Source organism: Desulfoplanes sp., assembly GCF_054921335.1.
Genome location: NZ_JBUDSQ010000001.1, coordinates 57672 through 115342, shown reverse-complemented (window position 1 = coordinate 115342; position 57671 = coordinate 57672). Strand labels below are relative to the sequence as shown.

The window sequence follows — 57671 nt, the reverse complement described above, 5'->3', positions numbered from 1 at the left end:
AGCTTACCAAGTGCGTCAACGGTCTGCTGGGTGGGTTCGAGTACATCGAGCAGTCTTTTGTGGACCCTGATTTCAAACTGTTCGCGAGATTTTTTGTCAACATGCACAGACCGCTGGATCGTTGTCTTGTGGATCCTTGTCGGCAAGGGAATGGGCCCTGCGATGCCGGCTCCGGTCGTCTTTGCCGAATCAACAATCTCAGCTACTGCCTTGTCTAGGATACGATAATCGTATGCCTTTAATTTGATTCTAATTTTATCGCTATTCATGAGTCATTTCCTAAGTGTTGCGAAAAACCGGGTTGGCCTTCTTTGGTATACGCAGGTACCACTTCCCACGTGCTTGTTGCAGGATATTAGACCTTTTTCAGAAGCTCTTCAGCAACCGAAGCCGGAACCTTTTCGTAATGATCAAAAAGCATGGAATATGTTGCACGCCCCTGGGTCTTGGACCGGAGATCCGTAGCATATCCAAACATGCTGCTCAGGGGGATATGGGCCCTGATGATCTGGGTACCCATTCTTGAATCCATGCTGATGACCTTGCCCCGTCGTCCGTTGACGTCACCCATTACATCACCGAGATACTCTTCAGGTGTGAGGATTTCGACAAACATGATCGGTTCAAGGATAACACTCGCCGCCTTTCTGCAGGCTTCCTTGATGGCCATGGAACCGGCGATGTAAAAGGCCTGTTCCGAGGAATCCACATCGTGGTACGAGCCGTAGACGAGCCTGACCTTGAGATCGACAACGGGAAAACCGGACAGGACACCGCTCGTCAGGGCATTCCGGATCCCTTTGTCCACGGCAGGAATGTACTCTTTGGGGATCACACCACCAACAATCTTGTTCTCAAATTCGTACCCCTGTCCGGGTTCCTGGGGTTCGACTTCAATAACCACATGCCCGTACTGGCCACGACCGCCCGACTGCTTGGCGTACTTATGGTCTTCCTTGACTGCCTTGGTGATGGTTTCGCGGTAGGATACCTGCGGCTGACCGACGTTGGCATCAACTCCGAACTCACGGGTAAGGCGGTCGACAATGATTTCGAGATGCAACTCACCCATTCCGGCAATGAGTGTCTGTCCTGTCTCTTCGTTGGTCTTGACCCTAAAAGAAGGGTCTTCCTTGGCCAATTTTTGCAAGGCCTGACCCAGAGCATCCCTGTCCGACTTGGTCTTGGGCTCGATGGCTACCTCAATGACCGGGTCGGGAAAATCAATGGACTCCAAGAGGATAGGTCTGTCCTGAGCACACAGGGTCTCACCGGTGGCCGTATATTTCATCCCGACCGCGGCAACGATATCCCCAGCATAAGCGGACTTGATCTCCTCTCGCTTATTCGCGTGCATCTTCAGGAGGCGTCCAATACGTTCCTTCTTGCCGGAGGCGGCGTTGAGAACAGTCGTCCCGGTCTCCACCTTGCCCGAGTAAACACGCAGGAAGCTCAGATGACCGATGAACGGGTCCGCCATCAGCTTGAACGCCAATGCCGACAAGGGTTCGTCGGAATTACAAGGACACTCGATCTGCTCATCTGTCCCGGGAACCTGCCCAACCATGGGCGGAATATCAACCGGAGAAGGGAGGTATGCGACAATGGAATCGAGCAGCGGCTGCACGCCCTTGTTTTTGAAGGCGGATCCGCACATAACCGGACAGATATTCAGTTTGATAGTTTCCTGGCGGATGGCCTCGGTGAGCTCCTCTGGGGTGATCTCCTCACCGTCCAGGTATCTATCGAGCAGCGATTCGTCTTCCTCGGCAACGGCCTCGACAAGCGCCTGCCGCCATTGGTCGGCTTCATCCTGGAATTCTTCAGGAATGGACTCGTACTCGTACTTCTCGCCCATGGACTGCTCGTCAAAAATAAGCGCCTTGCCCTGGATGAGATCGACAACCCCCCTGAAAGCATCCTCACTTCCAATAGGGATCTGCAGTGGAACCGGCTTTGCCTTGAGCCGCGTGGAGATCATTTCGACAACCCGAAAAAAATCGGCGCCAGACCGGTCCATCTTGTTGACGAATGCGATGCGGGGAACCTTGTACCGGTCTGCCTGACGCCAAACGGTTTCAGACTGGGGCTCGACACCACCCACAGCACAAAAAACCGCCACGGCACCATCGAGAACACGCAAGGCACGCTCGACTTCAACCGTGAAATCCACATGACCGGGAGTATCGATTATATTGATACGGTGATCCTGCCAAAAACAGGTCGTGGCCGCCGAAGTAATGGTGATCCCACGTTCCTGCTCCTGTTCCATCCAGTCCATGGTGGCCTGGCCATCGTGTACCTCACCGATTTTATGAGATACGCCCGTATAATAGAGCACCCGTTCGGTGGTCGTCGTCTTGCCCGCGTCAATATGGGCCATAATGCCGATATTTCTTTGCTTTTTAATAGGTACGTCTCGTGACACGCTCACTCCTAATTACCAGCGGTAATGTGCAAAGGCTTTGTTGGCTTCGGCCATGCGATAAGTGTCTTCTTTCTTCTTGATAGCCCCACCGCGGTTGTTCAGGGCATCATTGAACTCGGCTGCAAGCCGGGACATCATCCCCTTTTCACCCCTTGAGCGGGCATACGTGACCAGCCAGCGGATCGCCAACGATTCCTGCCTGACCGGACGGACCTCCATAGGGACCTGATAGGTCGCGCCACCGACTCTGCGCGACTTGACTTCCATCTGTGGCTTGACGCTCTCCAGAATCTTTTCAAAGACCTTCAAAGGCTCTTCATTGACCCGGTTCGCAACATCCTCGACGGCTGTGTAAAAAATTTTTTCGGCTACACTCTTTTTCCCATCAACCATGAGCCGGTTGATAAACTTTGTTATGATACGACTCCCGTAGCGGGGATCTGGCAGAACCCCCCTCTTGGGAGCTGGTCCTTTTCTAGGCATTGCTTACTCCTTAAAGCTATTTGGGACGCTTTGTTCCGTACTTAGAGCGGCTTTTACGCCTATCCTGAACCCCGGAAGTATCCAGCGTGCCCCGGATGGTGTGGAAACGAACACCGGGGATATCCTTGACACGACCACCACGAATCATGACCACCGAATGCTCCTGCAGATTATGTCCTTCTCCCGGGATATATGAAGTCACTTCGATCCCATTGGTCAGCCGCACCCTGGCGACTTTCCGCAATGCGGAGTTAGGCTTCTTCGGGGTCGTCGTATATACACGAACGCACACCCCGCGTTTTTGGGGACATTGTTGCAGAGCTGCGGTCTTCTTTGCCTTGACTTGTTTGGTCCGCTCTTTGCGAACCAATTGGTTTATCGTAGGCATACGACCTCCATATAAGATAACTTTTAGAAACGCCGTCAGTTATTGAAAGCGCATAGGCTTGTCAAGCTTTTGATATACATCCGGACGTTTTTTGTCCCGATAGATCACGTATTGACCAAAATCGGGTCCTTTTCCAATTCTTCGAGGAATTTGTCGGGGCTTTCCGGCTGCCCCGGGACCTCGATGGCATTCTCGACGTAGGCCTTATATCCGGTTCCCGCGGCCACGAGCCGTCCGACAATGACATTCTCCTTGAGCCCTAGGAGGGAATCCTCTTTGCCCTGGAGTGCGGCCTCGGTCAGAACCTTCGTTGTTTCCTGGAACGATGCCGCAGAGATAAACGACTCCGTTGAAAGAGAGGCCTGGGTAATTCCAAGGACCAAGGGTTCAGCGGTCGCAGGACGCAAACCTTTTTGGACACAATTGGCGTTCTCGGCAAAGAAACGGCTCTTCTCGATATGCTCTCCGATCAAAAAGCCCGTATCACCGGGGTCGATGATGTTGATCTTCTTGAGCATCTGTCTGACGATGATTTCGATATGCTTATCGTTGATGTATACCCCCTGTGACCGGTACACATGCTGGACCTCTTCGACGAGATAGTTGGCCAGATACTTTTCCCCATGGACATGCAGCAGATCGTGGAGATCAGGCATCCCCGCAGTGAGCAATTCACCGGGCTCGACAAAATCCCCCTCCTGAACGGTGATGTGCCGCCCTTTAGGGATGAGATAGTTCTGGGGGTCACCCACCTCGGGGGTGATCACGATACGCCGTTTCCCTTTTGAGTCCGCCCCAAAGGAAACCGTTCCCTCGATTTCAGAAATGATCCCCGGATCCTTGGGCTTACGCACCTCAAAGAGTTCTGCAACCCGTGGCAAACCACCGACAATATCCTTTGTCTTGGAGGTTTCACGCGGTTTTCGGGCGATGAAGTCACCCGCTGCCACCTCTTGACCGTCCTGAACCATCAGCAATGCACCCACCGGAAGCTGGAAGATGGCCTGCGAAGACCCTCCCGGACGGGATTTGACGTTACCATCCCCGTCGCAGATCGACACACTTGGCCGGTAGTTGGTGGAGCGGTATTCCATGATACTCAGGGTGGACTGCGATGTGGTCCGGTCCCGCTTCTCCTGGACGGTCCGTCCCTCGATGACGTCGGTGAATTTAACGACACCGTCTATATCGGCAATGAATGGCTCATTGAACGGATCCCACTGGGCCAGGAGATCCCCCTTGGCGACCGTGTCTCCCTGGTTGAAGAAAAGGGTGGCCCCATTGGGAAGCGGATATTTCTCGCGTTCGAGCCCTTGGTCGTCAACGATCTTGAGCTGACCATTCTTACTGAGAACGAACATCTTTCCGTCGGCGTTCTTAACGACCCTGACCCGCGAAAGAACAACATTCCCGTCATTCTGGGCCTTGTGTGAGGACTGTTCGATCTCCCTGGATGCCGTCCCCCCGATATGGAAGGTACGCATGGTCAACTGAGTACCGGGCTCACCGATACTCTGGGCCGCGATAATCCCAACGGCTTCACCGACATTGATCATGTGCCCACGGGCGAGGTCCCGACCATAGCATTTTGAGCAGACACCATGGGGACTGCAACAGGTCAAGGAAGAACGGATGATAATGCTCGAGAGGCTCGAGGCGTCGATCTTTTCAACCGCTGCCTCGTCGACCAGCCCACCCTGGGGGACGATACATTCCCCGGTATCCGGGTCGACCACCTCATACATAGCAATCCTGCCGAGGACACGCTCTCCAAGTTTCTGCCGGACCTCTCCGCCCTTGAGCATGGCCGAGATTTCCAGCCCATCAACGGTGCCGCAATCATCTTGGCTGATGATAACGTCCTGGGAGACATCCACGAGACGGCGGGTAAGATAGCCTGAATTAGCCGTCTTCAAGGCTGTATCGGCCAGCCCCTTCCGTGCACCATGGGTAGAGGTGAAGAACTGCAACACCGTGAGCCCCTCACGGAAATTGGCGGTGATCGGTGTTTCGATGATTTCACCCGAGGGCTTTGCCATCAACCCTCGCATACCAGCGAGCTGGCGCATCTGGTCCTTGTTACCACGCGCTCCGGATGTGGCCATCATATAGATTGGGTTGAAACTCTGGTTTTTTTCTTTCTTGCCCGTCTTGGGATCCTCGAGGATCTCCGTAGACAGCTCGTCCATCATGGCCGTGGCCACGTCGTTCGTGGTCTTGGTCCAAACATCGACGACCTTGTTGTATTTTTCCGTTTTGGTGATGATACCGTCGTTGTACTGCCGCTCGATCTGCTCGACCTCATTGGTTGCCCTCGAAAGGACCTGCGCCTTCTTGGGCGGTATGGTCAAATCCTTGACCCCTACGGTCACTGCGGCCCGGGTCGAGAACTCGAACCCAAGGGCTTTGATCCGGTCGCAGACAAGAACAGTGGCCTTTGTCCCCGCATGACGGTAGGTTTCACCAACAAGATTGGCGATGGATTTCTTGTCCATGATCCGGTTGACCAAGTGGAAGGGGACACCGTCCGGCAGGATGTCTCCGATGAGAATCCGTCCCGGAGTGGTTTCGACCCGTTCTGCATCGATGCGGACGGTGATCCGCGCATGCAGGCCCACGCACCCGGCGTCATATGCCGCGATAACCTCGCCGGGGCATGAAAAGATCTTTCCCTCACCATCCTCAAAGGCCCGGGGGACTGTCAAATAATACAGGCCGAGGACCATATCCTGCGTGGGAACGATAATTGGCGACCCATTGGCCGGAGAAAGGATGTTGTTCGTGGACATCATCAAGACCCGGGCCTCGATCTGCGCCTCGATAGACAACGGAAGATGCACGGCCATCTGGTCGCCATCGAAATCCGCGTTGAAAGCGGTACAGACGAGGGGGTGGAGCCGGATGGCCTTTCCTTCAATCAAGGTGGGTTCAAAGGCCTGGATACCGAGGCGATGCAGGGTTGGCGCACGGTTGAGGAGAATGGGGTATTCCTTGACCACATTTTCCAGGATATCCCAGACAACCACCTCCTCGCGCTCAACCATCTTTTTGGCACTCTTGATGGTCGAAGCATATCCACGGGCCTCGAGTTGGGAATAAATAAACGGCTTGAAGAGCTCCAAGGCCATCTTTTTGGGCAGTCCGCACTGGTGCAGCTTGAGGTTTGGACCAACACAGATAACGGACCGGCCGGAATAGTCCACGCGTTTACCCAACAGATTCTGCCGGAACCGCCCCTGTTTTCCCTTGATCATATCACTTAAGGATTTGAGGGCGCGGCCATTGGTCCCGGTGATGGCCCGACCACGGCGACCATTGTCGAACAGCGCGTCCACGGACTCCTGCAACATACGTTTTTCATTGCGGATAATAATATCGGGCGCCCCGAGTTCGAGCAGGCGCTTGAGCCGATTGTTCCTGTTGATGACCCTACGATAAAGATCATTCAAATCAGATGTCGCAAAACGCCCACCGTCGAGAGGAACCAGGGGACGCAAATCCGGAGGAATGATCGGCACGACCTCGAGGATCATCCAGCTGGGCTTGTTATCCGAGTCAAGAAAGGCCTCGACGATATGCAGCCGTTTGGCCAGTTTTTTCTTTTTTGTTTGGGACCGGGTCGATCTGGAGTCCTCCCGCAACTGCTCTCGGAGTTCTGCCAGGTCGATCTCTTCAAGCAATTCCTTGATCGCCTCGGCCCCCATGCCGACCCTGATGGCCGACTCGCCATAGTGTTCGACGATCTGGAGGTACTGGTCCTCAGAGATCACCTGCATCTTCTGGAAATTGGTCTCTAGGGGATCAAGGATGATATAGGCATCAAAATAAAGTACCTTTTCCAGATCAGCCATGGTCATATCCAAGAGGGTCCCAATCTTGGAGGGAAGACTCTTGAGGAACCAGATGTGGGCCGCAGGCGCGGCCAGTTCGATATGGCCCATTCTTTCACGACGGACCTTGGAGGCGATCACCTCGACACCGCATTTTTCACAGACGATACCGCGGTGCTTCATCCGTTTATACTTGCCGCAATTACACTCGTAATCTTTGACCGGGCCAAAAATCTTTGCGCAAAACAATCCATCGCGCTCCGGCTTGAAGGTACGGTAATTGATGGTTTCCGGTTTCTTGACCTCACCAAAGGACCACTCCCTGATCCTTTCCGGGGATGCAATCTGGATCTTGATCTTCTCTAGATCCTGCCCTTTAATGGTGGTCGCGGTATTTCCTCTCTGTGTGAACAGATCATCAAGACTCATATAATTTCTCCGTGGCCTTAGCCAAGGGATAACGTTATATCTAAAATGCCGACCCTGGCCTGGTGATTACCTACGTTTTCCAGATCGCGCCCGTTCCTCGAGGCTCACATCAAGACACAGGGACATCATTTCCTTGACCAAGACGTTGAAGGATTCGGGCATACCGGATTCGAGAAAGTTCTGTCCCTTGACGACCTTCTCGTACATCTTGACCCGTCCTGAAACGTCATCGGACTTGACCGTCAAGAACTCCTGGAGCAGATGCGCAGCCCCATAGGCCTCGATAGCCCAAACTTCCATTTCCCCAAGCCGCTGGCCACCGAACTGGGCCTTACCGCCCAGGGGCTGCTGGGTAACCAGTGAATAAGGACCGGTCGACCGGGCATGGATCTTTTCATCCACAAGATGGTGCAGCTTGAGATAGTACATATAGCCGACGGTCACACGGTGGTCGAACGGATCCCCGGTACGTCCGTCGCAGAGCACGGATTTACCGTCGTCAGGGAGATTGGCCCGCTTGAGCAGCCCCCAGATCTCGTCTTCATGGGCTCCATCGAAAACCGGGGTCTTCATAACGATCCCTCGACGCAGCTCCCGGGCCGCCAGGGTGAATTCATCATCGTCCATTTTATCCACGAGATCACTGATCTCCCTGGACCCGTAGACCTCCTTGACCTCCTTGCGCACCGGAAGGAGATCCTCGCCACGATCAATCATGTCCGCGATCCCTCGGCCGAGTTCCTTGGCGGCCCACCCGAGATGGGTCTCCATGATCTGGCCGATATTCATTCGGGACGGGACACCGAGGGGATTAAGGACGATGTCGACAGGTGTTCCATCGGCAAAAAAAGGCATGTCCTCTTCGGGAAGAATATTGGACACAACACCCTTGTTCCCGTGTCGACCGGCCATTTTGTCACCCACACGGAGCTTACGCTTGACCGCGATATACACCTTGACCATTTTTATGACCCCCGGAGGCATATCATCCCCTTCGGTCACTTTTTCACGCTTCAGTTCATAGATCGTTTGTATGGCGGATTTCTGCCGGTCGTATTGATCGAGGATATCCTGGACGGTTTCGTTGGTTTCCTTGCTTTTAAAAAGCTTGGCCAATTTCTTCAAGGGCACCCGGTCCAAAAGGTCTTTGGAAAGGGTTTGGTTGGCCTCGGCCAGGACCTCCCCCTTGCGTCTTCCCATCAACCCTCTGGATATGATCTTTCCCTTGACCGCCTGCCACATTTTTTCCGTGGTCGTCGAGGTCAGCGATCCGATATGTTGCTGCTCATACCCATCGATCTGTTCGAGCTCGGAATCCTCGATCTCTTTGGTCCGCAGGTCCTTGTCGCCCGAACGCCGGTTGAAAACCTTGACGTCGAGAACGATCCCCTCGACCCCCGGCGGAACCTTGAGCGAGGTATTTTTGACATCTCGAGCCTTTTCACCAAAAATTGCTCGCAATAACCGCTCTTCCGGGGTGAGCTGGGACTCCCCTTTGGGCGTAATCTTTCCGACCAGGATATCGTCCTGCCCAACACGGGCTCCGATCCTGATGATCCCGCTTTCATCGAGATCACGGAGCATATCCTCCCCGACGTTGGGAATGTCCCGGGTGACCTCCTCGGGTCCGAGTTTGGTATCCCGGGCGATGAGGTCAAACTCCTCGATATGGATGGATGTATAGGTATCATCCTTGACGGTATTTTCCGAGATGAGGATGGAATCCTCGTAGTTGAATCCACACCAGGGCATGAACGCAACCAACAAGTTCTTGCCCAGGGCGAGCTCACCGTCCTGGATCCCTGCCCCATCAGCCAGGATGTCCCCCTTGAGGACCCGCTGTCCGGGGAGAACCCGGGGCTTTTGGCCGAAACAGCTGTTCTGGTTTGATTTGTGAAATTTTTGGAGGAGATAGAAGCTGGTACCACCGGTCTCAGGATAAAGATCATCATAACGAACAATGATCCGCTCTGCGTCCACGAAATGGACCTCCCCCTCCCCTTCGGCAAGCAAACAGGATCCAGAGTCCCGGGCAACCGGCCCTTCCATTCCGGTGCCGACCAAGGGCATCTCCGCCCTGAGAAGGGGAACGGCCTGCCGTTGCATGTTACACCCCATGAGGGCGCGGTTGGCATCGTCGTGCTCGAGAAAGGGGATGAGCGAGGCCGATACGGAAACGATCTGGCTGGGTGAAATATCCATCAGGGTGACATCGCCCTTGTCAACGATGGCAAACTCTCCCTCGACCCTGGCCGCGATCTGGTCATTGACAAAATGTCCATCATCGCCAAGCACGGCATTTGCCTGGGCCACGATCTCACCCTTTTCACGGGAGGCATCAAAATAGGTGACCTCACCGGTTACCCGGGCCTCCTTGACAATACGATACGGGGTTTCAATGAACCCGAAATCATTGACCTGTGCATATGTCGTTAAGGAAACGATCAGACCGATATTGGGACCTTCCGGGGTCTCAATGGGGCAAATACGGCCATAGTGGCTGGGGTGTACGTCACGGACTTCAAAACCGGCCCGTTCTCGCGTCAGCCCTCCGGGACCCAGGGCGGAAAGACGCCTTTTGTGGGTCACCTCGGACAGGGCGTTGGTCTGGTCCATGAACTGGGACAGCTGGGAGGTTCCGAAGAATTCCTTGAGCACGGCGGTAACCGGCTTGGGATTGACCAGATCATGCGGCATGAGCGTGGCCACTTCCTGCAGGCTCATCCGCTCCTTGATGGCGCGTTCCATACGGACCAATCCAATCCTATACTGGTTCTCGACCAGTTCGCCCACGGGACGGACACGCCGGTTGCCCAGATGGTCAATATCATCCGCCGGCCCATGGCTGTCCTTGAGAAAGATGAGATGCTTGATCGCCTTGAGGATGTCGTCATTGGTCAGGGTTCTGGCATCCAGTGGCAAATCAACTTCGAGACGGGTATTTAGTTTGTACCGGCCAACGGGGGAGAGATCATAATAGTCGCTGTTGCGGAAGAGATTCTCAAAGAAACTTGCAGATACCTCGGGGGTCGGAGGAGAACTCGGGCGCAACCGCTTGTAGATGTCTACCTGTGCGCTCTCCATGTCTGTGGTCTTGTCAAGCAAGAGTGTGTCACGGACCGAGGAGGAAACCCCTGGTCCCGTGGCAAACAAACACTTGATCCCGCTGATGTTCATGGTCTTCAAAGTATCAACAAGCTCGGGGGTGAGCGCATCACCGGGGGCTCCCATGACTTCACCGGTTTCAGGGTTGACAACCTCTTCACCCAAAAATTCCGTGGCGAGATCAGCGGGATTCATTTCGATCCATTCGATCCCGGCCTTGCACATCCTCTTCCATGCCCCTTTGGTGACCATGCTCCCAGCGGAAACCAACTCTTTGCCATCATCCCGGACAACGGTCGTGTACGCGGTGTCCTTACGGTAGAATTCCGGCTTGACCTCCCGGAGGATACGGTCCCCATCGGGACGCAGGGTATGGAAAGAATAAAAGTACTTGAAGATCTCCTGCGTTGTCATCCCCATGGCCTTGAGCAGAATGGTCACGGGCATTTTTCGGCGACGGTCTATACGAACGTACAGGATATCCTTGTGGTCGAAATCAAAATCAAGCCACGAACCACGCATGGGAATGATGCGTGAACTGTAGAGAACCTTACGGCTGGCATGGGTCTTTCCGGAGTCGTGCTCGAAAATAATACCGGGAGAACGCTGGAGCTGATTGACAATAACCCTTTCCGTCCCATTGACCACAAAGGTACCCTTCACGGTCATCAGGGGAATGGTGCCAAAATAGATATCCTGTTCCTTGATATCATGTATGGTCCGATTCTGCGTCTCTTCGTCGATATCGAAAACAACGAGGCGGACCTTGATCCTCACAGGGGCTTCGTAGGAAAGTCCTTTTGAGATGCACTCCTCGACATTGTACTTTGGATCACCAATATCATAACTGACATACTCCAAAGTTGCGGTCTTGTTAAAATCCTGAATAGGAAATACAGATCGATAAACGCCCTCTAATCCAAGATCCTCTCTACTCGCAGGAGGAACATTGGACTGCAAAAATTTCTTGTAAGAATCTACTTGAAGTGTTAGTAGGTGAGGGATTTCGATTGCATCTCTAATTTTCCCAAATTTTTTTACAAATTGATTCATGTTCTCCCCTCAGGTAAAGAGATCAAAGACGCGACAAACCTTTGAGTGTATACAAAGCAAATCGATGATGACAGATGAGTTATAAAGAAAAAACAGAAAGCTAAAATATTTGTTGCAAAAAGCGTACAAACATTCTTTTTTGGAGGAAGGAAATTCAAATTTTCGAGAAAGGATTTACGAGTTATAGACCAACTACAGTATTAGCAAAAAACTGTGCGCTAAATATATAGAAACTTTACACTAAAAACCTGCATAGTGACCATAAACATAATAAGGAGCACAGGACTTTATGCCCTATGCTCCTTATAGATTCGTAAAGGAGTCCGCTCTACTTGAGTTCGGCTACAGCGCCCGCATCTTCAAGCTGCGTTTTTGCGTCTTCAGCCTGCTCTTTGGTGACGGCTTCTTTGATCGTGGAGGGGAGTTCATCGACCTTGGCCTTGGCCTCCTTGAGTCCGAGATTCGTCAGGGCACGAACGGCCTTGATCACGGCAATCTTGTTCCCACCGACTTCCTTGAGCACCACATCGAACTCGGTCTGTTCTTCTTCGGCCGGGGCATCACCAGCTGCCGGAGCAGCGGCAACAGCGGCAACCGGGGCGGCGGCGCTCACGCCAAATTTTTCTTCCAGCTCCTTGATGAACTCGGCGAGTTCGAGAACGGTCATGTTGGATATAAAATCAACAACCTGATCTTTGGTTATGTCTGCCATTGTTTCCTCCTGTAAAGAAATGAATGATCTTTGACTCTTTATTTGGGGTTATTGTTCTTTCTGATCTTTGATCGCATTAAGAGCATTGAGCATATTGCGAACGAGATTGGCAAAAAGGCATACAAAATTCTGCGGAACAGCGTTCATGGTTCCGAGAGTTTTGGCAAGCAACTCTTCCTTGCCTGGGAGCGTAGCCAGTTGTTCAAGTTCCTTGGAGTCAAGGAAGTTACCCTCAAGTGCGCCAAACCTCACAGTGAACTTTTCGTTCTTTTTTGCGAACTGTGTAAGAATCTTGGCCGCAACAACAGGATCATCATAGCCAAAGGCCACGGCACAACAATCCTTGAGTTGGTCCTTGAGGGGATCACAGGGGCCTTCGGAAAAAGCGATGCGGGCAAGGGTATTCTTGACCACATGGTATTCAACACCACTTTCTCGAAGAGAGGCACGCAACGGCGTTACCTGCTCCACCTTGAGTCCTTTGAAATCGGTTACAACAGCGATACTCGACTTGTCTGCTTTTGCCTTTAGATCTTCAATGACCTTAGCTTTTTCTGCCCGGTTCACGTTTGATTCCTCCCGGTTAGACAAAAGAGCCAAAAAGTCTCGGCAGGATATTAAGAGCTGCGCTCTCCTGCGTTCTTTGACTCTTCATTTTCATGTACCAGGATCTGGAAGGTCTATTCGCCTTTAATAGAGCTCGGCTCTACCTTGACCCCAGGTCCCATGGTGGTTGATACGGAAATGGCGTTGACATAAGTACCCTTGGCCGACGAGGGCTTGAGTTTACCGATCATCGCCATGAGGGAAGCAAAATTGTCAAGAAGCTTCTGCGACCCAAAAGAGACCTTCCCAATAGGGGCATGAACGATCCCCGCCTTATCGACCTTGAAGTCGACCTTACCTGCCTTGAGTTCAGTGATCGCCTTGGTGATGTCAAAGGTGACCGTTCCGGTCTTGGCATTCGGCATAAGGCCGCGCGGACCCAATATTTTTCCGACCTTACCGACCTGTGCCATCATATCAGGGGTAGCAACCGCCTTGTCGAAATCAAGCCATCCACCCTTGATTTTTTCTACGAGTTCCTCGCCCCCGACGGTGTCCGCACCAGCATCCAAGGCCTTCTGTTCGTTTTCACCCTTGCAAAAGACGATGACCCGGACCTCTTTTCCCAAACCATGGGGGAGAGTAACAGCCCCCCGGACCATCTGGTCGGCATATTTGGGATTGACACCTAGATTAACGGCCACATCGACGGTCTGATCAAATTTTGCATAGGAGGCCTGCAATGCAAGGCCCATCGCATCCTCAGCGGGATATTTTCTAGCCCGGTCTATATCTTTATTTACCTCACGGTAATTTTTTCCATGCTTAGGCATAGTATTTGGTCCCTCGCTGCTAGTTTTGTATCTCCAGTCCCATGCTGCGGGCCGTGCCTGAAATGGTATTGACCGCAGCATCAATATCCTTGGCGGTCAAATCAGGCATCTTGATGTTTGCTATCTCTTCAAGCTGTGCCCTGGTCACTTTACCGACTTTGTTCTTGTTCGGTTCGCCAGAACCCTTATCAAGTTTGGCAGCCTTGAGCAGCAAGACCGAAGCAGGAGGAGTTTTGGTAATAAAAGTAAAGGAGCGATCCTGAAAAACAGTGATCACAACAGGTATAATCATCCCCTTGTCATCCTGGGTTTTGGCATTGAATGCCTTACAAAACTCCATGATGTTTACGCCATGCTGGCCCAACGCCGGGCCTACCGGAGGGGATGGGTTAGCTGCTCCTGCAGGAATCTGCAGCTTAATTTTCGCCAGTTCTTTCTTGGCCATTATATATCATCCTCTTTGACAGCTCGGCATCAGCCCTTGGAAACCTGCACAAAATCGAGTTCCACAGGGGTCTGTCGTCCAAATATTGAAACCGACACCTTGAGCTTGCCTTTATCGTAGTTGACTTCCTCGACTACAGCATTGAAGTTGGCAAAAGGTCCATCTATAACCCGCACCTCATCGCCCTTCTCAAAATAAAATTTCGGCCGGGGCTGCTGTTTCCGGCTTTCGATTGTAGAGAGTATCTTTTCGGCATCCCCGTCACTCAATGGCGAAGGTCTACTCTTGCCACCGATAAACCCCGTCACCTTGGGAATGGACTGGATCATATGCCAGGACGAATCATTGAACACCATTTTGACCAAGGCATATCCAGGATAGAACTTACGGGTTGAAGTGCGCTTTTGGCCCTTGACGAGTTCGACAACCTTCTCAGTAGGAACAATGACGTCCTGGATCAGGTTTTCGGTCTGTCCAGTACGGATCATCTCCTTGATCGTCTGCTCGACCCGCTGTTCAAATCCCGAGTAGGTATGTATTATATACCAACGGGACTTGGGGCTTTGCTCCGCCATATCGCGTTGTTCTTCCATATAATTGCAACCCGCTGATGTTTGTTGGATGCAAGGCCCCCACGTTCCTACGAGAGGATTGCCTCGACGATCTTGGAAAGCCCAAGGTCGATAATCCCTAAAAACAGGGAGATGACAACGACCAGGATGGCAACCGCACCTGTCGTGGACATGGTCTCCTTTTTGTCGGGCCACACAACCTTTTTGAGTTCTCTTTTCGAAAGATCGAAAAAAGTTCTCAACTCATTGATTTTCTGACCAATCCCCTGCTGTTGTGCAGGCTGGTTCGCCAACTTCTGCTTTTTTTTTGCCATAATTATAAAGTGGCAGGCCAGGAGGGATTCGAACCCCCAGCCCTCGGATTTGGAGTCCGATGCTCTGCCGTTAGAGCTACTGGCCTGCACTGGGTATGAAAACGCTCCCTAGAAGCTACTTTGTTTCTTTATGCTTAGTGTGCTTCTTACAAAAAGGACAATACTTACTCAATTCAATCTTTCCAGTAGTGTTCTTTTTGTTTTTCTGGGTAGCGTAATTTCTTCGTTTACACTCGCCGCAAGCGAGCAGGATATTAATCCGCATGATTCACCTTACTCTATGATTTCGGATACAACCCCGGCACCAACGGTCCGTCCACCTTCACGGATGGCAAAACGCAGACCTTTTTCCATGGCGATAGGAGCGATCAGTTCAATTTCAAAGGTGGTGTTGTCGCCAGGCATGATCATTTCAACGCCCTCTGGCAGAGTGACGACACCAGTGATATCGGTGGTACGGAAATAGAACTGGGGACGATAGCCGGCAAAGAAAGGCGTGTGGCGTCCACCCTCTTCCTTGTTCAGGACATAGACCTCACCCTTGAATTTCTTATGCGGAGTGATGGACTTGGGAGCAGCGAGAACCTGGCCACGTTCGACATCGTCACGCTTGACACCACGCAGAAGGACGCCAACGTTGTCGCCCGCCTCTCCACGGTCGAGGATCTTACGGAACATCTCAACACCGGTACAAACGGTCTTGGTGGTGTCCTTCATACCGATAATCTCGACATCGTCACTGACGTTGATGACACCACGTTCCACACGGCCGGTAACAACGGTACCACGCCCGGAGATAGAGAAAACATCCTCGATGGGCATCAAGAAGGGCTTGTCGACATCACGCTCGGGTTCCGGAATATAGGAATCACATGCGTCCAAAAGCTCGAAAATGCACTTGGCCTCTTCGCTCTCGGGATCATCACTCTCCAAGGCCTTCAGGGCGCTTCCCTTGACAACCGGAATGTCGTCTCCGGGGAAACCGTACTTATCCAGAAGTTCGCGCACTTCCATCTCGACGAGCTCAAGGAGCTCCTCATCATCAACAAGATCACACTTGTTCAAAAAAACCACCAGGGCGGGAACGCCAACCTGACGGGCGAGGAGGATATGCTCACGCGTCTGGGGCATGGGCCCGTCAGTAGCGGCAACAACGATGATCCCACCGTCCATCTGGGCGGCGCCGGTGATCATATTCTTGATGTAGTCGGCGTGACCCGGGCAATCCACATGTGCATAGTGGCGCTTTTCGGTTTCGTATTCGACATGGGCCGTGGCGATGGTAATACCCCTTTCCTTCTCCTCGGGAGCCTTGTCGATCTGGTCGAAGGGTATGAAGTTTCCGCCATCAGCGTTCTTCAGACTGACCATCTTGGTTACTGCCGCGGTCAGCGTAGTCTTACCATGGTCGATGTGACCAACGGTTCCGATATTGACATGCGGCTTTGTTCTTACATATTTTTCTTTAGCCATAACGAACCCCCTTTCAAAAATTTTACGTGGCGTTTTTCCAACGGGTTGAATTTGCCGGGAGAGGGTTTGACTGGAGCCCACGACCGGACTTGAACCGGTGACCTCTTCCTTACCAAGGAAGTGCTCTACCTGCTGAGCTACGTGGGCACGGGAGGACGTGTGGATTGGAGCGGGAAACGGGACTCGAACCCGCAACCCTCAGCTTGGAAGGCTGATGCTCTAGCCAATTGAGCTATTCCCGCTCATTCCTGTTCCGTAGTCAAACAACAAGATCCCTGTCTCCTACAAAACATTCGCGTGAATGGTGGAGGGGGGAGGATTTGAACCTCCGAAGGCGTCCGCCGACAGATTTACAGTCTGTTCCCTTTGACCACTCGGGAACCCCTCCGACTCTGGAGCTGGCGATGGGACTTGAACCCGCAACCTGCTGATTACAAATCAGCTGCTCTACCAATTGAGCTACGCCAGCCAGAGAAGAGACGTCACTATAGACTTTCGTTTCCGATTGCAAGTTTTTTTTGAAATTTTTCCGAAAATTCTTTTTAGCGTTCCGCTTCATTACAATAAAGACCTCCGCGATCCGGCACCGATCCGCGGAGGTCTTGTTGCCATATTTCTTGGCCTGGGACAAGCGTGTGGGATCTTCAGGCGAGAGCGGGCTCCAATGCGGGAGCTGAGACCGGTTCACCGGCGCGGGAGTGACCGGCAGATCCGAGACAAGCCTCGTCAAGATAATAGTCCCGATTGTCTGAAAGATAGCGGAGAAAGGCATTGTTGTGCCCATGCCCCGAACAGGCCACGCGGAAATCCCCATGGAGGGGATAATCGATAAGATGCATATCGCCGATGAAATCAAGGATCTTATGGCGGACGAGCTCGTTGCCAAAACGAAGGCCATCGGGGTTGACCACCCCGTATTCATCCAGGACCACGGCGTTCTCGAGGGACCCACCAAGGGCAAGACCGTTTTTTTGCAGCATCTCAACATCCTTCATGAATCCGAAGGTCCGCGCCTTGGCTATCTCGCGCAAGAAGGATTCCGGGGACAGCTCAAAAACCATGGTCTGGACGCCGACCAGGGGGTGGTCAAAATCGATTGTATACGTCACCCTGAAACCATCATAGGGGATGGCCTCTATGACCTTGCCGTCCTTCTCGAAGTCCACCCTTTTCTTCAATCGAAAAACTTTCTTGGAAGCCGCCTGTTTGCGGATCCCTGCCGACCGGAGCAAAAAGACAAAACTCGCGGCACTGCCGTCCATAATAGGAATCTCGTCCCCATGGACCTCGATGACGATATTGTCGATCCCTAGACCGGCAACGGCCGCCAGAACATGCTCGACAGTGGCGATGGAGCGGCCATCGCACCCTATCGTCGTCGCAAGACCGGTAGAAACCACGCGGTCGGGAGTGGGCCGAAAAACCCTTTTCCCCCCTTCCCCCATGTACTGGAAAACCACCCCTGTATCCTGGCCACTCGGTCGCATGACAAGGCGCAGTTTTTTCCCACTGTGCAGACCGACACCTGAGCACTGAACCGTTTTTTTGATCGTTTTCTGTCGCATAGAATTCCGTAAAGCATTTTATATGCCAAGCTCCACTGTCTTTTTTACACCCTAAAATAATTATATTTTTTAAAATAATCACAAGAAGTATGACTTTTTGGCCACAAAGAACATTGCTTCCGAACAACAAACCTGCCTGTTTCTGGTGCGGCACCATGGGCAAGCTATCACCTACCGGTTCACACCGCCATTTCGGCCAATATTCGTCCCTGACGAGGTTGAAATTTTTTCCGGAATGGTCCACTAGCCCTGACCGGCAATCACGACTATAAAGGGGAACACGGCCCCCTCCCCTACCCCGTAACCCAAACAAGGTGACAGCATGAAACATCTTCCCGCCACGCTCCATCAGGTGCACCCACGGTTCGACCTGCAGGCATACATGTTTTTGGCCCAGACCCCTACGCTCACCCCCCAAAGGATCCTGGAGATGACCAGCGTATGGGAACGGTGGCACCCCCTGCTCAAGGCCTACACTTTCGGAAAAACCAAAGGATACTTGCTGGTCCATCTCGACCATGCCGTGGAAATAGAGATGGAGGAACTATGGAAAAACTCACAAGAGGAGGCCTTCTTGCGTGAGGCATTGGCCCAGTCGATGATCATGGGTACGTTGCGTTTGTTCCTTCCCGAACTGGATACTCGAGGATGCGCCCCGTTGCCGGAGCCGAACAAGATCCTCAAGAGATCACTGGCCAAGGTCGGGATCACGTTGAACAACCAGGGGGGACTGGGGTATAAATACGCCACATTGACCTTCCTCCCTTGCCCGAGCGGATGCGACAAATGTTTTCTGCGCCGGACCTGCCCCAAAAAATTGGGGATCGGCGCCCAGCAAACGTATTCCACTGCGGGTCGCTTCCCCACCCAGTGACCCGCGGAATCCGGCCGCATTCTCACTCATCCCATCCGGTCCAGCACTATCGAGAGAAAATCGCGGGATCCGGAAATAACGATTCCGGATCCCGCCAGAGTAGGTACCGCTCGGCACTATTTTTCCGAGCACATTCGGCCCGCTGCTCACCCGCCGCGTCCGGCAAAGGCACAATCGAGCAGGTGTCTTGAAAGCCCCCCCAGATCTTGGACGGTATACCCCATTACTTCCCGCCATACGGTATCGGACTCCATACAAAAATAGAGCTGCCTGTCCATCCCATACCTCCTGAGCAATGCGACCAAATGGTTGAATTGCTCCACCCGTAAGGTCCGGAGCAGACGCTGCTTGCCATCGACACCGGTGATAAACTCATCGTAAATGTATCTGCTCTCGGGAAAATCACGTTCGATAACCGTCTTGAGCTCGGGCATGCATCGGAACGACCCCATACTCATGTAGGCAATATCCTCGGGGGAGACATAATCGAAGATCATGGCCACGATTTCCTCGTACCCTCGTTCCCACCCAGGATAATGGATCATCGGGTCGAAATGGAGACAAACCCTGAATCCATTTTCTACACATTGCCGGGCGGCCTGGAGACGTTTTTCCAACGAAGCGCTCTCCCCCAACTCCTCGTGGGAAGCGATGTACGGAGCGTTCAGGGACCAGGCCGGCAAAACACGGTCCGGTCGTTTGACCGCATCCATCCACGAAAGATCCACGACCTTGGACTTGAGTTCGAGACAAACATTCTCATAATTCCCTAGAAAGGCGACCAAATCACGGCTGTACCCTGTCAGAGGCTCCAGGACCAGCGAATCGGTATATTCCCCGGTTCCGACGCGGAACCGCTGCCGGGGGTCACGGCTAAAGGCGGTATCCAGTTCCTTCCACAGATCATCCTGGTTGGCCCACACCTTGAGGACCGGATCCTGGAAATAGGCCTGCAGGATACAATACGAGCACCTCAGCGGACAATTCTCGCCAATATGGATGATACGGTATCCACAGCAGCGATAATACCTTGTACCCGGGCAAAAACGCAAAAACGTTCCCTTGTAATCCTTTAGATAGAGTGCCTGGCCACTTTTGGGCACCCTTGTCACCCCCTGGCCCGGAGCGACAACGGTCACGGGCAGCTGACCCAGTTTTTCCCGGACCCGCTTCGCTATCACGGAATCCTCGACCCCCGCATCGATATAGATCTTCGTGATGCCCGAAAGATAGGGCGGGAGTCGCCGGGTGTCGCACATGGCTTCCTCCTGGGGGACACCGGCGTGGAGCACGGATCGGTCCTGCAACGTATGCATTGCACTCATAGCTCTCTCCCGGGGTCACCGAGAGTATCCCAGATCCCGTGTTCGGCGATCTTGCCGAGTTCTTCCACCCGCCGGCGCAATCCGGCCCCTGAGCCCACACGGACAGAAAACTCCACTGCACCGGTCTCAAACTGGTCCGGCTGGACAAGACGCCATTTGGAACCAGCCACAACCCCCCGGGAGGTTTTCTTGAATCGATTCTGCAAGCCGGACAACCGGGGGTATCTGGCCTCCCACAGCACCCCCAGCAGCCCGGCCATGGTATCCTTGGGGGAGAGATCTCTGGAAAAAATTTCCGGGAGCCCCAATACGTCCAAGAGTTCTGAGGGGCCACACCCCCTGGCACGGCTCGTCTCCCAGATCCAGGTCACAAAATGGACCGCATTGTTCTTGGACCAGGACAGTTCCTTGAAGTAGGGATAAAGGGCACCCAGATCATCGGGTCCGAATCTGGTGAGGAGGGGGGCGAGTGCCGTGGGAAGATGGCCCCCCTCCAGCAGCTCGTCCCACACAGGGGGCAGTTCCAGCCACGTCATCAATAACTTCCACGCCCTAGAGCGGGCTGCAACTCCCAGGTATGGCGCAATCCCGTCCACTTCTCCACGACAGGATGAAAAATAGCGCAACGCACTGATCCTGAGCCCATCGTCCAGTGTTTGTCCGGCATTGCTCTCGAGAAAGACCAGCCCCTTGTGCCACGGGCCGGTATCCGGAAGACAAAGGGTCGTGACGGAACGGCCGAGCCGGTCAAGGGCCATGACCCGCCTTTGCCCGGCCAGGAGGCGGGGGGCGTCGCGCACCACGGTGGCCAGAACCGGAACGATTTGCCCCACTTTATCCAGGGACTCGACCAGCTGTTCGTCACTGGGTCGGGACCAAAAAAGACTTGGGGACGTCATATCGAACCGCTGGGGCTCGTATTCCGCCAAGCGCATTTGTTCGTATTCCATTTCATAATCCTTGTTACAGGGAAGGCCAAAAGCGGCCGGTCCAATTTTTTTCCGCCTTGACAACGGTATTTGCATCTACCTATAGATCCCGCATAATAAGAGGGTTAGAGTACCTGATCGTCAAAACTCCTCCATGCCGTTTTATAAAACCAGCACGGGTCGATTCAAAGGATGTGAACCTTGTCAAAAATCCATTTTTTATCAAGTAGGATTTTTTCCACTTGCCGACGGCAGAGTGGCATGGGTTCCTCCTCTGTTTTTCTAACATAATCGTAGCATAAGGACAGGGAGACCAGATGGTGGAAAAACTCAAAAAACAAAGGACATACGCCGTTGCAGGGCACGGTGGTACGGGCAAGACGTCGTTAGCTGAAATGATCCTGCTCAATGCGGGAGGCATCAACCGGCTTGGCAAAATCGAGGAAGGGACCACAACCCTTGATTACGAAGCAGAAGAGATCAAACGCCGCGGCAGCATCCAGCCGGCCGTTGCCTCCTACACCTGGAACAAAAATGACCACTTCCTCCTCGACACTCCCGGGGATAATAATTTTATCGGGGACCTGGCCTACCAGCTCTTGGCCGTGGACAGTGCCGTCTTCGTCATCGATGCCATCGACGGCGTCAAACCCCTGACCAAAAAATTGTGGAACGAGGTCTCCAAAGCCAATCTTCCCGCGGTCATCTTTATCAATAAAATTGATCGGGAACGGGCAAATTTCGACAGCGCTTTTGATGGGCTGAGCAGCATTTTGGGTATCAAGCCTGTCCTCCTCTATATGCCTATCGGCGCTGAAGCCGGGTTCAGGGGATTGGTGGATATCTTGCGTGAAAAAGCCTTTTTCTTCCAAGAGGACGGCACACTCAAGGAAGGGGATCTGCCGGAAGAGATGCGGGATGATGTTGCCGTCATCCGTGAAACCACCATTGAAAACATCGCTGAAAGCGATGAAGATCTGATGGAAAAATACCTCGAAGAGGGATCGTTGAGCTGGGAAGAGATCGTTTCCGGACTCCGCACGGGCACATTGGCCCGTGAAATCGTGCCGGTATGCGCGGGATCGGCCCTTGCCAACCGGGGTGCCGCCCAGTTGCTCGAAACGATCCAGGACCTACTCCCCTCTCCCCTGGAACATCCAGAATGGGAAGGGGAAGAGGACAAAACCCGCCCCAGCGATCCGGATGCCCCCTTCTCCGGATTCGTATTCAAAACCATAGCGGACCCCTTTGCCGGACAGCTGAATATTGTCCGCGTTCTTTCGGGTACGGCCCGCACTGACATGCAGGTCATCAACGCCAACCGCGGGGGCAAGGAAAAGTTCGGCCCGCTTCTTCTCCTTGAGGGAAAAAAGCAGACACCCTGCAAAAAAGAACTCGGACCGGGAGCCCTTTTCGCCCTGGCCAAACTCAAGGATACCGGGACCGGGAACACCCTGTGCGATGAAAAATCACCATTTCTCTTGCGCACGCCCACACTCCCCCCGACCATCATCTCCTACGCCCTGAATGCTGCGGAAAAGGGCGATGAAGACAAAATCTTTGCGGCCGTTCAGCGGTTGCTCGACGAAGATATCGTTCTCTCCCTCTCTCGCAACGAAGAAACAGGGGACATGCTCCTGGCCGGGATGGGACAATTACATATCGAGCTGTCCGTAGAAAAGGTCAAACGCCGCTACAAAGCGAACATCCTGCTCAAGACCCCAAAGATTCCTTACCGTGAGACGATCAAGGGCGCGGCCGAAGTACAGGGACGCCACAAGAAGCAATCCGGTGGCCGTGGACAATTCGGTGATTGCTGGATAAAAATGGAGTCCAACTCCAGAGGTGCCGGGTACGAATTCGTCGATGCCATTGTCGGTGGCGTCATCCCCAAACAATATATTCCAGCGGTCGACAAAGGAATCCAGGAGGCCTCCGTACGGGGCATCCTGGCCGGGTACCCGCTGATTGACTTCAAGGTCACTCTCTTCGATGGATCCTACCATGCGGTGGACTCCTCCGAAATGGCCTTCAAAGTCGCAGGCTCCCTGGCATTCAAAAAGGCCGCGGAACAATGCAAGCCCGTTCTTCTCGAACCGGTTATGCATGTGTCCGTTTTCGTTCCGGACGAATATATGGGTGACGTCATCGGTGACCTTTCCGGTCGACGGGGCAAGGTCCTCGGTTCTGATTCGGACAAGGGGATCACGGAAATCCAGGCCCACGTCCCCATTGCCGAGGTTCTCAAATACGCACCCGACCTGCGGTCCATGACCGGGGGGCAGGGAACATTCACCATGGAATTCGACCATTATCAGGAGTGTCCACCCCAGGTCACAGAAAAGGTGATCGAGGAAAGTCGCAAGGAACAGGATTAGCATTCTGGAAGGGGCCGCTTGGAGCGGCCCCTTCCGGGTTCTTATCCTTGTGCTTTGCTCCCCTTTTGGATAAATTGTAGTGTTGGCTTTACTCCATTGTATTCCAAAGACAAGGATATGTATGCTCCGTTCCATTTACGCCTATACGACAATAACCCTGTATCTCGTGTTCGGGGGGCTTCTCCTTATTCCGGCAGCCTACCTGGACCGTTCAGGAAAGGTCCCCTATGCCATAGCGGCATCGTGGGCCCGATTCTGCCTCCACGCATGCGGGATTTCTCTTGACGTCCACCTGGAAAACCACAATCCCGAACAACGGTATATTTTTGTTTCCAACCACCAGAGTCAGGTCGACATACCGATACTCCTCTCTCTCCTCTCTCGCTTCAGGATCTCCTTTCTGGCCAAACACACCCTGTTTGGGATTCCGGTCCTGGGCAGGGTCATGAGAAGTCTAGGGTGCGTTCCCATTGACCGGACCAATCCACGCAAATCCATGCGTGCCGTGGACCAGGCCATCAAACGCCAATCTCCCTCCGCCTCGTTCCTCGTGTTCCCCGAAGGAACACGGAACCACACCCTCGGCGGGTTCAAATCGGGGGCCGTTGTCATGGCCCTGCGGTCCAAGCTGCCCATCGTTCCTGTGGTCATCGACGGCTCCGGACGGGTGCTGGCCAAAAACTCACTACGGATCAAGCCCGGAACCGTCAGGGTGTGGGGCTTACATCCCATCGAATTCCAAGGGAACTCTACCCTCGCAAAAAGAGAACGGATCAAACAGGACATCTGGAACCTTATGAACAACAAACTTTTGGAGTCATCACAATGAGCGAACCACAACTGACCCTGACTCCCCTCGGTGGCCTCGGTGAAATCGGAATGAACTGCATGGCACTGGAGACCAAGGATTCCATGGTCCTGATCGACTGCGGACTCATGTTTCCAGACGACTATCTCCTGGGGGTCGATGTTGTCATTCCCTGCCTGGATTTTATCGTCGAGCGTCAGGACAAACTCAAAGGCATCGTCCTCACCCATGGGCATGAAGACCATATCGGTGGATTGCCGTGGCTCATGCCGCAGATACAGGCCCCCCTCTACAGTTCCGAATTCACCCTGGCCCTTATCCACCGCAAGCTGGAAGAACACGGTTTGGCCGACCAGTTGGACTTACGCCCTGTCAAGGGAAGGCAGCAGGTCCGGATAGGCGATTTCACGTTCCAGTTTTTTCGGGTCTGTCACTCGATCATCGAAGGATTCGGGCTGGGCATCGAGACCCCGGTGGGAAAAATCGTCCACACCGGAGACTTCAAAATCGATCGGAACCCACTGGATGGACACGCCACGGATCTCCAAGGCTTCGAAGAGTTTTCTCGGGATGGGGTCAAGCTCCTCTTTTCAGACTCCACCAATGTCGAGCGGCAGGGATATGCCCTGACCGAGCGCGAAATCAAATCTTCTCTCAACGACATCATCCAGGGGGCCACGGGACGGATCCTGGTGACCCTTTTCTCCAGTCACATCCAACGCATCCAGGAAATCTTCGACCTGGCCAAAACCTATGGCCGGAAGGTGGCCATCAGTGGAAAGTCCATCGCCTCGAACATTGAGATAGCCCGTGATCTCGGGTACTTGAACGTTTCCAGAGACAATTACTGCGAACTCGAGGAACTCCCCACCCTGGCGGATTCCGAAGTCATTTTGATCCTTACCGGTTCTCAGGGGGAACCCCTTTCCGCATTGAGCCGCCTCTCACGCGGAGAACACCGGCAGCTCAATATCCATGAGGGAGACACGGTCGTCATGTCCTCCCGATTCATCCCGGGAAATACCAAGGCGATCACCAAGGTCATAAACGACCTGTACAGATTGGGCGCGGAGGTCCTGTACAAAAAGGTCCAGGCCATCCATGCCTCGGGCCATGCCCACCAGGAAGAACTGCAGACCATGCTCAAAACCGTTCGGCCCAAATTCTTCGTTCCGGTCCACGGGGAGTACCGCCATCTGCTCAAACACACGCAACTGGCGCAAAAATCCGGTGTCCCTCCGGAGCGGACCCTCCTTTTGGAAGATGGCCATCCGATCACCCTTTTCCCGGATTCCATCCGCTTCGAAGAGGCCATCAGGGCCGACTCCCTGCTTGTCGACGGCAAGGGGGTCGGGGACGTGGGACAAACCGTGATCAAGGAGCGGCAGATCCTCGGCGGTGAAGGACTGGTGATTGTCGTCCTGGTCGTTGATCCGGGCCAGCGGGGCATTGTCCTTGGCCCCCAAATCCTCTCCAAAGGATTCATCTTCGAACAACACCTCTCCCATGTCCTTGAGGACGCCAAGGAAATCGTCCTGGATGTCTACGAGAACATCCCACCCAAAGACACCAGAAAGCTCAAGGACCGCATACGGTCCTCCCTGCGCCGTTTTTTCAAGAAAGTCCTGGGGCGCGATCCGATCGTCGTCCCCCTGGTTATCGACATCTCCCAAAAAGAAAACACCCAACCATTTTGAATATCGGCACAAAACAATCATAGACCTATTCTGCAATCCCGGAATATGGGGCTTGCTATTTGCCCTGTTTCCATATAGGAGTCTTCGACTCAAAAATTCGCACGTCCGGCAAGGACCTGGGTGCCCCATGTGGGGGTGATCCCTTTTGCATCCGGACGGAGGAACAACCCAGGAGGAAAAATGGCTTACGTAACCATGAAGCAGATGCTGGAAACCGGTGTCCATTTCGGACACCAAACCAAACGCTGGAATCCCAAAATGCGCCCATATATCTTTGGCGCCCGCAAGGGAATCCATATCATGGATCTCCAGCAAACCGTGAAATTATTCAGAACCGCCCATGACTTCATTACCAACCTGGTGAGCCAGGGAGAAAAGATCGTCTTCGTGGGAACAAAGCGCCAGGCCCAGGACGTGGTCAAGGCCGAGGCAGAAAGAGCCGGCATGTACTACGTGACCAACCGCTGGCTCGGCGGCACGATGACCAACTTCCAGACCATCAAACGCAGCATTGATCGGATGAAGAAGCTAGAAGCCATGTTTGAGGACGGAAGTATCAATCGCTTCCTCAAGAAAGAGATCGTACGCATGCAGCGTGAAGTGAACAAGCTCAATCAGAACCTTGGCGGCATCAAGGAAATGGACAAGCTGCCTGCTGCCGCATTTATCATCGATCCCCACCGAGAAGACATCGCTGTCAAGGAATGCCGCACCCTGGGGATCCCCATTGTCGCGGTCGTTGATTCCAACTGCGATCCCGACGTGATCGACCATATCATTCCCGGGAACGATGACGCCATCAGGGCAATCAAGCTCTTTGCATCCGCCATTGCCGACGCCTGCCTCGAAGGCCAGGACCAGTACGCGGCAGATATGGACAAGGATGCCGAGGCCGAACTGGCCAAAGTCGCCCAAGAGGAATCGGCACCAGACGCCGAGAATGCCGCAAAGGAGGAAAAATAGCCATGGCTATCACTGCACAGCAGGTCAAGACATTGCGTGAAAAAACCGGTGTTGGGATGATGGATTGCAAAAAGGCCCTCGTCCAGTGTGACGGCAACGAAGAAGCCGCTGTCGCCTTTCTTCGGGAAAAGGGGCTGGCCAAGGCCCAAAAAAAGGCCGGGCGGGCCACTTCGGAGGGCTGGATCGGATTCGCAGCCAACGAAGATTGTACCTCTGCCACACTCGTAGAGCTCAAATGCGAGACCGACTTCGTGGCCAAGAACGAGAAGTTCCAGGAAACATTGCAAACCATCGCCCAGACCCTCAATACCGAACAAGAGGCCACGGCCGATCCCGTCCAGCTGACCGAGGAGCAGGCAGCTCCCTTTGCAGAGGGTGTCAATGAACTGATCACCGTGCTCGGGGAGAACACCCAACTCGGCCGGTTCAGCAAACTCTCCCTTGAAGGCAGCGGAATGATCGGTCATTATGTCCATGCCAATGGGAAAATCGGTGTTCTTGTCGCCATCGAGACCGGATCCGCCGAGAGCCAGGGCAAAGACGAGCTCAAGGCCATGGCCAAGGATATCGCCATGCAGGTCACAGCGGTCAACCCGACCTGCTGTACCCCTGAGGAGCTTCCCCAGGATATGATCGCCCAGGAAAAGGAAATATATCTCAATCAGGCCAAGGAAGAGGGCAAGCCCGAGCATATCGCCGAAAAAATCGTCATTGGCCGGTTGAACAAATACTACAAGGAAGTCTGCTTACTCGAACAGCCTTTTATCAAGGACGACTCCAAGGCCATCAAGGATTTGGTCAAGGAAACCGCCAAGGCACTCGGCGACACGATAACGGTTACCGGTTTTTGCCGCATGGCCCTTGGAGAAGACTAAAAAAGTTCACACGGAAACAAAGGGAGCTTCGGCTCCCTTTTTTGTGCCTTTTCAGTTCTACCTCCCTGGATATTTTCCATACTACCACACAACGACATACCTGCATAAGGAGATCACATGACGACATTCCACTATCCCCGTGTGCTTCTAAAGCTCAGTGGCGAGGCCTTGGCCGGTGACCAACGTTTTGGCATAGATCCCGAAATTGTCAGGTCCATCAGCCGGGAATTAGCCGATATTGCCACCATGGGAGTCCAGATGGCCGTTGTCATCGGCGGCGGGAATATCTTCAGGGGGATTTCGTCGTCTGCCAAGGGAATGGACAGGTCTTCGGCCGATTATATGGGCATGCTGGCCACCATCATGAACGCTCTGGCCGTCCAGGACGCCCTGGAGAAAGAAAATGTCCCCACCCGTGTCCTATCGGCCATTGCCATGCGTGAGGTGGCCGAACCCTACATACGCCGTCGGGCCATCCGTCACCTGGAAAAGGGGCGGGTGATCATCTGTGCCGCCGGAACGGGTATCCCCTATTTCACCACGGACACGGCCGCTGTCATCCGTGCATTGGAACTCAAGGCCAACGCCATTCTCAAGGCAACCCGGGTGGACGGCGTCTACGACTGCGATCCCGAAAAGGATCCTTCCGCCACTATGTTCCAAGAATTGAGCTACATTGAGGTGCTCCAAAAAAAGCTCCGGGTCATGGATTCGGCGGCCATATCACTATGTATGGACAACAGCCTGCCCATTGAGGTATTCAATCTTTTTCGTAAGGGAAATATCAAACGGGTCGTTCTAGGCGAGACCGTTGGAACCCGAGTACAAGGAGAATAACGTATGGAATCTCTCTATGAAGACTGCACAACCCGTATGCAGAAGGCATTGGACAATCTAAACAGGGAATTTGCGAAACTACGCACTGGACGTGCCTCCTCCTCCCTAGTGGAGGATATCAAGGTCGACTATTACGGCACGTTAACTCCCATCAACCAACTCGCCTCCATCTCCATCCCGGACAGCCGTACGATTTCTATCCAGCCATGGGACCGCAATGGCTTCAGCGGGGTTGAAAAGGCCATCCTCAAATCCGATCTGGGGTTGACCCCGATCAATGACGGCAAGACAATACGCATCGCCATCCCCACCCTTACCGAAGAACGACGCAAGGATCTGGTCAAGATGGCAAAGAAATACACCGAGGATGCCCGGGTTGCCCTACGCAATGTCAGAAGAGACATGAATGATATCCTCAAGCAACAAAAAAACGACAAGGAAATCAACGAGGACGACATGCACAGGGGCCAGGACGAAATCCAGAAAATTACCGATGATTTTGTCAAAAAGGCCGTTGGGTTTTTGGAATCCAAGGAAAAAGAGATAATGGAGATCTAAACTGGATACTTCACGTTTACCCGAGCATGTGGCCATCATCATGGATGGCAACGGTCGGTGGGCAAAACGGCAGGGTCTGGAACGAAGCGCCGGTCACAGGGCCGGCGCAAACACTGCGCATGATATCGTCACCGAAGCCAGAACCGTCGGCATCCGTCATCTGACCCTGTACACCTTTTCCAAAGAAAACTGGTCACGTCCCCAAAAAGAAATCGGGTTTCTCTTTGAACTCCTTGGGGACTATCTGACCAAAAACACCCCGGGGCTTCTCGAACAGTCCATCAGCCTCAGAATTCTGGGTGATACCGAGGCCCTCCCCTTTGCTGCCCGGCAGATCGTCAAAAAGACCTGTCAGCGGACAAAGGGCTGTACGGACATGGTGTTGAACCTCGCCCTGAACTATTCGGGCAGGGAGGAGATCCTGCATGCGACGCGCTCCCTGGTCGCTTCCGGGATTCCGGCAGACAGGATCACCGAGGCCACGTTCAAGGACCATCTCTATACGGCCGGACAGCCCGACCCCGACCTGATCATCAGAACCAGCGGGGAACACCGTCTGAGCAACTATCTGCTCTTCCAGTCCGCCTATAGCGAACTCTATTTCACGGACACGCTCTGGCCCGATTTCAGCCACGAGCATTTCCACCGTGCTCTACAAAATTTTGCCAACCGCAATCGTCGTTTCGGAACGACCGGTGAAGGAGAATCCGGAACATGACCCTCACCTCCCACCAGCAGCGTATCGCAACGGCCCTCGTTCTCGTTCCGCTCATCGTCTGGATCATCTTCCAAAACGACACAATCCTGGCAGCCGGACTTTTCGTGGTCTCAGGACTGGGACTCCATGAATACTGCTCCATGTTTTGGCAGGGCAGCCAAAAAAACGCGTCCCTCGCTCTGGGAATTTTTCTCGGTGGGATCGCGGGCGTTGTTTTCAGCCCCGCCCTGATCCACTTCGCCCCCCTGGTCATGCCGGTGAGCCTTCTTGTCCTGGCAACCGTATTTCTTTTTTCCTACAGCCGGGACCCATCCCGGGCATCCTTTGCCGACCTGGCAATCCTGCTGGCCGGGGTCGCTTACCTGCCGGTCATGCTCCAGCTTTTCCGTTTTCTTACCCCCACGGAAATCATGCTCGTTCTGGCAAGTGCCTTTGCCACGGACACCGGTGGGTTCTACGCGGGACGCTGGTGGGGCAACACGAAAATATGGCCGGGCATAAGCCCCAAGAAAACATGGGCCGGGAGCCTGGGGGGTATGGGATTGACCATGCTCTGCTCCCTGCTTATAGGCCTTTTTTGGGGTGTTGCGTCCTGGTGGACCTTCATTCTTCTGGGCAGTCTTCTGAACATCTCGGCCCAACTCGGAGATTTTTTCGAATCCGCCCTCAAACGGTGGTCCGGCGTCAAGGATTCCGGTCATATTTTGCCCGGACACGGCGGGATCATGGACCGCATCGACAGCCTGTTGTTCGTTCTGCCCATCTACTCCCTTGCCCGAGAAGTGACCGTGTTTTTCTGATCCCTTCCCAAAACCCACTCCCTTCCCGCCTTTTTCCAAAAGGCCTACACAGCCGAGTCATTCCATGACCTATATCTCTTCGCTGTCACTGCAAGGACACCCCACGACAGGACCTCGCAAACTGACCATTCTCGGAAGCACCGGATCCATCGGGACCAACGCCATGGCAATCGTTGCCAAATATCCCGAACGGTTTCAGGTCACAGGCCTTGCAGGGGCCAGAAACGCTCCTCTTCTGGCCGAGCAGGCCGCCATGTTCAGGCCGCCGGCACTCGGGGTTCTCACCGAAGAAATTGCCCACAAGCTCACCCCGCTGCTACCTCCGGATTATTCCCCAGAGATTCTTGTGGGCCAGAAGGGATACATGGCCATGGCCCAGGATCCGGAAGCCGACCTGATACTCTCCGCGCAGGTGGGAGCAGCGGGTCTGGCCGCAACTCTGGCCGCGGCCAGGGCCGGCAAAATGCTTTGCCTGGCAAACAAGGAGGCCCTCGTCCTTGGCGGCCATCTCATCAGAAAGGCCTGCCGGGAGAGCGGCAGCGTCATCCTTCCGGTGGATTCGGAACACAACGCTATCTTTCAGGCCCTGAGTGGGCACAAGCCCGAGCAGTTGCGCCGTATCCTGCTCACGGCCTCGGGCGGACCGTTCCGGACCAGATCGTCAGATTTTTTGCGGTCCGTCACCCCGGAGCAGGCCCTGGCCCACCCCAACTGGTCTATGGGAGCCAAGATCAGCATCGATTCGGCAACCCTCATGAACAAGGGACTCGAGGTCATCGAGGCTTTTCACCTCTTCGGGACCGGGCTTGGAACCATCGAGGTAGTCGTCCATCCCCAAAGCATCATCCACTCCATGGTCGAGTACCGGGACGGTTCCATTCTGGCCCACCTGGGAGTCCCGGACATGAAAATCCCCATTGGCCATTGTCTGACCTATCCTGAACGGGTCGAGCACGATCTCAAGCCCCTGGATTTCGCCACCCTGGGCAGCCTTGATTTTGAAAAACCCCGTCGCGACCTGTTCCCCTGTCTGGATCTCGCCTTCCAGTCGCTGACTGCGGGCCCGAGTTATCCCACAGTTCTCAACGCTGCCAATGAAGTGGCGGTGCAGGCCTTTCTGGACCGCAAGATTCCCTTCCAGGGTATCCCGGCCCTGGTGGAGCAATGCCTCGACCACCACGTTTCCCGGACCATCGACTCCATGGAGGCGATCCTCGAACTGGACACCGCGACCAGGGCTTTTGCGGACACAGCCATCGACTCCCTTCCCGGTTCTCCTGGTTGACTCCCTTTATCCACCTACAACCGGAAACACCACCATGATACTTAGCACCCTTGCCATTATTCTCGTCCTTGGAGCCCTGATATTCTTCCATGAGCTCGGCCATTTCCTGGTAGCCCGGAGCATGAACATCGGGGTCAAGGCCTTTTCTCTGGGATTTGGTCCCCGGATATGGAAAAAAACCTGGGGAGAGACAGAGTACCGCCTTTCGGCCCTTCCTCTGGGTGGATACGTCCAGCTCGTGGGAGAAAATGTCGACGACGAACTCCCTGAAGGGTTTTTGCCCGGCCAGAGCTTTGCACTCCGTCCCCCATGGCAGCGCATGCTCGTCGTGGCAGCCGGTCCGGTCTTCAATTTCATCCTGGCCTGGCTGATATACTGGGGCATCTTTTTTGCCCAGGGACAAACCCAGCTGCTCCCGACAATCGGCGATATCCTGCCGGACAGCCCGGCCCAAGCAGCCGGGATCGAGCCCGGGGACCAGATCACCGCCGTGGATGGCCGGCCAATCACCTATTGGCAGGATCTCTCCAGGGCCATCCAGGCGAGCAGGGGAAACGCGCTCGCTCTGGCCATAGACAGACAAACATCCTTGGTTACCGTACAGGTCACTCCCCATCTCCAGGAGCGGAAAAATATCTTTGGGGAGACCAAGATGGTTCCCATGGTAGGCATCACCGCTGCCGGAGAAACAACGACGATCAAGCTTTCCCCGCTCGAGGCCGGATGGGAAGGGATGGCCCAGACCTGGGCACTCTCGAAGCTCACCTTCCAGGGGCTGGTCAAACTGGTCGAACGGGTTGTCCCCCTGGACAATATCGGTGGGCCGATCATGATTGCCCAGATGGTCGGCCAGCAGGCCCATGAAGGACTGGTCAATCTTCTGGCCATTACGGCTCTTATCAGCATCAACTTGGGATTATTGAATCTCTTGCCCATCCCGGTCCTTGACGGCGGGCATATCCTTTTTTGTCTCATAGAAATGGTACGCAGACGGCCTTTGGACGAACGGTTGCAACAAATAACCATGCGCCTCGGCCTGGCCTTTCTCCTCGCCCTCATGGGACTGGCCATCTTCAACGATATATGGCGTCAATTCAATTGATCATGGATACCCAACCCATTGTGGTCATAAACGGCACCGAGGAACTGCTCCAGATTGTCATTGGTAACGGATCGGGCATTCTGTTCAATACGGGGATCAAAGGGCCGGGGCGGACCATGAAATATCTTCTTCCCCTGCTCGACGAGGGATTGAGCCGGCTGGGGCTGAGTGTTCGGGAGACAGGAGGAATTGCCTGCACCCGGGGTCCCGGCAGTTTCACCGGTATCCGCGTCGTCTTGGCAACGGCCGCAGGACTCTCCAGGGCCGGCCGTATTCCATTGTGCGGCCTGGACTACCTGCCCATCCTGGCCGGAGACATCATGGCCCATTGGAACGGCGAGGGGTGGGTCCTGACGTACGCCCGCAAGAACCAGGTATACATGCAGGGATTCGCCATGCCCGGGGGCCAACCCCTCGGCCCAGCTCGGGTTTGCCACCATGACGTGGCCGCCGGATTCCTTGCCTCCCGCGGTCGGCATGTCCTGGTTTGCGGCAGTGGCCTGGCCAAAAACATTGCCTTTTTCCGTCCCAACCTGCCAAACACATTCACCCTCGTCACCCATCGCTGTGCACCATCCCCCGAAGCACTCCTTGGTGCCGCACTCAAGGGAACCTACACCAATGTTCCCATCGCCGCCAAGTACCTCCGGGCCTCGGATGCCGAGGACAACCTGGCCACCATCGCACGCAAACGGGGCATCTCCCTGGATGAAGCCCTCAAGCGCATTCCAAGCTAGAACGATTGGTCCTGCCCCCATTTTTTCCATTGTCCATCCCACGCTGAAAATTTCTCCAAACGTTGCTGTTCCCTGGATGTCATACAAACCAGTCGATCACGGGATGCGTACTTCCCCGCATCCCACCAGAGCAGCATAACTATCCAGATTTTGTTATACAGCATTTTCGATTTTTTATTCCCCGATTCCTAAAGTTCCCCCTTGATCGGTCGATAGAGTAAGTACAACCAAAGATATCAAGGCAAGGATGCCGCCAACCATTCAAGGAGGAAATTATGGCCCTTTACATCAATCACAACAGCATGGCGGACACGGCGATGAGAAACCTGGGTAATGCATACAACGCCCTGGGCACCTCGACCAACCGCTTGTCCTCAGGTCTGCGCATCAATTCCGCTGCCGATGACGCCGCAGGGCTGGCCATTCGAGAACTCATGCGTTCGGACATTTCTACCCTGAACCAGGGTGTCCGGAATGCCAACGATGCCATCTCGATGATCCAGACGGCCGACGGAGCCCTCGGGGTTATCGATGAAAAGCTCATCCGCATGAAGGAGCTCGCCGAACAGGCCTCGACCGGTACCTATACATCCGACCAACGTGCCATCATCGATTCAGAATACCAGTCCATGGCCTCGGAAATCACTCGTATCGCCAACGCCACCGACTTCAACGGGATCTATCTGCTCAACGGTAATCTCTCCGACGATTCCCACACAGGGAGCGCGATGGACGCTGAGGGAGCCTTACGGGTCCACTTCGGCACAGGAAATGACTCCAAGGAAGACTATTACAATGTCCAGATCAAGGAATCCACGGCATCCGCCCTTGGCGTCGGGCTGAACGCCGGAACCGACGCAGGGAAGTCTATCTCCACCCAGTCCTTGGCTGAAAATGCTCTGGCCGCACTGGATGAAGCCATCATTTCCAAGGATACCATCAGGGCCAACCTCGGTGCCCTGCAGAACCGGCTCAGCTCAACCGTCTCCAACCTCGAGATCCAGTCTGAAAACGTCCAGGCCGCTGAATCCCGCGTATCGGACGTCGATGTGGCCACGGAGATGACCGAGTTCACCCGACAACAGATCAAGACCCAGTCGGCAGTGGCTATGCTCTCCCAGGCCAACTCCCTGCCCAGGATGGCCCTGCAGCTCATCCAGGGTTAGCCAAACCACACCAACCAGCCATAGGAGGCCGGGCCCGCACGGCCAGGCCTCCTTTTTTTATCCAAACGGTCTGGATCTTGCTTCAAACGAATTGACCATGTGTTACCGTCATTGATTTGCTGGTTGATCCGGGCTAGACAGAATGAAAAAAGTAGCGGGCATGCTACACGGGTCGGCCCCGACAACCCCACGTGGTTCTTGTGCAGGGCAACGGGCCGTCACCGAACGCACGGTTTCCAAAGTTTCCAGCAGCCGGCCACCACCGAAAAAAGGGGCACTGACATTTTTTTGGCAACTATTGATCCAAGGAATGCGTCATGGCAGACGATTATTCAAATCTGATCGGTTCATCCTACTCTTCAGGATCGATCCATTTTACAGGACTTGGTTCTGGAACGGACTTCGACTCCATGGTCACTCAGCTCATGGAGGTGGAGACCCATTCCCTGAACACGATGGTCGACGACTATCAGGCATGGGAGACCAAAATTTCGGCGGTCCAGGAACTCAATACCCTAGCCCTATCCCTGAAATCCACCCTTTCCGGCATGGATACCCCTTCGGAATTCATGGTCAAGACATCGACATCCTCCGACGAGACCTCCCTTACGGCAACGCCCGGGGTCGATGCGGAATCGGGTTCCCATGCCATAGAGATCAACCAGCTGGCCCAAAACCACATTCTCATGAGCACCGACGGATTTTCCTCCGACAGCGCCAGCATCAATGACACCGGTTCAGACGAGACATTTTCCTACACATATAATGGCGAGACTATCTCCCACACGGTCTCTTCTGGGAACTCACTGGATTCGTTGGTCAAAATGATCAATGATGATCCCGACAACCCGGGGGTAAAGGCGGCCATCATCAACGACGGGACAACCGATGGCTACCACCTCCAGATCCGGGGCATGGACCAGGGACAAGACTATGACGTAGCCATCGACACCACTCCCACGTCCTTGGGCACCGGATTCGGGACGACCCAATCGGCCCAGAATTCCCGGATCAAGGTCGACGGCTGGCCGGCCACAGCCGACTCGTATATCGAACGGAGTTCCAATTCCATCGATGACGTGATCACCGGAATGACGCTGAATCTGAAACAGACGACCGACCCGGGGGAAACAATCACCGTGTCAACGAGCACGGACACCTCGGCCATCAAGGAAAAAATCACCACCTTTGTCGATAAGACCAACGAGGTCCTGACCAAAATACGTTCCCTGACCCAGGTCGATACCGCCGACAACTCCGCCTCTCTTTTGACCGGCAGCTACACCCTCGAATCCATGGAGAGCAACCTCAAGAATGTGCTGGCTTCAAGGGGGATCGGCTTTGATCCCGATGCTGACCGTATCAGCAGCCTGATCGGGAACCAGGTCTCCGGGAGCGACGCCCTGGCCATCGGATTGACCACGGACACCACCGAGGGGTCTGAAACCTTCGGCCTTTTTGTCTTGGATACGGCATCCCTTGACGCGGCCCTGGAGGAGGACCCCCAGGCGGTTATGGAGATTTTCAGTGCGGACCTCGAACCAGCGGTGGACACTGCGGATTTCAGTTACCAGTCTGCCCTTTCCGGAACGACCCAGGCAGGAGCATACGATATCTCATACACAGTCAATGCAAGCGGAGAGGTCACTTCTGCAACCATCGACGGCACTCTCTACGACTATGCAGGGGGCGACTCGGGCAAATCCGGGAATACCCTGACCTCGATGAGCGGTCCGTCCAAGGGACTGGCCATCACGGTCAACGACCTTGCCGAAGGGACCCATGGAGGGACCCTCCGCCTCAAAGAAGGTAAAACTTCGCAATTATCCGGCCTGCTCGACCAGATCACCAATTCTTCCACGGGCACATTGTCCATCCTCGAGGACAGCTACCAGGAAACCGTTGGGAACCTTGAGGACAAAATGGCCGACGAGCAGGAGCGTCTCCAAGACTACGAACGTGAATTGCGCAACCGATTCGCCCGGCTCGAATCAACACTTGGCTACTATAGCAATATCCAGGATATGCTCGCTTCCCAGATCAAACAACTCGGCTCATCTTCCGACTAAGGAGTGATACATGCAGTACAATGCCGCAAAGGCGTATCTCAAGACACAGGTCACCACCACTTCACAGGAAGAGCTGGTCATCATGCTCTACGATGCGGCCATCAAATTCCTGAACCGGGCCAAGGTCAAGATCGAGGAGAAGGATATGGCCCAAAAAGGCATATTGATCTCCAAAACCCTGGATATCATCGCCGAGCTCGATGGTTCTCTGAATGCCAAACAGGGGGGAGATCTGGCCCAGAACCTCCACAAGATGTATTTCTACTGCAATTCCCGCTTACTCTTGGCCAACGTCAAGCTCGACACCGTGATCATTGACGAGGTTATCCACATCCTCTCTGAATTCCGGTCCGCTTTTGCGGAAATCCTCCCCACCTACACGGGTGGACAGCCCGCCCCCATGAACCAGGCCATGGTTCCATGATTCTCTGACGGAAGCGGCTCCGGAGCCCCTCTGTGTCCAGATCCGCTTCCGTCTCTCGTGTAGCCTTTCCTCCCCACATGCATCCCAAAAATATTCAGGGGGTCCCGACCCCTTTCCCCGTTTCGGTTATCTGGACACCGGGATAGGATAAGGATCCCTCGACACGTACACGCGGATTTTTTTAGGATGGGCCGCATAGAATTATCTCTTTCCATTCCTCCCCTCTATGATTATGGTTGTCTGCAAGTTGCTTGCAGTACCATGGAATAACCGTGTATAGGTCCGGCTGGACGCATTGGTACGCCCAAGCTCCGTCTTTCCGGCCGATGAACGTGTCTCCGCGGACATGCCATGGCCTTGCATCCAAAACCGCTACACTGTCGGTGGCCCGCATCCCGTGTCACCCTGACGCCAAATGACCCCAGACGAAACGAGGTTAGGTTATTATGAATATCGTTTGTCCGGAATGTTCCTTTTCTCGAGAAATTCCAGACGAAAAAATCCCTCCACGCACCAAGATAGCCACGTGTCCTAAATGTGGCCATCGTTTCCGGTTCAGACAATTATCGGTACAACCGACACTATTGGAGGACGGGGAGGAACAACCGAATACGCCCCTCTCCCCTGAAGAACCCGAGGAGACTGCAGGGCCAAGCAATGATATTTGGGACTCCCTTTCAGCTATGCATTCGCCCCCACCGGGTTCCCGGGAAGCGGGGCGGGGGGGGGACGGTACAGACCACTCCGCCCCCCCCCCATCAGAGGGAACAGCGGTCCCCTGGGAGCACCTCGACCGCTCCGGATTCTTCCCCGGATTGTTTGGAACCATCAAACAAGTAATGCTCCATCCGGTCCGTTTTTTTAGCGACATGGTCTTTGAGCCGGGAATCGGAAAACCTCTTGTCTTTTATCTTCTTATTGCAGAAATCCAGGCACTGGCGCAGTTTTTCTGGCAAATGACCGGTATGATCCCCATGATGGGCGGTAGCAACGGGGGGGCGGCCCTTGGGCTTGGAATGATGGGCATGGGCTCGGCCTTCATTCTGGTCCTCTATCCTGTCGTGCTGACCTCCATGCTCTTTGTCATTGTGGGGATGAACCATATATGTCTCCGGGTGTTCAAAGCCGCCAATCAGGGATTCGCGGGAACCTTCAGGGCGGTGACCTATGGAAGCGCCCCCATGGTTTTGGCCATTTTTCCCCTGGTCGGTCCATTGGTCGGGGCGCTATGGACCATGGTCACGACCTTTTTCGGGTACAAGTATATCCATAGAACAACTACATCTCGGATCATTCTGGCCATGCTGCTTCCGGTAATAATCATGACAGTTCTCGTTCTTGCCCTGGTGGTTTTCAGCCCCGTGGGCCCCGAAGGACTCAGGTAGGTGCTCCCGGCCCCTGTTCTGGTTGTACTATCGAGGGACAGATGATCGCTTTTCTCCGCAATAAATGGACACAGTTTCTAGCCGACCGGGCCAAAAAACGCGAGATCGCTCCGGCGACGTTTGCCCTTTTGACCCAGGAAATCCTTGAGCTCGCCCATTTGGTGGAAAAAATCCGACCCGGCGACCACGAGCTGGAGACCAAACTCTCACGGCTGGAGCAGGAAATCGAACAACTCCAAGAATTATTGAAAAAAAGAACATTCAAAAAATTGTCCCCTGCAAAGCGGATGGAACTTAAAAAGAACCTCATCTTCTCAAAAAAACAACTCCTGGAAGCCATGGGCGCGGTTCCACCGCCCACCGATCGGCTCCAATAGCCCTATCATACTAAAAAAATTATTTTTTTACTTATATACCCAAGGGGTTTCATTTTATCGCTCTCCATATTATGGGACCGTGCATCACAAACGGACCGGTATAGCTCCATCCTTCATCCCAAAATGGGCCGATACAATTTGTGCACGGCATTGCGATCCTGTCATCCCCAAAGGATATCCTCCATTTTGATTCCAACCATGAGGCACCCATGATCGGTATTTCTAAACTGTATTGCGAAAACATCGAACCCTCCGACGCATTGCGTTACGGCCGGGATTCCAAGCAGCTCCCATCGAACCTGCTCCAATTCTCCAAGGACAAAAAACCTGTCGTGGTCTGGAACATGACCCAGCGGTGCAACCTCAAGTGTGAGCATTGCTATGCCCAGGCCATCGACCCCAACGGCGAGGATCCCATCAATACGGATCAGGCCAAGGTGATGATCGACGACCTGGCCCAGTTCGGTTCTCCGGTCATGCTCTTTTCCGGTGGGGAACCAACCATACGCAAGGACCTGCCCGAACTTGCCAGCTATGCGGTTTCCAAGGGGATGCGGGCCGTCATCTCCACCAACGGAACCCTGATCACCAAACGGATGGCCAAGGTACTCAAGGACGTCGGACTCTCCTATGTGGGCATCTCTCTGGACGGTGGCGAAGAGGTCCACGACAAATTCCGCGGCGTGCCCGGTGCGTACAAAAAGGCCCTGCAGGGGGTCGAGAACTGTCAGGCCGAAGGGCTCAAGGTGGGCCTTCGTTTCACCATCTTCGGCAAGAACGCCCAGGAAGTCCCCAAGGTGTTCCAGGTCTTGAAGGACATGGAGGTTCCCCGCCTCTGCCTATACCACCTGGTCTATTCCGGCCGCGGCTCGGCAATGATCAAGGAAGACCAGAACCACGAGCAGACCAGGGCGACCGTCCACCAGATCATGGATCTGACCAAGGAATTGTTCGAGGCCGGTCACCCCAAGGAAGTCCTGACCGTGGACAACCACGCTGACGGTCCCCTTGTTTATCTGCGCCTGCTCAAGGAAAACCCGGAACGGGCCAAGGAAGTCCTGGAACTCCTGCAATTCAACGAAGGCAACAATTCCGGTCGCGGTATCGGCTGTATCTCCTGGGACGGCCGGGTCCACGCCGATCAGTTCTGGCGCAACCACACCTTTGGCAACGTTCTGGAACGTTCCTTCTCCGAAATATGGACCGATCCGAACATCGAGCTCCTGCACTCACTCAAGGACAAGAAGCAGCACGTCACCGGCCGATGCAGCAAGTGCAAATACCTTCCCATCTGCGGCGGCAATTTCCGGGCCCGGGCCGAGGCCTATTACGGCGATGTCTGGGCCCCTGATCCGGCATGCTATCTCACGGATGAAGAGATCGGCCTGTAAGCTTTTTGTCCACCCACATCCTTTAAGGACATACGTCATGCACCCTTCTTTCTACAGAGGACGTCGCCTCCGCCGGACACCGGCCCTGCGAGATCTGATCCGGGAAACCGAATTACGGCCCCAGGACCTTGTTCAGCCCTATTTCGTCGTTGAAACCGATGATCCTTCCCTTTCCCACCCCATCGCTTCCATGCCGGGACAGAACCAATATTCTCTCCCCAAACTGGAAGAACGGGTTGCCCAGGCCGTGGACACCGGTCTCAGGGCCCTGATCCTTTTCGGTATTCCCAAGGACAAGGACCCCATGGGAACCCAGGCCTATGCGGACACCGGCATCGTCCAGGAAGCGGTTCGCAGACTCAAAGCGCGTTTTCCCGAACTCGTGGTCATCACCGATGTATGCATGTGCGAATTCACCTCACATGGGCACTGCGGCATTCTGGACAATACATACGTCCAGAATGACATCACTCTGGAATATCTTGCCAAAACAGCCCTTTCCCATGCACGGGCAGGGGCCGATATGGTGGCTCCCTCGGACATGATGGACGGCCGTATCCAGTCCATCCGTTGCGCCCTGGACGAGGCAGATTTCAAGGAACTGCCCATTATGTCCTATGCCGTGAAATCCGCATCCTCCTTTTACGGCCCGTTCCGGGATGCCGCGGAATCAGCCCCGGCCTTCGGGGACCGCAAATCCTATCAGATGGACCCGGCCAACCTGCGCCAGGCCATGTGCGAGGCCCAGGCGGACATCGATGAGGGGGCAGACATCATCATGGTCAAGCCGGCCCTGCCCTATCTGGATGTTCTGCGACGGATCAGGGACGGATTCGACGTGCCCACGGCCGCGTATCAGGTCAGCGGGGAATACAGCATGATCAAGGCCGGTGCCCAGCTCGGATGGATCGACGAACAGAAAATCGTCATGGAGTCCCTCACGTCCATCAAACGGGCCGGAGCCGATCTGATTCTGACCTACTATACCGAGGACGTGCTCACCTGGCTCGCGTAGCAGGATCATTCCCGCGTCCGTGGACGGTCTCCGTACAACACACAGGGATCGATCCATCCACCTTTACCACGATCAGAATCCATGCATCCATCACACCACACACCAAATGACGGACAGACTCCTCCCTTGCGTCTCATCGCCTGGGAAATCACCCGTTCCTGCAACCTTGCCTGCCAGCATTGCCGTGCCGAAGCGCACGAGGACCCCTATCCCGGCGAACTGAGCACCGACGAGGCCAAGGCACTCATCGACACCTTCCCCGAAACCGGCAACCCGGTGATCATCTTCACCGGCGGTGAACCCCTGATGCGCAAGGACCTCTTTGAGCTGGTCCCATATGCCCGGGCCAAGGGGCTGCGCTGCGTCATGGGCACCAATGGAACACGTATCGATGCGAACATGGCCGCCAGGATCAAAGGGGCCGGCATCCAGCGATGCAGCATTTCCATCGATGGTCCGGACGCCGGGTCCCACGATGATTTCCGCGGGGTGCCAGGAGCCTTCGATGCTTCCCTTGCGGGCATCGAGGAACTCAAAAAGGCCGGGGTCGAGTTCCAGATCAACACCACCGTGACCAAACACAACATGCCCTTCTTCAAACAGGTGTTCCACCTGGCCGAAGACATCGGTGCCGCTGCCTGGCACATCTTCCTCCTCGTGCCCACGGGCCGGGGCGATGCCATCAGGGATGAAATCATCAATGCCCAGGAATACGAAGAAGTGCTCAACTGGTTCTATGACTTCCGCAAGACCACATCCATGCACCTCAAGGCAACCTGCGCGCCCCATTATTACCGGATCATGCGCCAACGGGCCAAAGAAGAGGGCATCAAGGTGAACATGGACAATTTCGGTCTCGATGCCATGACCAGGGGATGCCTGGGCGGAACCGGATTCTGCTTCATATCCCACACCGGCCAGGTCCAGCCCTGCGGTTTTCTGGAACTTGATTGCGGCCAGATCAAGGAAAACCGTTTCCCGGAAATCTGGGCCTCATCTCCCCAATTCCTCGCCCTCAGGGACCAGTCCCAGTATGAAGGTAAATGTGGTGTGTGCGAGTACCACAAGGTATGCGGGGGGTGCCGGGCCAGGGCCCACACCATGACAGGAAATTATCTCAAGGAAGAACCCCTGTGCACCTACACCCCCCGGGCTCTCCGTGGGCACATGCACACAAACGAACCGTAGGAGGATGGTCATGGACGCGTACGACAAAGCCATTCTCGGCATCATCCAATCGGATTTCCCCATCACCGGCCGGCCCTACGCCGACATCGGCGACATGGTCGGCCTTGCGGAAAATGAGGTGCTCGCCAGGGTCAACACCCTCATGGATCAAGGCGTCATAAGGCGCATCGGTGCCAATTTCCAATCCAAACGATTGGGCTGGCATTCAACCCTGTGCGCCGCCAGGGTTCCTGAAGATACCATGGCCACCTTTGTCGCAGAGGTGAACGTCCATCCCGGTGTGACCCACAATTACCTCCGCAATCACGACTGGAACATCTGGTTCACCATGATCGGACCATCCCAAGACGGAGTTGCCGACAGCCTGGCCGCCATTACTGAAAAAACCGGCATCCCCATCCTTAACCTTCCGGCAGAGAAGCTTTTTAAAATCAAGGTTGATTTTGCCATGAACGACGAGAAAACATCATGATCCGTACCACACCCATCCTTTCGCCGTCCCTGTTGTCCTCGGATTTCGGCAAATTGCACAGTGAGCTCGAGGCCCTTGAGCATGCCGGACTCAAGTGGGTGCACTGGGACGTCATGGACGGTCTCTTTGTTCCCAATATCACCTTCGGCCCACCGGTGATCAAAAAACTCCGTGCCGCATCAAAACTCTTTTTCGACGTCCATCTCATGATCGAACGTCCTGAACGGTATATTGACGAATTCGCCGATGCCGGATCGGATCTCATCTGTGTGCATGCCGAATCCACCGCGCACCTGGAACGGACCGTCAGCGAAATCCGCAGACTGGGGTGCCAATGCGGTGTCGCCCTCAATCCGGCCACTCCGCTGGAATCCGTCTCCTGGCTTTTGCCCCAGCTGGACATGGTGCTCGTCATGTCGGTCAACCCCGGTTTCGGGGGTCAATCTTTCATCCCGTTCACACGGGCAAAAATCAATAAGCTTGCCACCATGATCAAGGAACAGGGGGCAGATACACTCATCCAGGTCGACGGCGGGGTGAGCCCCGACAATGCCGGGGAGCTCATAGGCCTTGGTGCCGACATCCTGGTTTCCGGTTCCGCATTCTTCAAATCCCCCTCCTATGCCAAACGCCATGGAGACTTTATGCGGGCCATGACCGGACAGGGTTGAGCCGATAGTTTCTGGTGTCCTGCTTCTTGGTTACCTCCACATGGCAGGGCATAGTCATCTCTACGCGTGTAGCGAATCTTTTTTCACCACCCAAGGTACCTGCGCAAGACGGCCACACGCCACGTTCGTCCCGCTCCCCCTGCCCCAAGGATCCCAGCCATGACACGCCACGAACACGACAGTATCGGGACCATCGATGTCCCAGACGATGTCCTCTATGGTTCCCAGACATACAGGGCCCTGCAAAACTTCCGCATTTCCCGTATACCCATTTCCCACTACCCCATGCTCATCCGGTCCCTCGCCTTTATCAAGAAGGCCGCGGCCCAGACCAATAATGGGCTTGGCCTTCTTGATGACGAGCCCATGCGGGGAATCGTTCAAGCCTGTGACGAAATCCTGGCAGGGCGGCATCTGGATCATTTTGTGGTCGACTCTATCCAGGGTGGGGCAGGGACATCCACGAACATGAACATCAACGAGGTCGTCGCCAACCGGGGCCTCGAGCTATTGGGCAAATCCAAGGGTGATTACGGGACCATCCATCCCAATACCCATGTAAACATGTCCCAGTCGACCAACGACGTCTATCCCACCGCCATACGCATCGCCCTTATCTTCAAGATCCGGGACCTGATGAAGTCCATGAAATATCTGAAAACCGCCTTTAGTACCAAGGCGGAAGAGTTTTCCGATATCATCAAAATGGGGCGCACCCAGCTGCAGGACGCCGTCCCCATGACCCTGGGGCAGGAGTTTTCCTCCTATGCAACCATGCTCGGGGAAGACATCCTACGCCTGGGCGAGGCACAGTCTCTTGTTCGGGAGATCAATCTGGGTGGTACTGCTATTGGAACCGGACTGAATGCCCACCCAGAGTATGCCCACCGGGTCGTCGACCGGTTGACCCAAATGACCGGCCTTCCCCTGATCGTCGCTCCCAACCTCGTCGAAGCCACCCAGGATACGGGTGCCTATGTCCAGCTCTCAGGTGTTCTCAAACGGGTTGCCGTAAAGCTTTCCAAGATCTGCAACGACCTCCGCCTGCTATCCTCCGGACCGCGCTGCGGCTTCAATGAAATCAACCTGCCCGGAATGGCCCCCGGTTCCTCGATCATGCCCGGGAAGGTCAATCCGATCATCCCCGAGGTGGTCAACCAGATCGCTTTCCAGGTCATCGGTAGTGATGTCACCGTCAGCATGGCCTGCGAGGCGGGACAACTCGAACTCAACGTCATGGAGCCGGTGGTGGCATTCAACCTCTTCAATGCCTTGGACATGCTCCGTCGTGGGTGCATGACCCTTGCCGACAAATGCATACGCGGGATCACCGCCAATCCGGACGTCTGTCGTTTTATGGTGGAAAAGAGTATTGGCGTTGTCACAGCCCTCAATCCATACATCGGGTACGAAAAATCATCGGAAATCGCCCATGAGGCCATGGCTACCGGTAAAACCGTCTATGCGGTTGTCATTGAAAAAGGATATCTCACTCAGAAAGAGCTTGACGAAATCCTCTCTCCCGCCAACATGATCGCTCCACGCCAGATCTCGGGGTGCTCCGGGTGATGCAGCGATCATCTACCAATGCGACAGCCGCCCCCTACCGCGCCACGCCGTTTCCATTATCTCTCTAGGCCATCATCATGACACTCGTCAGTCTTAAATCCGTCTCGCTCTCGTTCTCCGGCCCCGCTCTTTTAGATGCGATCGATTTCATCATCCACCCAGGCGACCGGATTGGTTTACTAGGCCGCAACGGCGTTGGTAAATCCACACTGATGCAGATCATCCAGGGTGCGGCCACTGCGGACCGTGGCGATATCTTCCGCCAAAAAGGGATCCGGATAGCATCGCTTCCCCAGGAGGTTCCCCAGGGGATCACCGGCAGCGTCTTTGATGTTGTCGCCAGAGGTCTGCAGCATACCGGAGAGGCCCTTGCCGAGTACACCCGCCTGTCCGCAACCATCAAAGGACATGACCACCCCGATGAATCACTGCACCGGCTGGCGTTCCTCCAGGACCGGATCGACGCCGGGAATGGCTGGACCCTTGACCAGAAGATCCGGTTGATCCTTTCAAAGCTCAAACTCCCCGCTGAAAAGGATTTCAGATCGTTGTCGGGCGGCCGCAAACGCCAGGCGCTCCTTGCCCTGGCCCTGGTCAGCGAACCGGATCTGTTGCTCCTCGACGAACCGACCAACCACCTCGATCTCGAAAGTATCGCCTGGCTCGAAGAATTTCTTGCCCCGTATCCACACGCCCTTTTGTTCATAACCCATGATCGGTCCATGCTTTCCCGCGTGGCCAACCGCATTGTTGAGCTTGATCGGGGGCACCTCTACGACTGGTCCTGCGACTACACGACCTTTCTGCGCCGCAAGGAAGAACTCCTGCACAGCGAGACAAAGGAATGGGACCGGTTCGACAAGAAACTCGCCCAGGAAGAGCAATGGATCCGTCAGGGGATCAAGGCAAGAAGAACCCGCAATGAGGGCCGGGTCCGAGCACTGAAAAAATTGCGTGACCAGCGGGCCCTCCGGCGCGCCAGGCTGGGGACAGTGGACATGGTCGTTCAGGATGCCCAGAAATCCGGAAAACTCGTTGCTCAGGTAGATCGCCTGGACTTCAGTTTTGACCAGTCGCCCCTGATTGCCAATTTTTCGACCGTCATCACCCGCGGCGACAAGATCGGTATCCTTGGCCCCAACGGATCCGGCAAGACAACGCTCTTGAATCTTCTTCTCGGGTCCCTACCACCCCAGTCCGGAAGCGTACATCTTGGAACCCGCCTGGAGATCCTCTACTCGGATCAATTACGGCAAGGAATCGATCCGACCAAAACGGTTCGCGACAACGTTTCCGAGGGCAACGATGTGGTGACTATCAATGGCCGGCCCAAACACGTCATTGGCTATCTCAAGGACTTCCTGTTCACCCCCGAGCGGGCAAATACCTGCGCGTCTATTCTCTCGGGCGGAGAACGCAACCGTCTGCTCCTGGCCAAACTGTTCACGAAACCCTCCAATGTTCTTGTCCTCGACGAACCGACCAACGACCTGGACATGGAAACCCTGGAACTTCTCGAATCACTTCTGGTCAACTATACGGGCACGGTTCTCCTTGTCAGTCATGACCGGACGTTTCTGAACAACGTGGCTACGTCCCTGATCGTCTTCGAAGGTCAGGGACACCTGCAAGAATATGTCGGCGGATATGACGACTGGGTGTCCCAGACTGCCGGAAGAGACGGCGGCCACCCATCCCCCCTCGCCAAACAGTCCACACCCAAACCCGTCCGGACCACAAGGCCCCCGAAATTAACTTTCAATCAAAAACGCGAACTGGCCCTTCTTCCTGAGAAAATAGACATCCTTGAGCAGGAAAAGGCATCCATCGAAAACAGACTCGCCAACCCCTCAGCCCTCGGTGCGTCCGCCCCCTCGGAGTTTGCCACGCTTGGTGACAAGTTACAGAACGTCACCCATGAGCTCGAATCGTTCTACGATAGATGGGTCGAGCTCTCTTCCATTGAAGACGATTGAAACCGTGATGCCGCGGGGGTGCCCCATCAAAACACGTCGCCATGCGGTTGTATGACGTGAGAGGTCTGCCCGTTTCTGTATCGGGATTTTCCGGCCTAGCAGGGGCCGGAACGCTGGTGGGTGTAATGCTCTCTCTTCCATACAACGCAAAAAAGGCCTGGAGAATATTCTCCAGGCCTTTTTTGTTATATGTACTCAGTTCGTGCGGCCTACCAGTCATCCTCATCAAAGCTGGACCCACCGAAATCAAAAGAGTCCTCATCGACTTCTTTTGCAGCAGGAGCGGCACCGCCGGCACCAGGAGCAACGCCGGCCACGACAACACCATTCTTCTTGACCTCGTCGACCTCTTTAAGGAGTTCTTCAAGTTTTTTGGTGTACTCTTCGATCCGTTTTTCCGAGGTGATAAAGAGCTCTTCGGCCTGGCCCTTTTTCTCATCTTCGTAGGCCTTGATCTGCTTCTGGAGCTCGGCAATCCTGGCGTCCTTCGCCTCGACATCGCCCTGGAGCTCTTCAATCTTTGTGTCCCTGGCGGCGATAGTTGACCGGTACTCCCCAAGCTGTTCAAAAATGCCGGAGGCCTCGGCAGCGGCCAGGGCGGGCAGAGGAGTGACCGAGACATTCTCTCCAAGGGCGGCCAAACCGGAGGCGCTCAGATTGGTCAGCTCGGGATGCTGCTCGTAGATCCAGGCCTTGGTCAGTGCGATGGCAAAGGGCTCGAATTCGGCATCGACATCCTTACCTACCATGTAGTTGAGCAGGTCGAGCAGGGATTCCTTGTTGGCTTCCCTGCCTTCACCTTTGAGACAGGCCACAAATGTATTTATGGGGAAAATCTTGCGTGCTTCAGACATGGTCTCCTCCTTTATGATTAGACAATAAAAACGTTATCTTGTTCAATGAGTTCTTCATCAATGGGCAAACGACCGACATACCGGGCATAGATCAATGCCGCAGTCCTGTACACCAGATGCCCAAGCTTGGACCAGGGCAGATAGGCGATCATCATGAACACGGCGATCAGGTGAAAATAATAGGTGAAGTAGCACAAAAAAGCGGGTGCTCCTGCCAGCCTAAGGACCTCGGCACCGATACCGGTAAGGGCGATGGCCCAGATAACGCCGAGGAGATACCAGTCATAATACGACGAGTTAGAGGTTTTGGGATCCAAATTCATCCGGCGACGTGTGAGCAGGGTCAGACCGACCAGGAGCAGGATCGCACCGACGTTGGCCAGCAGCTTGACCGGATTCCACAAGGCCATGGGCGTGTGTCCGATAGGGGCGATAAAATGGATCAGCTTCCCCCCCCAATGCCCAGCGGCGACAATACCGGTGACAATGGCACAGCAGACAAAACCGTAGAACAGGGTCAGATGCCCCTTGAACTTGTCTTCATCTTCCGGCTCATCACCACACTTCTTCCACTTGGCATGGTTGAGGATCTCGTTTTTGACCACATCGATGATCGCCTGGGTGATGGTCGGCTTTTTGTATCCAACCACAAAAGTCTTTTTGACCGTCTTGTTCCACCCCTTTACCAAGGTGCTGATCCCCACCGCAAAACTGATGACCACGAAGAGGGCAGTGAGTCCGAAAAGAGGATCGATGGTGAAGTCACCGGGGAACAGAGCGCCATACACTACCTTACCGTCAACCAGGGGAAAGAAGGTCCCCAGCTGGGCGGCACGAACCAACCAGATGATCCCAAAGATCAGGGCGGGGAAAGCGAGCAATAGCGGAAGATACATTCCCTTGCTCATCCAGCGGCCAATGGAGGCTGGTTTGACCAGGTTCCTATAGGTCATGTTCCGGAGTGCGGCCAAAATGTCACCGGGCTTTGCCCCACGGGGGCATTGGGTGGAACATGTTCCGCATTGGTGACAAAGCCAGATATCGATATCGTTGACCAGCAGATCCTTCATTCCCCATTGCGCCCAAATCATTTCCTTACGGGGATAGGGATTGTCGGCCGGAGAAAGAGGACAGACAACGCTACATGTTGCGCACTGGTAGCACTTCTTGACGTCCTCCCCGCCCACGTCCTGCAGGTCTTTAACAAACTGCAGATCGGGCTGTACCTTTAACGCATTGGACATAGCAGCATTCCTCCTAGTATCCCTTGAACGGGTTGGGTCCAAGCTTGAGCATCCTTTCCACGAAGTCATCGATTATCTCAGGTATTCTATCATACTCATCAATGGCAACTTGAGCCTGTTCTACCCGTTCGGGTTCGATGCCAAGCTTTTTCAGGGTTTCGGAAACATTATCCATACGCTTATTACAGAGTTCAGAACCCTTCATGAAATGACACTGGTAGTTCTCACCGTATTTACATCCAAGCAGAAGGCAACCATCGTTTCCTTTGGACATAGCATCGGCAATCCAGATCGTATTCACGGAACCAAGACAGCGTACCGGAATGACTCGAATATAAGGACTCCACTTACTACCACGCATAGCTGCCATATCAAGAGCGGGATATGCGTCATTCTCACAGGCCAGAACAATGAACCTGGGACCGCCCTCTTCAATTTTGTCAGGCACCTTGATCTGTTTGATCATGGAACCGATCTGGTCGATGTTGTAGTCATCAAAGGAGATGACACGTTCCGGACAGGCACCCATACAGGTTCCGCAACGCCGACACCTGGCAACATTGGGCATGGGATTGCCCTTTTCGTCTTCATCAAGCGCCCCAAAGGGACATTCTTCCGTGCACCGCTTACACTGCGTACACCGGAGCATATTGAACTTGGGATAGCTCATGTCACCCGAACGCGGATGTACGGCCATGCCACGGTTGGCCGACTCGAGACATTGGACGGCCTTGAGGGCGGCACCAGAGGCATCGACCTCGGCGGTGGACATGGTCATGGGCTGGCGTACACAGCCGGCGGTGTAAATACCGGTCCGCCGGGTCTCGTAGGGGAAACAGATATAGTTGGAATCGGAGTACCCCTCAAAGAGGTCCAGATCGGGGAATGCCTGCCCCTGCCGGTACTGCAGCTTGATAACCGGATCCAGGGCGGTTGTGGGGACCATGGCCGTGGGCAGGACAACCATATCGGCTCTGATCTCGATCCTATCACCCAGGATGGTATCCTTGACCAGAACAATGATTGAACCGTCACCGGCGTCGGTCACACTGGTAATGGTACCCTTGGCCAGCATGACTCCCGGATCGTTCTGGGCGGCCTTGTAATAGAGTTCGTTGATCCCCGGGACCATCATGTTTTCATAGAGCACATAGGACACGGCGTTCGGGGCAAACTCCCGGACATAATTTGCCTGCTTGAGCGCGGTTAGCGAGGTGATCTCTGAGGAAAAAGGCAGGTGTTTGCAGGTCTCGTTGTTGATGAAATTACGTCCACCAGGACCTACTTCTTCCTCCTCGCCAGCGGCTTCGGCCTCCAAGCGGGCCTGCCGTGCTGCTTCCTCCTCGGCCTCGAACGATTCAAGCTTGTCCCCAAAACCGAGCAGAAAGACAACACTTTCCGGCGTCTTGCCACTTCCCGGACAGACGACCTTACCCTGCTTGGCCATCTCCTCGAATTCCATTGAAGTGACGATGTTCTTGGACTCCTTGTATCCGAATGGTTCGAGATACTTCTTGTCCTGGGGAGCCCAGCCGGTTGCCGTGACGACTGATCCAATGGCCAGTTCCTGCTCTTCCTTCCCGGTCTTGAGCGTAGCGGTATACTGTCCGGGCATACCGGCCAGTTTTTCCAGTGTGGTTCCGGTGAGCACGGTTATCTTATCGTCGGCCTCGACAGAGGCGATCTTGGCATCAATGGTCGTCTCTTCGGCCGTCGTGAACGGAAAGCTCATGGGGATGGTTTTGTACATTTTTTTGGCATACCCACCCAGCTCACGCTGCTTTTCGACCAGAACGACATCGTAACCGGAGGCCGCAACATCCAGGGCAGAGGTGATCCCTGTCCATCCTCCGCCAAGAACGAGAACCTTCTTGGTTATCTCTATCGCCTCGGCCTCGGGCACATTGGCCTTTTGCAGGTTGACGACCCCCATGTTCACGTAATCGGAGGCCACTCCCATGAGAATATCGGGGATTTCTCCGCCAGGAACATACGGTTTTCCATCCGGGTCTTCGTAGGAGAGAACACATTGCTCACGTAGATTGACCCGGTGCACAAGGATGGAGGGACCAAAATTGAAAAAATCACCATCGACACGGGGTGATGTGCCACAGGCGCACACCGAATCAATGAGCCCTTCGTCGATATCGGCCTGGATCAACGCCTTGCCTTCATTACCCACCAAATGCGGGACAATCTTTACCACAGGGCAAAGATCTCCCCACGCAGTGCGCACGCCATCGGCCAGGGCCTCGAGATCAAGGAACTGTCCGATGCTTGCGCCATCGAAATATACACCGATTTTCTCGGCCATCTGACTACCTCCCTCTCACCGTCTGAATGGCTTTCATTGCCGCGGCTGTTCCGGACTGAGCCGACTTCATGACATCCAGTGGACGTCCCGCGCATCCTGCGACAAAAATGCCTCTTTCTTCATCATTGACCAGAAATCCCTCATCGTTCTGGGGAAGATCCAGGGGAAGCGACTGGCCTGCGGCACTGGGCTGCATACCCGTGGCCAGAACGACCATATCAAAGCCCTCGGTCGACTTGCTTCCGGCAACGGCATCTTCGACCGTCAACCAGACCCGGCCGGTATCTTCCTTGACCTCGGCCACCTTGCCCTTGATCGCTCGAACATTGTCGTGCGCAAGGACCTTTCTGGCAAAATTTTCGTACCGCCCCGGTGTCCGTAGATCAATATAATAGATGCAAACCTCGGCATCGGGATACTGCTCGGTTACATACTCGGCCTGTTTCAGAGAGGCCATGCAGCAGATATACGAGCAATAGGACAGGTGGTTTTCATCCCGGGATCCGGCACACTGCACGAATGCAATCCGCTTGGGTGCGGTCTGATCGGAAGGCCGCAAAATCTTCCCGTTGGTGGGCCCGTTGGGTGAGGAAAGCCGCTCCATCTGCATGTTGCTTATGCAGTCCTTGATCTTCCCGGCACCGAGACGGGTCAGCTTGGTCACGTCATACGGCTTCCACCCGGTAGCGATGACGATACTCCCGACATTCAGGGTGAGGGTTTTCTTCTGCTCCGCCATGTCGATATACTCGTTTTCGGCAAGCAACGTTCTATCGGCGTCGGTTAGATTCTCTGTGTCTACGACATAGCGAGAAGGAAAAGCAAAGGGCACATCCTTGTAGACCGCCTTGCGGGTACACAGACCGAAATTGAAATCGTCCTCCACATCCTTGGCAAGCTTGCCCGCGAGTTCATTGAGCTCGACGGACTGGGGGGCCGTATGCCTGGGTGTGACGGTGACGCTGACCTCATAGTCTCCTACATTTCCGGAAACAGCGGTCACCTCGGCCATGGTCATACACTTCACGTTGGGGTTTTTTTTCAGTCGTTGGAACTGGATTTCCAGCCCACAGGACGGAGGACACAATTTGGGGAAATATTTGTTCAGCTGCGAAACGCGGCCACCAAGAAAAGGGCTCTTCTCAATGAGGAACACCTCGTGACCCACTTCTGCAGCCTCCAGTGCGGCGGTAATCCCACTGAATCCCCCACCAATTACTAAAATGCTGCTTGTAGACATTATCTTCCTCCAGGGGAACAATCTTATGCATCCATAACACGAACAAAATGGCCTAAGCCGAAACTAGAACCCTGATGTCATAGCTCTGGCATAGACCATTTCATGAACATAAAATAACTGCGGGCCATGACGGCCCGCAGTTATTTAACATGCCCTATTAATCAGGGATGACCTTGTAGTAAGGCCGCTTGTAGATGACGGTCTCACCGGTAGCAGGATTGAACTTGGAGTTACAGAAGCACTTCCACTTGGAATCATCGAGACCCATGAAGTCGGCACGATAGTAGAAGCCGGGGTAACGGGTTTCCTTACGGAACATGATGTGCTGCATGTGCAGACGGACGGTCCACAGACGATGGTAGTTTTCCCAGCAGCGGAGCAGTTCGTGGAGGTCACGAGCAGCCAGCTTGACAGAGTCTTCTTCCAGCATATCCAACAGATCAAACCCGGTGTTCAGAGAATTCTCGGAACAGATGTAGTTTGTTGCAATACCACCGCCATATTCGTCGGTAGCCTTGATCAAACGCATCATGAAGTTCTTGGGGCTGATAAAGTTGGGGTTAACCACGCTGTCGGTGGAAATACCTTCGTTCTCAGTGTAGGTGTACCAGGGCTGGTAGATTTCCTTGGCCAGGTCTTCAACCTTTTCGGTGAGGGCAGGCTTGAAATCCTTGTGATCCAGAACCCAGCGGACCATCTGCTTACCGGTGATACGGCCTTCAGCGTGAGAACCGGAGGAGAATTTATGTCCAGAGGCGCCAACACCATCAGCACAGGTGAAGAGGCCGTTGACGGTGGTCATACGGTTGTAGACCTTGCCGTTGTCGGCTTTGACCTTGTACTCTTCAGGTACCCAGTCCTCGTCGGGACCGGAAGCCCAGATACCACAACAGCCGGAATGGGAACCGAGCAGGTAGGGCTCGGAAGGAGCGAGCTCGGAGCCTCTCTTTTCAGGTTCGATGTTCTGACAGGCCCACAGGTTGGCCTGGCCGACACACATGTCCAGGAAGTCTTCCCATGCTTCAGCTTCGAGCTGTTTCTGCTCGGGCTCGGTCATGGTGGAGAAGGTGGTCTGCAGGGCGGTAGCGGTATCCATATAGATGGGGCCACGGCCGTCACGCATTTCACGGAGCATCATGTGGTTACGCAGACATGTGGGGATGATGTTACCCTTTGCATAGCCACGCTTCTCGTAAGGAGCCATCATTGCGGCGTTCTTGACACAGTAGTCCTCACCAAAGGCGTTGGTTGCCTTGGCCTTGAACAGGAGGAACCAGCAACCGACCGGGCCATAACCGTCTTTGAAACGACAGGGCACGAAACGGTTTTCCATCATGGTCATTTCAGCGCCGACCTGTGCACACATGGTGTAGGTGGAACCGGCGTTCCATACAGGATACCATGCACGGCCGAGACCTTCACCGGTGGACCGGGGGCGGTATACGTTGACGGCGCCACCACATGCAACCAGCATGGCGTTGGCCTTGAACAGGATGACCTTGTTTTCACGAGCGGAAAAACCGACCGCGCCGGCGATTCTGTTGGGCTCGTTGGCATCGAGAAGGAGTTTGACGATGAAGATACGTTCCAAATAACGGTCTTCGCCCAAAGCGTTCTTGGCTGCTTCACCAACGATACACTTGTAGGATTCACCGTTGATCATGATCTGCCATTTACCTTCGTTGACGGGATTGTCACCGTTACGGATGGATTTGCCCTTGGCTTTGGCCTTGGCACCGTTGAGAATCTTGCCGTCGTCATCACGGATCCAGATGGGCAGACCCCATTCTTCAAACAACTTGACACTGTCATCAACGTGACGGCCAACGTCGAAAATAAGGTCGTCGCGAACGATGTGCATGAGGTCGGTACGGACCATGCGGACATAGTCATCGGGATCATTTTTGCCCATGAAGGTATTGATGGCGGACAGTCCCTGTGCAACAGCACCGGAACGTTCGACAGCAGCCTTGTCGAGCATCATGATCTTGATGTCTCCACCAACTTTGTCAGCCCAGCGAACGGCTTCAAAAGCAGCACCACAGCAACCCATTCCACCACCGACGAGCAGGATATCAGCTTCTTGTTCTTCAACAGTAGGCTCAGCGAGAGCGATCCCTCTGGGCTCTTCTTTTACAGGAATACGAGGCATTTTTGCTCCTCCTTAAATTTATATATAGATAGCGCGGAATAAATGACCACCAATCACTACTTGTGTGCGGCAGAAACGTAGGTCACGGAAAGATCAGCTTCTTCGACCTCGATTTTCTGGTTCACAACTTCCTTAGGAGTTACGAGCTCGGTCTCAGTGAAGAGCAGTTCGCTTTCGATATCGCCGTCTTCGGGCTTTCCTTCGAAAGGCTTGATGGAACCTTCAGGAGTAGTGCGGATGGGGAATTTAAAACGCTTTACCTGACCATTGCGGAACTGGATGGTCCACATGATGTCTTCTGCGCTGCGCATGGGGATGGAGGTACCACCCATGGGTGCGAAGTCGGCATAAGGACGAGCAGTGATTGCGCCCTGAGGACAGATCTTTACACAAGAATAACATTCCCAGCATGCTTCGGGTTCCTGATTGTAGGCCTTCATCTCGTCAGGATCAAGAATCATCAGGTCATTGGGGCAGACGTACATGCAGGCTGTCTTTTCGCCGCCCTTACAGCCGTCACACTTTTCCGGGTTTACATAGGTTGGCATAATTTCCTCCTACTAAAGAGTTTGTTAACACATAACCACGTTGCCGCTTAGCAAGCCTTGGGTGAGTGTTTGAGACAGACTCGAAAATTTCGGCCTTCCCTTCCAATACCCTCAACTATGTTTGAAAGCGGGATTATCAAGCCGCACATAGCGTGTCAAGGAGAAAGTGAAAAAAATCGCAAGGTGTTTTCCGGGCTCATCGCCCGCCCGGACACCCCTTTTTTCACCGCACGCCACATGGTTGTACTCTGACAAGAACATGACGATGATAAGGGGAGAGACCTCACGATCTCTCCCCGTTTGTACAGCGATGCAACAAATAGGACTATTTCATGTCTGCGGCGGAAGCGGCCTTCTGCATCTTGACCTCGACCTTTTCGGTCAGGTTCTCGTAGTAATCGCGCAGGAGGACCAAGACTTCATCACGACCAAAGTGATCGGGCACTGCCGCTCCTTCAGAAAGGGCCTTGCGCAGCTTGGTACCGGAGAGGATGACACGGTCTTCCTTAGTGTGGGGGCAGGTTCTCATGGAGGCCATGCCGTCACACCTGAAGCAATAGAAGGTCCAGTCGATCTTCAGGGGCTCACACAGAAGGGCCTTGCCCGGAGCGGGGCAGGCTTCTTTGACATAGGGGATCTTGTCAAAGATTTCCTGGGCTTCGAACAGACCATAGAAGTCGCCCACGCCGGCGTGGTCACGACCGATGATCATGCGGTTGACACCGTAGTTCTGACGGAAAGTAGCGTGCAACAGCCCTTCGCGGGGACCGGCATAACGCATGTCCAAAGGATATCCGCCCTGGACGATATTTTCCTTGACAAAGTAATGATCGATCAGGGTGTCGATGCATTTGATGCGGACTTCAGCCGGGATATCGCCGGGCTTCAGGTTACCGATCAGGGAGTGGATGAAAACACCGTCACAAACTTCAATGGCGATCTTGGCCAGGAACTCGTGGGAACGGTGCATGGGGTTACGCAGCTGCAGAGCGGCAACCGTGGACCAGCCACGTTCTTCAAATGTAGCGCGGGCTTCGGCAGGGGTCATGTAGCAACCCGGGAATCTCTCGCGGTAGTCGCCTTCGGAGAGGACCTTGACCGGACCGGCAATATTCACTGGGTTCTGGGCCATGACCATCTTGACGCCGGGGTGGTCTTCAAGAGCGATCTTCATAAAATCGCCCTGAGAATCTTCACCATGGCCCTTGAAGACCTTTTCGCATTCGTACAGCTTATCGTCTTCGGTCATGTCGTACTTCTCTTCGACCTTCATGGTGGCCATCACGACATCCTTCTTGGGATCCCAGAGAGCGACCTCGTCGCCTTCCTTGAGCCCTGCGGCATCTTCAGCGGTGATATCCAGAGTGATGGGCACGGGCCAGAAGGTTCCGTCAGCCAGGGTAAAATTATCACATACGCTCTTCCAGTCGGCCTTGCCCATGAAACCGCTCAACGGGCTGAATCCGCCGATCCCCAGCATGATCAAGTCACCCTTGGCACGGGGGGAGATAGCAATACGCTTGAGGCCTTCGGCCTTTTTCTGCTCAGCAGCGA

The 57671-nt window shown here is 54.4% G+C and carries 49 protein-coding genes, 5 tRNA genes and 1 pseudogene (2 of these 55 cut by a window edge); 26 read left to right on the top strand and 29 right to left on the bottom strand.

Features of this window, described 5'->3' with window-relative positions; genetic code table 11:
* From rpsJ to lpxC, 20 genes are all read right to left on the bottom strand, one after another.
* On the bottom strand, positions 1-269 hold the 5' portion of the coding sequence (gene rpsJ, locus ACY692_RS00555) for a 30S ribosomal protein S10 (protein ID WP_462323373.1). Its footprint begins 40 nt before the window's first position; only the first 269 of its 309 coding nucleotides appear in the window; its start codon is at positions 267-269; its stop codon lies beyond the left edge, outside the window.
* A gap of 86 nt (positions 270-355) precedes the next feature.
* Entirely contained in the window at positions 356-2428 is a 2073-nt protein-coding gene (fusA, locus tag ACY692_RS00550) for an elongation factor G (RefSeq protein ID WP_462323372.1), read from the bottom strand.
* A gap of 12 nt (positions 2429-2440) precedes the next feature.
* On the bottom strand, positions 2441-2911 hold the full coding sequence (rpsG, locus tag ACY692_RS00545) for a 30S ribosomal protein S7 (protein WP_462323371.1): 471 nt from the start codon (positions 2909-2911) through the stop codon (positions 2441-2443).
* A gap of 16 nt (positions 2912-2927) precedes the next feature.
* Complete coding sequence (rpsL, locus tag ACY692_RS00540) at positions 2928-3299, bottom strand: 30S ribosomal protein S12 (RefSeq protein ID WP_462323370.1); 372 nt, start codon at positions 3297-3299, stop codon at positions 2928-2930.
* A 104-nt stretch (positions 3300-3403) separates the two neighbouring features.
* On the bottom strand, positions 3404-7558 hold the full coding sequence (gene rpoC, locus ACY692_RS00535; protein ID WP_462323369.1) for a DNA-directed RNA polymerase subunit beta': 4155 nt from the start codon (positions 7556-7558) through the stop codon (positions 3404-3406).
* 66 nt (positions 7559-7624) lie between these two features.
* Positions 7625-11716 carry a DNA-directed RNA polymerase subunit beta gene (gene rpoB, locus ACY692_RS00530; protein ID WP_462323368.1) on the bottom strand — a complete coding sequence of 1364 codons (4092 nt, stop codon included), beginning with the start codon at positions 11714-11716 and terminating at the stop codon, positions 7625-7627.
* Between the two features lie 328 nt (positions 11717-12044).
* Entirely contained in the window at positions 12045-12428 is a 384-nt protein-coding gene (gene rplL / locus ACY692_RS00525) for a 50S ribosomal protein L7/L12 (protein ID WP_462323367.1), read from the bottom strand.
* 48 nt (positions 12429-12476) lie between these two features.
* Positions 12477-12995, bottom strand: coding sequence for a 50S ribosomal protein L10 (rplJ, locus tag ACY692_RS00520; protein WP_462323366.1), 519 nt, complete (start codon positions 12993-12995; stop codon positions 12477-12479).
* Positions 12996-13108: 113 nt separating this feature from the next.
* Positions 13109-13807 carry a 50S ribosomal protein L1 gene (gene rplA, locus ACY692_RS00515; protein WP_462323365.1) on the bottom strand — a complete coding sequence of 233 codons (699 nt, stop codon included), beginning with the start codon at positions 13805-13807 and terminating at the stop codon, positions 13109-13111.
* A 19-nt stretch (positions 13808-13826) separates the two neighbouring features.
* Positions 13827-14252, bottom strand: a complete 426-nt coding sequence (gene rplK / locus ACY692_RS00510) for a 50S ribosomal protein L11 (protein WP_462323364.1) — start codon at positions 14250-14252, stop codon at positions 13827-13829.
* Between the two features lie 29 nt (positions 14253-14281).
* Entirely contained in the window at positions 14282-14845 is a 564-nt protein-coding gene (nusG, locus tag ACY692_RS00505) for a transcription termination/antitermination protein NusG (RefSeq protein ID WP_462323363.1), read from the bottom strand.
* Between the two features lie 47 nt (positions 14846-14892).
* Positions 14893-15138, bottom strand: a complete 246-nt coding sequence (secE, locus tag ACY692_RS00500) for a preprotein translocase subunit SecE (protein WP_462323362.1) — start codon at positions 15136-15138, stop codon at positions 14893-14895.
* Positions 15139-15148: 10 nt separating this feature from the next.
* Positions 15149-15224, bottom strand: a tRNA-Trp gene (locus tag ACY692_RS00495).
* Positions 15225-15253: 29 nt separating this feature from the next.
* The gene (gene rpmG, locus ACY692_RS00490) at positions 15254-15403 is read right to left on the bottom strand and encodes a 50S ribosomal protein L33 (RefSeq protein ID WP_462323361.1); all 150 of its coding nucleotides are present in this window, start codon (positions 15401-15403) and stop codon (positions 15254-15256) included.
* Positions 15404-15411: 8 nt separating this feature from the next.
* Positions 15412-16611, bottom strand: coding sequence for an elongation factor Tu (gene tuf, locus ACY692_RS00485; RefSeq protein WP_462323360.1), 1200 nt, complete (start codon positions 16609-16611; stop codon positions 15412-15414).
* Positions 16612-16682: 71 nt separating this feature from the next.
* Positions 16683-16758 (bottom strand) — tRNA-Thr (locus ACY692_RS00480).
* Positions 16759-16776: 18 nt separating this feature from the next.
* A tRNA-Gly gene (locus ACY692_RS00475) sits at positions 16777-16853 on the bottom strand.
* 60 nt (positions 16854-16913) lie between these two features.
* Positions 16914-16999, bottom strand: a tRNA-Tyr gene (locus ACY692_RS00470).
* 5 nt (positions 17000-17004) lie between these two features.
* Positions 17005-17080, bottom strand: a tRNA-Thr gene (locus ACY692_RS00465).
* A gap of 175 nt (positions 17081-17255) precedes the next feature.
* Entirely contained in the window at positions 17256-18176 is a 921-nt protein-coding gene (lpxC, locus tag ACY692_RS00460) for a UDP-3-O-acyl-N-acetylglucosamine deacetylase (protein WP_462323359.1), read from the bottom strand.
* A gap of 322 nt (positions 18177-18498) precedes the next feature.
* Here lpxC and ACY692_RS00455 point away from each other — a divergent pair, with 322 nt between their 5' ends.
* A complete protein-coding gene (locus tag ACY692_RS00455; protein ID WP_462323358.1) occupies positions 18499-19050 on the top strand; it encodes a hypothetical protein in 552 nt (183 codons plus the stop codon).
* 146 nt (positions 19051-19196) lie between these two features.
* Here the strand turns inward: ACY692_RS00455 and ACY692_RS00450 are convergent, their stop codons facing one another.
* Positions 19197-20309: a spore photoproduct lyase family protein gene (locus ACY692_RS00450; RefSeq protein WP_462323410.1), complete on the bottom strand. Its 1113-nt coding sequence runs from the start codon at positions 20307-20309 to the stop codon at positions 19197-19199.
* Positions 20310-20371: 62 nt separating this feature from the next.
* Positions 20372-21325: a hypothetical protein gene (locus tag ACY692_RS00445; protein WP_462323357.1), complete on the bottom strand. Its 954-nt coding sequence runs from the start codon at positions 21323-21325 to the stop codon at positions 20372-20374.
* 296 nt (positions 21326-21621) lie between these two features.
* Between ACY692_RS00445 and fusA (ACY692_RS00440) the strand changes: the two genes are divergently transcribed.
* The 25 genes and pseudogenes from fusA (ACY692_RS00440) to ACY692_RS00320 all read left to right on the top strand — a co-directional run bounded on the left by fusA (ACY692_RS00440) (position 21622) and on the right by ACY692_RS00320 (position 47765).
* Positions 21622-23682 (top strand): elongation factor G, encoded by a 2061-nt coding sequence (fusA, locus tag ACY692_RS00440; protein ID WP_462323356.1) that lies wholly within the window; start codon positions 21622-21624, stop codon positions 23680-23682.
* Positions 23683-23803: 121 nt separating this feature from the next.
* Entirely contained in the window at positions 23804-24511 is a 708-nt protein-coding gene (locus ACY692_RS00435) for a lysophospholipid acyltransferase family protein (protein ID WP_462323355.1), read from the top strand.
* Positions 24508-26187: a ribonuclease J gene (locus ACY692_RS00430; protein ID WP_462323354.1), complete on the top strand. Its 1680-nt coding sequence runs from the start codon at positions 24508-24510 to the stop codon at positions 26185-26187. Before ACY692_RS00435 ends, ACY692_RS00430 begins: the two co-directional genes overlap by 4 nt.
* 180 nt (positions 26188-26367) lie before the next feature.
* A complete protein-coding gene (rpsB, locus tag ACY692_RS00425; protein WP_462323353.1) occupies positions 26368-27150 on the top strand; it encodes a 30S ribosomal protein S2 in 783 nt (260 codons plus the stop codon).
* A gap of 2 nt (positions 27151-27152) precedes the next feature.
* Positions 27153-28025 carry a translation elongation factor Ts gene (gene tsf / locus ACY692_RS00420; RefSeq protein ID WP_462323352.1) on the top strand — a complete coding sequence of 291 codons (873 nt, stop codon included), beginning with the start codon at positions 27153-27155 and terminating at the stop codon, positions 28023-28025.
* Between the two features lie 117 nt (positions 28026-28142).
* Positions 28143-28862, top strand: coding sequence for a UMP kinase (gene pyrH / locus ACY692_RS00415; RefSeq protein WP_462323351.1), 720 nt, complete (start codon positions 28143-28145; stop codon positions 28860-28862).
* A gap of 3 nt (positions 28863-28865) precedes the next feature.
* Complete coding sequence (frr, locus tag ACY692_RS00410) at positions 28866-29420, top strand: ribosome recycling factor (protein WP_462323350.1); 555 nt, start codon at positions 28866-28868, stop codon at positions 29418-29420.
* Between the two features lies 1 nt (position 29421).
* The gene (gene uppS, locus ACY692_RS00405) at positions 29422-30138 is read left to right on the top strand and encodes a polyprenyl diphosphate synthase (protein ID WP_462323409.1); all 717 of its coding nucleotides are present in this window, start codon (positions 29422-29424) and stop codon (positions 30136-30138) included.
* Entirely contained in the window at positions 30135-30938 is an 804-nt protein-coding gene (locus tag ACY692_RS00400; protein WP_462323349.1) for a phosphatidate cytidylyltransferase, read from the top strand. Before uppS ends, ACY692_RS00400 begins: the two co-directional genes overlap by 4 nt.
* 64 nt (positions 30939-31002) lie before the next feature.
* The gene (gene dxr, locus ACY692_RS00395; protein WP_462323348.1) at positions 31003-32223 is read left to right on the top strand and encodes a 1-deoxy-D-xylulose-5-phosphate reductoisomerase; all 1221 of its coding nucleotides are present in this window, start codon (positions 31003-31005) and stop codon (positions 32221-32223) included.
* Between the two features lie 34 nt (positions 32224-32257).
* Positions 32258-33325: an RIP metalloprotease RseP gene (gene rseP / locus ACY692_RS00390; RefSeq protein ID WP_462323347.1), complete on the top strand. Its 1068-nt coding sequence runs from the start codon at positions 32258-32260 to the stop codon at positions 33323-33325.
* A gap of 2 nt (positions 33326-33327) precedes the next feature.
* Positions 33328-34062, top strand: coding sequence for a tRNA (adenosine(37)-N6)-threonylcarbamoyltransferase complex dimerization subunit type 1 TsaB (gene tsaB / locus ACY692_RS00385; protein ID WP_462323346.1), 735 nt, complete (start codon positions 33328-33330; stop codon positions 34060-34062).
* A 275-nt stretch (positions 34063-34337) separates the two neighbouring features.
* On the top strand, positions 34338-35228 hold the full coding sequence (locus tag ACY692_RS00380; RefSeq protein WP_462323345.1) for a flagellin N-terminal helical domain-containing protein: 891 nt from the start codon (positions 34338-34340) through the stop codon (positions 35226-35228).
* Positions 35229-35545: 317 nt separating this feature from the next.
* Positions 35546-37297, top strand: coding sequence for a flagellar filament capping protein FliD (gene fliD / locus ACY692_RS00375; RefSeq protein ID WP_462323344.1), 1752 nt, complete (start codon positions 35546-35548; stop codon positions 37295-37297).
* A 10-nt stretch (positions 37298-37307) separates the two neighbouring features.
* On the top strand, positions 37308-37721 hold the full coding sequence (gene fliS / locus ACY692_RS00370) for a flagellar export chaperone FliS (protein ID WP_462323343.1): 414 nt from the start codon (positions 37308-37310) through the stop codon (positions 37719-37721).
* Between the two features lie 446 nt (positions 37722-38167).
* Positions 38168-38224 (top strand): annotated as a pseudogene (locus ACY692_RS00365) (zinc ribbon domain-containing protein); the annotation flags it as partial.
* A 180-nt stretch (positions 38225-38404) separates the two neighbouring features.
* Positions 38405-39106, top strand: a complete 702-nt coding sequence (locus ACY692_RS00360) for a YIP1 family protein (protein WP_462323408.1) — start codon at positions 38405-38407, stop codon at positions 39104-39106.
* 41 nt (positions 39107-39147) lie between these two features.
* Entirely contained in the window at positions 39148-39483 is a 336-nt protein-coding gene (locus ACY692_RS00355; RefSeq protein WP_462323342.1) for a hypothetical protein, read from the top strand.
* 209 nt (positions 39484-39692) lie between these two features.
* Positions 39693-40874, top strand: a complete 1182-nt coding sequence (ahbC, locus tag ACY692_RS00350; RefSeq protein WP_462323341.1) for a 12,18-didecarboxysiroheme deacetylase — start codon at positions 39693-39695, stop codon at positions 40872-40874.
* Between the two features lie 37 nt (positions 40875-40911).
* A complete protein-coding gene (gene hemB / locus ACY692_RS00345; RefSeq protein WP_462323340.1) occupies positions 40912-41889 on the top strand; it encodes a porphobilinogen synthase in 978 nt (325 codons plus the stop codon).
* 81 nt (positions 41890-41970) lie between these two features.
* The gene (gene ahbD / locus ACY692_RS00340; RefSeq protein ID WP_462323339.1) at positions 41971-43077 is read left to right on the top strand and encodes a heme b synthase; all 1107 of its coding nucleotides are present in this window, start codon (positions 41971-41973) and stop codon (positions 43075-43077) included.
* A 10-nt stretch (positions 43078-43087) separates the two neighbouring features.
* Positions 43088-43549 (top strand): siroheme decarboxylase subunit alpha, encoded by a 462-nt coding sequence (gene ahbA, locus ACY692_RS00335; RefSeq protein WP_462323338.1) that lies wholly within the window; start codon positions 43088-43090, stop codon positions 43547-43549.
* On the top strand, positions 43546-44220 hold the full coding sequence (rpe, locus tag ACY692_RS00330; protein ID WP_462323337.1) for a ribulose-phosphate 3-epimerase: 675 nt from the start codon (positions 43546-43548) through the stop codon (positions 44218-44220). The genes ahbA and rpe overlap by 4 nt, the downstream gene beginning before the upstream one ends.
* Before the next feature lie 159 nt (positions 44221-44379).
* The gene (gene aspA, locus ACY692_RS00325) at positions 44380-45789 is read left to right on the top strand and encodes an aspartate ammonia-lyase (protein ID WP_462323336.1); all 1410 of its coding nucleotides are present in this window, start codon (positions 44380-44382) and stop codon (positions 45787-45789) included.
* 77 nt (positions 45790-45866) lie between these two features.
* Positions 45867-47765, top strand: coding sequence for an ATP-binding cassette domain-containing protein (locus ACY692_RS00320; RefSeq protein ID WP_462323335.1), 1899 nt, complete (start codon positions 45867-45869; stop codon positions 47763-47765).
* Positions 47766-47974: 209 nt separating this feature from the next.
* Here the strand turns inward: ACY692_RS00320 and ACY692_RS00315 are convergent, their stop codons facing one another.
* The 7 genes from ACY692_RS00315 to sat form a co-directional block, all read right to left on the bottom strand.
* The gene (locus tag ACY692_RS00315) at positions 47975-48619 is read right to left on the bottom strand and encodes a hypothetical protein (protein WP_462323334.1); all 645 of its coding nucleotides are present in this window, start codon (positions 48617-48619) and stop codon (positions 47975-47977) included.
* A gap of 17 nt (positions 48620-48636) precedes the next feature.
* Positions 48637-49863, bottom strand: coding sequence for a quinone-interacting membrane-bound oxidoreductase complex subunit QmoC (gene qmoC / locus ACY692_RS00310; protein ID WP_462323333.1), 1227 nt, complete (start codon positions 49861-49863; stop codon positions 48637-48639).
* Between the two features lie 13 nt (positions 49864-49876).
* Positions 49877-52177 carry a hydrogenase iron-sulfur subunit gene (locus ACY692_RS00305; protein ID WP_462323332.1) on the bottom strand — a complete coding sequence of 767 codons (2301 nt, stop codon included), beginning with the start codon at positions 52175-52177 and terminating at the stop codon, positions 49877-49879.
* A gap of 4 nt (positions 52178-52181) precedes the next feature.
* The gene (locus ACY692_RS00300; protein WP_462323331.1) at positions 52182-53417 is read right to left on the bottom strand and encodes a CoB--CoM heterodisulfide reductase iron-sulfur subunit A family protein; all 1236 of its coding nucleotides are present in this window, start codon (positions 53415-53417) and stop codon (positions 52182-52184) included.
* 157 nt (positions 53418-53574) lie between these two features.
* Positions 53575-55569, bottom strand: coding sequence for an adenylyl-sulfate reductase subunit alpha (gene aprA, locus ACY692_RS00295; RefSeq protein WP_462323330.1), 1995 nt, complete (start codon positions 55567-55569; stop codon positions 53575-53577).
* 56 nt (positions 55570-55625) lie between these two features.
* The gene (gene aprB / locus ACY692_RS00290; RefSeq protein ID WP_462323329.1) at positions 55626-56117 is read right to left on the bottom strand and encodes an adenylyl-sulfate reductase subunit beta; all 492 of its coding nucleotides are present in this window, start codon (positions 56115-56117) and stop codon (positions 55626-55628) included.
* Between the two features lie 325 nt (positions 56118-56442).
* Positions 56443-57671: the 3' portion of a sulfate adenylyltransferase gene (gene sat, locus ACY692_RS00285; protein ID WP_462323328.1), read on the bottom strand. 64 nt of this gene lie beyond the right edge of the window; the window shows 1229 of its 1293 coding nt (coding positions 65-1293); its start codon lies beyond the right edge, outside the window; its stop codon occupies positions 56443-56445.

Bases quoted from the DNA above. Each gene is read 5' to 3' on its own strand.
- tsf (WP_462323352.1), top strand. From the start codon at position 27,153: ATGGCTATCACTGCACAGCAGGTCAAGACATTGCGTGAAAAAACCGGT.
- ACY692_RS00355 (WP_462323342.1), top strand. From the start codon at position 39,148: ATGATCGCTTTTCTCCGCAATAAATGGACACAGTTTCTAGCCGACCGG.
- rplA (WP_462323365.1), bottom strand. From the start codon at position 13,807: ATGCCTAAGCATGGAAAAAATTACCGTGAGGTAAATAAAGATATAGAC.
- ACY692_RS00305 (WP_462323332.1), bottom strand. From the start codon at position 52,177: ATGGCCGAGAAAATCGGTGTATATTTCGATGGCGCAAGCATCGGACAG.
- aprA (WP_462323330.1), bottom strand. From the start codon at position 55,569: ATGCCTCGTATTCCTGTAAAAGAAGAGCCCAGAGGGATCGCTCTCGCT.
- rpoB (WP_462323368.1), bottom strand. From the start codon at position 11,716: ATGAATCAATTTGTAAAAAAATTTGGGAAAATTAGAGATGCAATCGAA.
- tuf (WP_462323360.1), bottom strand. From the start codon at position 16,611: ATGGCTAAAGAAAAATATGTAAGAACAAAGCCGCATGTCAATATCGGA.
- ACY692_RS00360 (WP_462323408.1), top strand. From the start codon at position 38,405: ATGCATTCGCCCCCACCGGGTTCCCGGGAAGCGGGGCGGGGGGGGGAC.
- ACY692_RS00435 (WP_462323355.1), top strand. From the start codon at position 23,804: ATGCTCCGTTCCATTTACGCCTATACGACAATAACCCTGTATCTCGTG.
- rplL (WP_462323367.1), bottom strand. From the start codon at position 12,428: ATGGCAGACATAACCAAAGATCAGGTTGTTGATTTTATATCCAACATG.
- fliS (WP_462323343.1), top strand. From the start codon at position 37,308: ATGCAGTACAATGCCGCAAAGGCGTATCTCAAGACACAGGTCACCACC.
- frr (WP_462323350.1), top strand. From the start codon at position 28,866: ATGGAATCTCTCTATGAAGACTGCACAACCCGTATGCAGAAGGCATTG.
- ACY692_RS00430 (WP_462323354.1), top strand. From the start codon at position 24,508: ATGAGCGAACCACAACTGACCCTGACTCCCCTCGGTGGCCTCGGTGAA.
- rpe (WP_462323337.1), top strand. From the start codon at position 43,546: ATGATCCGTACCACACCCATCCTTTCGCCGTCCCTGTTGTCCTCGGAT.
- ACY692_RS00455 (WP_462323358.1), top strand. From the start codon at position 18,499: ATGAAACATCTTCCCGCCACGCTCCATCAGGTGCACCCACGGTTCGAC.
- fliD (WP_462323344.1), top strand. From the start codon at position 35,546: ATGGCAGACGATTATTCAAATCTGATCGGTTCATCCTACTCTTCAGGA.
- rpsG (WP_462323371.1), bottom strand. From the start codon at position 2,911: ATGCCTAGAAAAGGACCAGCTCCCAAGAGGGGGGTTCTGCCAGATCCC.
- rpoC (WP_462323369.1), bottom strand. From the start codon at position 7,558: ATGAGTCTTGATGATCTGTTCACACAGAGAGGAAATACCGCGACCACC.
- ahbC (WP_462323341.1), top strand. From the start codon at position 39,693: ATGATCGGTATTTCTAAACTGTATTGCGAAAACATCGAACCCTCCGAC.
- ACY692_RS00450 (WP_462323410.1), bottom strand. From the start codon at position 20,309: ATGTGCGACACCCGGCGACTCCCGCCCTATCTTTCGGGCATCACGAAG.
- secE (WP_462323362.1), bottom strand. From the start codon at position 15,138: ATGGCAAAAAAAAAGCAGAAGTTGGCGAACCAGCCTGCACAACAGCAG.
- aprB (WP_462323329.1), bottom strand. From the start codon at position 56,117: ATGCCAACCTATGTAAACCCGGAAAAGTGTGACGGCTGTAAGGGCGGC.
- rplK (WP_462323364.1), bottom strand. From the start codon at position 14,252: ATGGCCAAGAAAGAACTGGCGAAAATTAAGCTGCAGATTCCTGCAGGA.
- ACY692_RS00320 (WP_462323335.1), top strand. From the start codon at position 45,867: ATGACACTCGTCAGTCTTAAATCCGTCTCGCTCTCGTTCTCCGGCCCC.
- aspA (WP_462323336.1), top strand. From the start codon at position 44,380: ATGACACGCCACGAACACGACAGTATCGGGACCATCGATGTCCCAGAC.
- lpxC (WP_462323359.1), bottom strand. From the start codon at position 18,176: ATGCGACAGAAAACGATCAAAAAAACGGTTCAGTGCTCAGGTGTCGGT.
- ACY692_RS00380 (WP_462323345.1), top strand. From the start codon at position 34,338: ATGGCCCTTTACATCAATCACAACAGCATGGCGGACACGGCGATGAGA.
- tsaB (WP_462323346.1), top strand. From the start codon at position 33,328: ATGGATACCCAACCCATTGTGGTCATAAACGGCACCGAGGAACTGCTC.
- fusA (WP_462323356.1), top strand. From the start codon at position 21,622: ATGGTGGAAAAACTCAAAAAACAAAGGACATACGCCGTTGCAGGGCAC.
- rseP (WP_462323347.1), top strand. From the start codon at position 32,258: ATGATACTTAGCACCCTTGCCATTATTCTCGTCCTTGGAGCCCTGATA.
- nusG (WP_462323363.1), bottom strand. From the start codon at position 14,845: ATGGAAGAACAACGCGATATGGCGGAGCAAAGCCCCAAGTCCCGTTGG.
- hemB (WP_462323340.1), top strand. From the start codon at position 40,912: ATGCACCCTTCTTTCTACAGAGGACGTCGCCTCCGCCGGACACCGGCC.
- ACY692_RS00315 (WP_462323334.1), bottom strand. From the start codon at position 48,619: ATGTCTGAAGCACGCAAGATTTTCCCCATAAATACATTTGTGGCCTGT.
- rpsB (WP_462323353.1), top strand. From the start codon at position 26,368: ATGGCTTACGTAACCATGAAGCAGATGCTGGAAACCGGTGTCCATTTC.
- pyrH (WP_462323351.1), top strand. From the start codon at position 28,143: ATGACGACATTCCACTATCCCCGTGTGCTTCTAAAGCTCAGTGGCGAG.
- ACY692_RS00300 (WP_462323331.1), bottom strand. From the start codon at position 53,417: ATGTCTACAAGCAGCATTTTAGTAATTGGTGGGGGATTCAGTGGGATT.
- ahbD (WP_462323339.1), top strand. From the start codon at position 41,971: ATGCATCCATCACACCACACACCAAATGACGGACAGACTCCTCCCTTG.
- ACY692_RS00445 (WP_462323357.1), bottom strand. From the start codon at position 21,325: ATGGAATACGAACAAATGCGCTTGGCGGAATACGAGCCCCAGCGGTTC.
- qmoC (WP_462323333.1), bottom strand. From the start codon at position 49,863: ATGTCCAATGCGTTAAAGGTACAGCCCGATCTGCAGTTTGTTAAAGAC.
- rpsL (WP_462323370.1), bottom strand. From the start codon at position 3,299: ATGCCTACGATAAACCAATTGGTTCGCAAAGAGCGGACCAAACAAGTC.
- rpmG (WP_462323361.1), bottom strand. From the start codon at position 15,403: ATGCGGATTAATATCCTGCTCGCTTGCGGCGAGTGTAAACGAAGAAAT.
- ahbA (WP_462323338.1), top strand. From the start codon at position 43,088: ATGGACGCGTACGACAAAGCCATTCTCGGCATCATCCAATCGGATTTC.
- ACY692_RS00400 (WP_462323349.1), top strand. From the start codon at position 30,135: ATGACCCTCACCTCCCACCAGCAGCGTATCGCAACGGCCCTCGTTCTC.
- dxr (WP_462323348.1), top strand. From the start codon at position 31,003: ATGACCTATATCTCTTCGCTGTCACTGCAAGGACACCCCACGACAGGA.